The following is a 56,833-nucleotide window of genomic DNA, read 5'->3' on the forward strand; positions in this document are numbered from 1 at the left end:
CTCGATCTGGCGCATCAATGGAGCCAATCCGTATACAACGAACAACGTATATAATGATATTGCCATTAACTTCTCAAGTGCTTGTTACTTAGTTGATGATGTGCTGGGGTTGGATTTTTCACTATATAATTTTGGATTTTATCCAATACATGGCGTGGGATTATTCGAAAAAGATGAACATCGCGCCAAAATGTTAATAGACAGACTTAAGCTTAACTTGTCGTTATCTGAAAATGTCAGTCTTGAGGGTGGAAAGCTAAATTCACTTCCAGGAGCCTTTCATTTAAGATCCCCGGCTTCACTGGTGACCACCTATTATGCAGGTTTTAAACCGACACGGATATACGACCCGAAGCTGGAGTCTGCCTATAGCGAGTCGTATTGGGGAGGGCGGTTAGCGAAAGAATTTCGTGATTATGCATTCTCACTCACAGTTATACCAAAATTAGCAAGTATTGATAAATACTATGAGTCATCAAGCAACTGGACGGCCAATCAAAGGGCTAACAGCAATGAATACTATTTATTAAGTTACACCGATTATCACCTTGTTAATCATCGACTGGCTGCGAATGTGATGCTTGGTGATTCTACTTCATTGGCACTAGCAGATGGCTACAACTTAACACCTCAGTTTGTAGTCAATGTAGAAGTTGCGCTTCACAAAACGCAGCAATGGCGGCATTTTTCTCATGAAAAAAAGGATGAGGTGCTTTCTGGGCTATATCCTTCATCGCTCTATGCGCAGAATGACAAAAGTGGCTATGAAGTAGCCATTGGTGGGCAGTATACCACCGACCTTTTTAGTGTGTTGGGCATCGAGTACTACTATCAAAGTGAAGGTTATTCAAAATCGGCATGGCGGGAACAGGTTGACTTTATTAAGTTATTAAGTAAAAAAACCGGTTTTGCCAGCTTAGACAAAGTGTTTGATGATTATAAGTATCTGATGGGCTCAGAAATAAGTAATACAGGGAATAAAGGAATGCTGCAGGGACGGCATTATATTACTTCATGGCTAAGTTTACAAAATGCAGATCATTCAACGCTTCAGCCCTATCTGGTGATGAACTTAGTTGATGGTAGTGCCTTAGTAGGTACTCATTATATCAATCCGTTAAAAGGATTAAGTGACCAAGCTGAGATTTATACGGGTTTGTATAGCGCATTCGGTAGTCATGATTCTGAGTTCGCACTTTTTGGCGAGACCCTCGGAGTTTACGTCGGATTTAAATACTATTTATAAGGATATATCGCTTATGACAAAACAATCAGTGCAACCTACGGTGCTTATTTTCGCCGGTCAGGGAAACCCTGTTGTCGGAATGGGAGCAGATTTATGGGATTTGAATACAACTACCAGGGAAATCTGGGACTGTGCCAGCGATGTGACAGGGTTAGATCTGCGCCGGTTGTGTCAGAAAGGGCCGATGAATCGTCTGGTGAAAACGACGACGCAGCAGGCAGCGGTGACGGCTATCAATGTCACACTATATAGTCTGTATGCCGAGCAATTCTCTGATGCGAATGTTATTGGTTCGTGCGGGCATAGCGTTGGTGAGTATAGCGCATTATACGCGGCCGGCGCCTTAACGCTGGAAAATGTGTTCAAGCTAATATTGGCGCGCTCAACCATTATGGATGATTTAAGCAATATCCATAAAGGCGCAATGCTAGCGGTAAGAGGCGCTGATTTTCAAATGGTAAGCCAGTTGATTAACGACTCCGGAAATCAAGTTGTTGTGAGTTGTGATAATAGCCCCTACCAGCAGGTAGTTGGCGGTACGCTACCAGATTTAAGTGAATTCACCGGGAGACTAATGGGGGCTGGCCTGGAAGCTATCAAACTTGGCGTTAGCGGAGCCTGGCATACACCTCTTATGTCTGAGGGGGTTCAACCCATGCGGGATGCGCTGAAGACGGTGGAAATTCTCCGGCCAAATCATCCTGTACTGATGAATGTCACCGGGTGTGAAGAATATAATCCGGAGAAAATTAAAGAGAACTTATCTTTGCATTTGACCCATAGGGTACAGTGGGCAGCATCTATGAGCGCTTTTTTACAACATATCCCCTCTGCCAGGTTTGTTGAAATCAGCAATAAGGCGTATCTCGGACAATTGCTAAATGATTTCGACGGTTTCTCTGCAGAGTATTATAGACACTGTAGAAAACTATTGGTGGCGCCACGAGGTTAATATGATCCCGGATTATTTAACTTTCATTCGTCGTCAGGATCGGTCGCTTCTCCCGTATCTTTATTTTATTTGTATATTACTTATTGCGCTATATGTTAAAAATAGAGGGTATTTGTTGACCCAGGAGGATGCATTTCCCGTAAGTGCCATTTTTTCGTTAACAATGTTCAGCTTTGTTTATGAGCTAAAGGGGTACTGGGCTTATAAATACGAGATAGGAAATATCAATTTCTCCTGGTTTCAGGGGAAAATCGCCTCGCGTTTTGAGGTTCTGCTGTGGCATCCACTTGTCGCAACTGGATGCTGTTTCATCGTGTGCTATCTGGCAGTAAAGGCGTGTCTGTTTTTTTTGCCGACTATTACCGCAATGGTCTGTATTGCCTTTTTTGTGCCGATCATTGTTTATCTAATGTGCTGGTTTGCCAGAAATTGTTACGTCAAGCAGTTACAGCAGGAAACTGCATTTACGCTTAAATACCGTAATCTTCATTATTATACTTGCCTGAACGTCACTATGACGTTTTTGACCAGTTTTGTGGTTGTCAGTCCATTGGTTGCTGATGATGATTTTTCTTTATCTAATGGTTTTTTTTCAGCAAAGTTGATCGTTGCCATGTTGATTCTGTGTTCAGCGATACTGATGGTTAATCTGATTTTCGCTCATCCTTCAAGGCGTTACACTTTTTTAGGCAGACTTTTCCAAAAAGAGTTTGATGTAAATCTTGTGAATACGATGGTTCTTCCAGGGATATATAGAAAACCCTTGTGGTTAAGATTATTTATTTTCTTCACTCTTCAGTTATTCTGGATTGTGGCGATGAGTCTGTTGTTGAAATTATTAGGTTGGGGAATATACTTTTATGCATATCTTATTGTCTGCATGATACCTGCGATGGGATATTTTTATTTGCATGTTTACTGGCGTTGGCACGATGATTACATGACAGCGTGCGATATGTATCTCAGGTGTGGTGAAGATAAGAATTAAGAATTGAAATAAGGCCAGTCAGAAAACTGACTGGCCTTATACTATTTAGCTCTGCAGGGCATCAACAACACCACCCCAGTCAGTGGCAGCATTATAAACAAAATTAGACCAAACCCCAGATTCGGCATACAGCAGGGAGTTGATATGGTCGGTCAGAATGCTTCCCAGGCTGGATGGCGAACCACCAAGAATATTGGAAACCAGGTCAATCGTGGTTTCCAGAGCGGAGGAGGCCAGAATCATACCAGCATTAATACCCGCAGCAACCAGACCCAGTGCAGATTGAATGGTGAAATCAACCAAAGCACAAGGCAGGTCGATAATGCCTGCACCAGAGATATATTCCATTTCGTTTGCGGTTAATTCTTTCATTTTAAATTCCATCCTAGATTAATGAATTGTTAATGATGTACCTTTGCACACCGGGCAATATACTAATCAGAGGGTTTTTTATATAATAGTGAATATTTAAATGATCTATTAATTTTAATGTGAATTAAACTTCACAAACGACGCTTAGATAAGCGATGGGTATTATTTCGCAACTTCATATTTGATAACAGAAGATACCCGAGAGTATCTTCTGTGTGTACAGTCGTTCGACTTATTGTTTAGAGGTCAGAAATTCAGGTCTATTATGAAGTTGCAATGATGGCCTGTTCAACCTCGAAGCGGTTGGTCACTTTGCTGTCAATTTTTATGTAGGCTGAACGTTCTTCAGCGACAATCATAACCTGCTCGATGCCTGGTTTCGACTGCAGACGGCGCTGTAGTTCATCATTAATGATGACATCATCCGGGATCTCAACACGAAGACTGCTGACATAAGGCGGTTCACTCATGGTGCTGGCCACCAGTAGCCACAGCATCGCCAGTAGCGCACCCAGTAAAAACACGGTCTGCGAGTCAAAGAATCCATCTACCCAGCCGCCCAGGGCGCCACCGATGGCCACACCGATAAACTGGCTGGTAGAATAAATCCCCATTGCTGTGCCTTTGTAGCCTGCTGGAGACTCCTTACTGATTAACGAAGGCAATAACGCTTCCAGCAGATTGAAGGCGAGGAAGAATAGTTGAACACCAGCGACCAACTCCCAGAAATAGCCACCTGCTCCCCAGAGTACAATTTCCGCTATCAGTAGCAGAGCGACGCAGAACAGGAACACACGTTTCATCTTGCGCTTCACTTCCGCATAGATGATGAACGGCACCACTGCGATAAAGGAAATGACCATGGTCACCAGGTAAATTTTCCAGTGTTCGGCTGCCGGGAAACCTGCGGCCTCCAGCTGTCCAGGTAGCGCAACAAAAGTCGACATCAACATGATGTGCAGGCACATAATGCCGAAGTTCAGCTTGAGGAGTTTAGGTTCAGCAAGCACTTTGCTGAAACAGCCCTTTACCATGCCAGATTCACGGTTCAGTACATGATTGTGGCTATTTGGTACTACCCACAAAGTCAGCAAAATACCGAGGCTGGCCAGAATAGCGATCATCCAGAATAGCGCATGCAACCCTAACTGGTGAGTGACAATAGGACCAAGCACCATAGCGATGGCAAAGGTCACGCCAAAACTGACGCCAATGAAGGCCATAGCCTTGGTGCGGTTCTGCTCACGGGTTAAATCGGAAAGGAGGGCCATGACCGCAGCGGCAATAGCACCAGAGCCCTGCAATGCGCGGCCAAGAATAATGCCCCAAATGGAGTCGGTCAGGGCAGCGATGATGCTGCCAATGACGAAGATTAGCAGTCCTCCGACAATTAGCGGTTTGCGGCCAATTCGGTCAGACAGTAGACCAAACGGGATCTGGAAGATAGCCTGAGCAAGCCCGTAAATGCCAATGGCCAAACCAATCAGCGCTTCACTGGCCCCCTGCAGCGCCATGCCATATGTGGTCAAAACGGGCAGGACCATAAACATGCCGAGCATGCGCAGTGAAAATACGGTCCCTAAACCCCAGGTTGCGCGCAGTTCTCCTGGCGTCATTTTGTTATCGTTCATTACCACCTCAATATAAAAACTGCGACTAGTGTAGTGGTGGGATAAGGACGCGTAAATAAATGTTTGTTTAGCAGATATTACGACTGTGTTGCGTAATAGAAGAAGGGATGAGAACCAGACGATAAAATGATGAAGAGCTGAATAAATAATGTAAAACAACAGAAAGGGCAGAGTGAAAAATCTGCCCTTAATATAGCTCCGATTAGGAAGCGGCCTGCTCCAGGAAGCTATTCCAGTCGGTAGCGGCGTTGTTCACGAATGTGTTCCAGCTGTTACCAGCGGTAGAAACGAAGTTTGCCCAGTTCTCTTGACCGGTGCTAACGACGCTTTCCCAGTTTGCCTGACCAAGGAGGAACTTGCCAAACTCAATCGCGCTATCGCCAACGAAAGAGGCGAAAGCCAGACCGGAAGTCAGCGCAAATGAGGTAAACCCAGCCGCAGAATTAGCGACAAAGCTAGCGAAGCCAGTTGCAGCGCTCACCAGGTTAAAACCACCTGAGACAGATTCCATTTCGTTGAATGTTAGTTCTTTCATTGTTATTCCTTGCTGTTAAATCCATGTTTTCCGTAGGCGTTTGCCTACTGCACAAGGCTAGCACCCCTCCGCTAATGGCGCGAGATGGCTGACTGTTAGCGATGCTCAATTTTTTCTCAATTTTTAACTATTTAATGAATGAAGAAAATGAAGTGCAAGAGTGAGGGGAGGGCGGTATGAATGAAGTAATCCTATGTTGGCGTATAAAAAAAAGCCCCCGGCTAGCGGAGGCTCTTTTCATTTCACATTTAGCGTAATCTTATCTGACGTAAGCCAGCAGATTATGTGAATCCGGCACCATGAAGTCGACAGACATCATGACTGACAGCGCGGTAATGGCAACGATGGAAAAGACGAACAGCTTACGTGCCCAGACTTTATCATCCGCCACTTTGTATCCGCGCAGCGCCATACCAAGCCACCAGACACTTACCGCGGCCGCTACGACCAGATATTTATATCCGGCGTACCCCCCCAGAGAAAGCATCAGCGTTGCCACGGCAAAGGCCACGATGTACAGCGTGATATGGTTTTTCGCGACTGAGATGCCTTTCACTACCGGCAGAACCGGAATATTCGCCGCCTGATAATCTTTGAAACGGAAGATCGCGATGGCGTAAGAGTGAGGCATCTGCCACAGGCTAAAAATCGCCAGCAGAATCGCCGCGCCGCTGTCAAAATCACCGGTAACTGCGCAGTAGCCAATCACCGGCGGCGCAGCGCCGGAGAGTGAGCCAATCAGCGTGCCGTAGACAGAGTGGCGTTTCATATACAGGCTATAGATGCCGACATAAACCACAAACCCCATCACGCCAAGCCAGCAGGCCAGCGGGTTAGCGCCGAACCACAGCAGCATGAAGCCAGCAATACCCAGCAAGGTGGCGTATACCAGCGATGATTCTGGCGAGATCAGCCCTTTGACCAGCACCCGGTTTTTCGTCCGTTCCATCTTACGATCGATATCACGGTCGATGTAGTTGTTGAAAACACAACCCGAGGCGACCACCAGGGATACTCCGAGGAGCGTCCAGACGAACAGCGGATAGTCGATGTGGCCTTTGGAGGCCAGCAGGAAACCGCCGATCACGGAGATCAGGTTGCCAAAAATGATGCCTGGTTTCGTTACTTGCAGGTATTGCTTAAACATACTCGCCGCTCTTAGTGCATCATCATGTTGTAGTTGAGGTTCCACATAATCCAGATGGAGCCGACAACAACGATAGCAATGATGATTACGGTGAAGATAAACGCGGTCAGGTTCCAACCTTCGTCAGATTTACTGTTCATGTGCAGGAAGTACACCAGGTGCACCAGAATCTGCACTACAGCCGTGACCAGGATGGTTCCCAGAATCGCTGCATGCGAGGCAGAGCCACTCATAACCATTGCAAACGGGATTGCCGTCAGAATGATCGACAGGATGAACCCTGTCATGTAGCTCTTCACGCTGCCGTGAGAAGCGCCGCTATGATCGGTAGAATGACTCATTACATCGCCCCCATCAGATAAACAACAGAGAACACGCAGATCCACACCACGTCCAGGAAGTGCCAGAACAGGCTCAGGCACATAATACGGGTACGGTTAGTGCTGGTCAGGCCGCGACGGGATACCTGAACCATCAATACCGCCATCCACAGCAGACCAGAGGTGACGTGCAGACCGTGGGTACCAACCAGCGCGAAGAACGCTGACAGGAAGCCGCTACGGTCCGGACCCATACCTTCAACAATCAGGTGATGGAATTCATAGATTTCCATCCCAACGAACCCTGCACCGAAGAGGAAGGTCAGGGCGAGCCAGGAAACGACCTGGCTCTTGTTGTTCTTGTACATGGCGATAGCCGCCATGCCATAGGTGATGGAGCTGAATAACAGCAGTGCGGTTTCAACCAGAACGAACGGCAGTTCAAAGATATCTTTACCCGCTGGGCCGCCAGCCGTGCCGTTCACCAGAACGGCATAGGTTGCGAACAGCGTAGCGAAGATAATGCAGTCGCTCATCAGGTAGATCCAGAAACCGAAGACTTTCATCGGTCCTGTATCATGGTGCCCGTGTTCATGCGCGTGGGCATTGTGCGCAAGAGTATCAGTTGCCATTTTTCAGCCCTGCTTTGTTAATCTCATCGAAATGCTGATTTTCCAGTTTTTCGACTTCTGCAACCGGTACGTAGTAATCCACGTCCTCGTCAAAGCTCTTGATAATCCAGGTCACTACGATGCCGGCGAAACCAACAATCGCCATCCACCAGATATGCCAGATCATCGCGAAGCCAAACACCGTTGCGAATGCAGCAATGATGATGCCCGCGCCGCTGTTTTTCGGCATATGAATTTCTTCATAATGCGCAGGTTGCTTGTACGCTTCGCCTTTTTCTTTCATTTCCCAGAACGCATCACGCTCGTGAACGTTAGGAACGACAGCGAAGTTATAGAACGGCGGTGGAGAAGAGGTTGCCCACTCCAGCGTACGACCGCCCCATGGGTCACCAGTCAGGTCACGGTTCTGATCGCGATCGCGGATAGAAACGTAGAACTGGATCAGCTGGCACAGGATACCGCAAGCAATCAGCGCCGCGCCGCATGCTGCAACAACCAGCATGGAGTGGAACTGCGGATCGATGTCCTGGCTCAGACGACGGGTCATACCCATGAAGCCCAGCACGTACAGCGGCATAAATGCGACGAAGAAGCCGATGATCCAGAACCAGAATGCGCGTTTACCCCAGGTTTCGTTCAGGGTGAAACCAAAGGCTTTCGGCCACCAGTAGGTCAGGCCTGCGAAGCAACCGAATACCACGCCGCCGATGATGACGTTATGGAAGTGCGCAATCAGGAACAGACTGTTGTGCAGTACGAAGTCCGCACCCGGTACTGCCAGCAGAACACCGGTCATCCCACCAACGGAGAAGGTAACGATGAAGCCGATAGTCCACATCATCGCCGAGTTGAAGACGATGCGGCCCTGGTACATGGTGAACAGCCAGTTGAAGATCTTAACCCCGGTCGGGATTGCGATAATCATAGTGGTAATACCGAAGAAGGCGTTTACGTTCGCGCCGGCACCCATGGTGAAGAAGTGGTGCAGCCAAACGATGAACGACAGAACGGTAATACAGACGGTTGCCCACACCAGCGAGGTGTAACCAAACAGACGTTTACGCGAGAAGGTCGCTGCGACTTCGGAGAAGACCCCGAATACCGGCAGAACCAGAATGTACACTTCCGGGTGACCCCAGGCCCAAATCAGGTTGATGTACATCATCATGTTGCCACCCATATCGTTGGTAAAGAAATGGGTGCCCAGGTAGCGGTCCAGGGTCAGCAGCGCGACGGTGACGGTCAGAATTGGGAAGGAGGCGATAATCAGGATGTTGGCGCACAGAGATGCCCAGGAGAATACCGGCATCTTGAACATGGTCATGCCAGGGGCACGCATCTTGATAATGGTCACAAAGAAGTTGATACCGGTCAGGGTAGTACCGATACCGGAGAGCTGCAGCGCCCAAATCCAGTAATCGACCCCTACGCCAGGACTGTACTCAATTCCCGAAAGCGGCGGATACGCCAGCCAACCGGTCTGTGCGAACTCACCGACGCCCAGAGACAGGTTAACCAGAATCACGCCCACAACCGTGAACCAGAAGCTCAGGTTGTTGAGGAACGGGAACGCAACGTCACGCGCGCCGAGCTGAAGCGGAACCACCAGGTTCATCAGGCCGATAACGAATGGCATTGCCACGAAGAAGATCATGATAACGCCGTGGGCGGTAAAGATCTGATCGTAGTGATGAGGTGGCAGGAATCCTGCTTCCCCGGCTGAGGCCAGCACCTGCTGGCTACGCATCATAACGGCGTCAGCAAAGCCACGCAGCAGCATGACGATTGCCACGATAACGTACATGATACCGAGACGTTTGTGGTCGACGGACGTCAGCCACTCGTTCCATAGGTAGGACCACTTACCGAAGTAAGTGATCGCTGCCAGTATCGCCAGTCCCCCGACGATGATTGCAGCAACCGTTACCACGATAATAGGTTCGTGGTAGGGCACTGCATCCAGTGTAAGTTTTCCGAACATCGTTTTCTTCCTCGGCCCCTTAGTGAGCGGTTTCCGCGTGGCTCATGTCCATGCCTTCCATCCCTTCGTGCGCAGCGTGCTCGCCTTCAGGTTTAGACATGTTCATGCTCTCGTGAGACATGAATTTGTTAACAACATCTTTGAACAAATCCGGTTTCACGTTAGAGAAGTATTCCACTTTGTTGTTTTCGCTAGGCACAGCCACTTTGTCGAATGCAGCCATGGAGTCCATGGAATTCGGGGACTGTTTCGCTTTTGCTACCCACTGATCGAAGGTTGCACGATCCGGGGTGGCGATAGCCTTGAACTTCATACCAGAGAAGCCCGGGCCACTATAGCTTGCGGAGATACCGTCATAAGTGCCTGCTTCATCAGCGATGAGGTGCAGCTGAGTTTGCATCCCGGCCATCGCATAAATCTGGCTACCTAAGCGCGGAATAAAGAACGAGTTCATCACGGAGTTGGAAGTGACTTTAAAGTGTACCGGTACGTTCGCCGGGAAGGCGATTTCGTTGACGGTAGCGATACCCTGTTCCGGGTAAATAAAGAACCATTTCCAGTCCATCGATACAACTTCGATGGTGATTGCTTTCTCGTCGTGGACAAGCGGTTTGCTTGGCTCCAGAGCGTGAGTGGTTTTCCAGGTCAGAACGGCCAGGAACAAGATGATCAGAATAGGAACCGTCCAGACCACAGCTTCAACTTTGTTGGAGTGTGACCAGTTCGGGCTATACTTCGCATCTTTATTGCTCGCGCGATACTTCCAGGCAAATCCTACTGCCATTAAGACGGCGGGAATAACGACAATCATCATCAGGCCGAATGCCGTCAGAATCAAAGAGCGTTGCTCCAGTCCAATCTGTCCTTTTGGGTCAAGGAGCGCAGAATCACAACCACTGAGTAATACAGTACCTGCGATTAATGACATCCATCCCAAACTTTTATTGTATTTCCTGAGTCTCATTGAACGACCTCAATTCCACGGGATCTGGTGGCGTTTAAAGTGTATGGGCATTTTACGGTAAGGTTGCATTACTGTAAACACGATTGGATCTGTGTCAGTTCTGTGTTAGCGGGTTCTGCTTGGATTGTCACATATGTTACGGAATGTGACGTAATTGCTTGCAAAGCCTGATTTACGCTGGATCTATAACGAAAGGGATAAGAAAGGGAATGCTTATGAGGATACGGGTATAAACATGGTTAAAATAACACAAATAATTAACAATTAATTATCAAATAAAAGACATAAAGAAAACGTTAAAATAAAGTAACGCTGCTGAATCGGTTAAATTAATTAAAGAATCGCGTAAAAATTGTCAATAATTTCCAGAAATCTAAAACGCACAAAACAACAAATCAGCTCCCAGGGAAAATAAAATCGCTAATAAGCCGTTATAATTACCTCGGGTAATTAAAACGGCTATTAACGGTTTGGCGAAAATTAAATCAGCTGCGTTTTGCGTAGCGCCATATAGTCCAGAATCGCGCCGAGCAAAATACCACCGATAGCGGTCAGCGCGGCGACTTCCAGCAGGCCAGGCAGGAAGGAGAAAGAGGTGTAATCCAGCGCGTTCATCGCCAACAGCAGCAGCCATATCGCCAGCATTAAGCAACCTACCGCCAGGATAAGCAGCGCCAGGGCGTAAGTCTGAGGGTATTGCGTGCGCGGCAAGAAGCTTTCCGTGCGTTGGGTATATTCCAGCGTACGGCGACACAGAAGCAGGAGCAAAATCCCCGGCACGGCGGCAACGACGGAGAAAAGATAAAACGTCGGCCAGCCGTTCGCTTCGACAAACCAGCCGGCAATCGGCCCAACGTAAACGCGACCCACCGCCGACAGCGCCGACAGTAGCGCAAACTGAGTGGCGGAAAACGACTTGTTACACAGCGTCATTAACAGCGCAACAAACGCCGCGGTGCCCATCCCGCCGCACAGGTTCTCAAAAAATACCGCCGCCGCCATCGAATAAAGGTGTTTATCGGTGACCGAGAGGATCCAGTATCCGGCGTTGGAGGCCCCCTGCAGCAAGCCAAAGATCAGCAGGGCGCGGAACAGCGTCAGGCGCTGCATCAGCACGCCGCCGTAGAGTGCGCCGACAATGGTGGCGAACAGGCCCAACGTTTTATTCACCATTCCGACTTCGCCAGCATCAAAACCGACGCCGCGAATAAGGAAAGTGGTGGTCAGGCTCATGGCGAAGGCATCGCCGAGCTTATAAAGGACAATTAACAGCAGAATAAGCCAGGCGTTGTTGCGACCGAAGAAATCGCGCAACGGCGCGGCGACGGCCTGCTCAAGCGATTTAGGCACCGGAATGACGTCGCTGGGCTCCGGCGCCAGCAGCGTGGCGATAATACAAGGAATAAGCAGCGCGGCCATCAGCCAGTACATACCTTGCCAGCCCAGCCAACGGTCGGCCAACCAGAGCGCTAACCCTCCGGAAACCAGCATTCCCAAACGATAACCGAGCACGCTTATCGCCGCACCGGCGCCGCGCTCTTCCGCCGGGAGGACGTCGGTTTTCCAGGCGTCAAAGACGATATCCTGCGATGCGGAGCAAAAAGCAATAACCACAGCCAACGCCGCCATCCAGCGCAACTGCGTTGCGGGTTCAAGAAAGCCCATCGCGGCGATGGCGATAAGCAGCGCAAGCTGAGTCGTCAGCAGCCAGCCGCGGCGGCGGCCTAAAAATGGCGGCGTGTAGCGGTCCATTAATGGCGACCACAAAAACTTAAATACGTAGGCCTGACCGACGAGAGAAAAGAAGCCGATAGTTTTTAAATCGATATTTTCAACGGTCATCCACGCTTGCAGCGTGCCGGAGGTCAGCGCGAGAGGTAAACCAGAAGCAAAGCCAAGGATCAGCAAAATAGCTGATTTGGGCTGCTGAAAAATACGCAAGTAGTGATTGGACATGGCATATAGAGCAGACCCGGTATGATACCGGGTCTGCTATTTTATTAACGAGCGTTTTGTTTGATGAAGTCGTGAATGCTGGTGTCCTGCGCCATGTCGGCGATGGTATCGGTCAGCACGCTATTAACCGCGTTCGCAATGTTCTCGTTGGAAGCCTGGAAAGCGCCCTCAACGGAGTAGCTGGCGCGATAGTTTTTGGTCATCTTGGTGCCGTTAGCGGCGGTCGCGATGATGGCGATATCCGCTTTAGTGGCGATGTTGTAACGCACGTTGCCCTGCGAGACGTCAGCATACAGCTTGTTAACAATGATCTGCAGGTCGACGGCGCCGTTCGGGCCAATCATGTAGCCGCGCGACGTCATTTGCTTCTCAAGCACTTCCTGCAACAGGAAGCGCAGATCGCGAGAGGCGGTCAGCGTAACCAGCTGGTTGTTACGGGTGACCTTCGCCAGCGCCTGATCGGTACGCTGGTCTGCGCCGTTGATGCTGACGGTAACGCCCATCAGGCTCGGATCCTGCTGCGGCAGGGTGATTTTCGGCGATACTTCAATGGTCGTCGGCGGGGTGGCGCATCCTGCGAGTGCAAACATCGCGACCAACGGGAATAGAATTTTCTTCAGCATGTTCAGGGTCTCAACGCACGGTGTTGTTATACCCGTCATAATTCAGGTTTCAGACGCCGCGGGGAATCGCGGGCGCTTTTTTCTGCAACTCGAAGTAGTTAGGGTGTTTAAGGAAAATTCCCGCCATCATAACATCGCCAACGGCGAGGGGAAGTGGCTACGAGTGGAAAATCATCGTGTTGTGCGTTTTATGACCTCGTCCCATTTCCGGTGGCGATTTGGCCGGGAGATTTAGCATTCATCATCAGTAAACCTGATACTTTTGCGTGAAAATATCAGAGGAATGCTAATTTTTTGTTGTTTTCTGCCAATGGAAGCGGTAAAAGCGGCTAACATTTAAAGGGAAAGGCGGCATCTCAGCGTTGTCGGAGGAGAAAATTCATGATGATACGTGAGCAGATCGAAGCAAAACTTAGAGCAGCGTTCGACCCGATGTATCTGGAAGTCGTGGATGAAAGCTATCGGCACAACGTCCCTGCGGGCTCTGAAAGTCATTTTAAAGTGGTGTTGGTGAGCGACCGCTTCACCGGCGAACGTTTCCTTAATCGTCATCGTATGATTTACGGTACGTTGACCGAGGAGCTGTCAAGCACCGTGCACGCGCTGGCGCTGCATACTTACACGATTAAAGAGTGGGAAGGGCTACAGGATACCGTCTTTGCCTCTCCGCCATGCCGCGGAGCGGGTAGCATCGCGTAAAAATCACATTTGCAACCGCTGGCGCTTTTCCAGTATGTTGCGTGAAGATTTAGCAAAAACGGCCTGCGGGCCGTTTTCTTTTGCCTGGAAAATGCGCAAAGTTCGCGCTTTTGCAGACAAATTTGAGCGGGAAATGTGAAAAACGCCGCAGCAGTGGGTGACAACCGTTCTCGACTCACAAAAGTGATGCCGCTATAATGCCGCGTCTTATATATGAATGTCTTCGGGATGATTCTGACGACAGGGAATGTGTTTCTGATTTGAAGAGGGCATCCCGGTTCTGCGAAGCCACCTACTCGCGCTTCCAGAGTTGACCGAGCACTGTGATTTTTTTGAGGTAACAAGATGCAAGTTTCAGTTGAAACCACTCAGGGCCTTGGGCGCCGTGTAACGATTACTATCGCCGCTGACAGCATCGAGAATGCTGTCAAAAGCGAGCTGGTCAACGTAGCGAAAAAAGTTCGCATTGACGGCTTCCGTAAAGGCAAAGTGCCGATGAATGTTGTTGCTCAGCGTTATGGCGCTTCCGTTCGCCAGGACGTGCTGGGCGACCTGATGAGCCGTCATTTCGTTGACGCGATCATCAAAGAGAAAATTAATCCGGCCGGCGCGCCGAACTATGTTCCGGGCGAATACAAGCTGGGCGAAGACTTCACCTACGCGGTAGAGTTCGAAGTGTATCCGGAAGTTGAGCTGAAAGGTCTGGACGCAATCGAAGTTGAAAAACCGGTTGTTGAAGTCACCGACGCTGACGTTGACGGCATGCTGGACACCCTGCGTAAGCAGCAGGCGAACTGGAAAGAAAAAGAAGGCGCTGTTGACGCTGAAGATCGCGTTACCATCGACTTCACCGGTTCTGTAGACGGCGAAGAGTTCGAAGGCGGTAAAGCGTCTGACTTCGTACTGGCGATGGGTCAGGGTCGTATGATCCCGGGCTTCGAAGACGGTATCAAAGGCCACAAAGCTGGCGAAGAGTTCACCATCGACGTGACCTTCCCGGAAGAGTACCACGCTGAAAACCTGAAAGGTAAAGCCGCTAAGTTCGTTATCAACCTGAAAAAAGTTGAAGAACGCGAGCTGCCGGAACTGACTGCTGAATTCATCAAGCGTTTCGGCGTTGAAGATGGTTCCGTTGAAGGTCTGCGTGCGGAAGTGCGTAAAAACATGGAACGCGAGCTGAAAGGCGCCGTGCGTAACCGCGTTAAATCTCAGGCTATCGAAGGCCTGGTGAAAGCGAACGACATCGACGTTCCGGCTGCTCTGATCGACAGTGAAATCGACGTACTGCGTCGTCAGGCTGCTCAGCGTTTCGGCGGTAACGAGAAACAGGCTCTGGAACTGCCTCGCGAACTGTTCGAAGAGCAGGCTAAACGTCGCGTAGTTGTTGGCCTGCTGCTGGGCGAAGTGATTCGCACCAACGAGCTGAAAGCTGACGAAGAGCGCGTGAAAGGCCTGATCGAAGAGATGGCTTCCGCGTACGAAGATCCGTCAGAAGTGGTTGAGTTCTACAGCAAAAACAAAGAGCTGATGGACAACATGCGCAACGTGGCGCTGGAAGAGCAGGCTGTTGAAGCCGTGCTGGCGAAAGCTAAAGTGTCTGAAAAAGCCACTTCCTTCAACGAACTGATGAACCAGCAGGCGTAATTTAGCCCGGCTGTTTAAAGTTCGCGCAAAAGCCCGTTGCCGAAAGGCGGCGGGTTTTTTTTATTGCAATGATAGGCTTAGGATGAGTGCTAAAACACATTTTCAGTGATAGCGTTACTCCAAAAGGTTGTTATGCTTGAATTATGGCTGCGCCATCCCCATAACCGGGTGACGTATCTGCATCCGCAGCGTCAGGAATAATGACCAGGTCAACGTATCAGTGCCCTGCGGATAGAAACTCTGGCTGATAATCCGTCCATAAGGTTACAATCAGTGCAGCAGGTTTTTTCAAAATTAATCCAGGAGACGGAAATGTCATACAGTGGCGAACGAGATAACTTTGCACCCCATATGGCCCTGGTGCCGATGGTCATTGAACAGACCTCACGCGGTGAACGTTCTTTTGATATCTATTCCCGTCTGCTCAAGGAACGCGTTATTTTCCTGACCGGCCAGGTGGAAGACCACATGGCTAATCTGATCGTGGCGCAGATGCTGTTTCTGGAAGCGGAAAATCCAGAAAAAGATATTTACCTGTACATTAACTCTCCGGGCGGCGTGATCACCGCCGGGATGTCAATTTACGACACCATGCAGTTCATCAAGCCGGATGTCAGCACTATCTGTATGGGGCAGGCGGCTTCAATGGGCGCCTTCCTGCTGACCGCCGGGGCGAAAGGCAAGCGTTTCTGTCTGCCGAACTCCCGCGTGATGATTCACCAGCCGCTGGGCGGCTATCAGGGTCAGGCGACGGATATTGAAATCCACGCCCGTGAAATTCTGAAAGTGAAAGGGCGTATGAATGAACTGATGGCGCATCATACGGGTCAATCCCTTGAGCAGATCGAGCGCGATACCGAGCGTGACCGCTTCCTGTCGGCGTCGGAAGCGGTGGAATACGGCCTGGTCGATTCCATCTTGACCCATCGTAATTGATGCCCGTGGCGTAAGGGTGCCGCTATACTTGTTTTAACAACTGGGCGGCACAACGCGTGATCGCGACTTGCGCCTGAGAATGGCATTTGCGTCGTCATCTGCGGCACAAAGAACTTAAGAAGAGGTTTGGACTCATGACAGATAAACGCAAAGATGGTTCGGGCAAACTGTTGTACTGCTCTTTTTGCGGCAAAAGCCAGCATGAAGTGCGTAAGCTGATCGCCGGGCCATCCGTGTATATCTGCGACGAATGCGTTGATTTATGTAACGACATCATTCGCGAAGAGATTAAAGAAGTCGCTCCGCACCGCGAGCGCAGCGCGCTGCCGACGCCGCACGAAATTCGCCACCATCTGGACGATTATGTTATCGGTCAGGAACAGGCGAAAAAAGTGCTGGCAGTGGCGGTATACAATCACTACAAACGTCTGCGCAACGGCGACACCAGCAATGGCGTAGAACTGGGTAAAAGCAACATTCTGCTGATCGGGCCGACCGGTTCCGGTAAAACGCTGTTGGCTGAAACGCTGGCGCGTCTGTTGGATGTTCCGTTTACCATGGCCGATGCCACCACCCTGACCGAAGCGGGTTACGTGGGCGAAGACGTGGAAAACATCATCCAGAAGCTGCTGCAGAAATGCGATTACGATGTGCAGAAAGCGCAGCGCGGCATCGTGTACATCGATGAGATCGACAAAATTTCCCGTAAATCGGATAACCCGTCGATTACCCGCGACGTGTCCGGCGAAGGCGTTCAGCAGGCGCTGTTGAAGCTTATCGAAGGTACCGTAGCCGCTGTTCCGCCACAGGGCGGGCGCAAACATCCGCAACAGGAGTTCTTGCAGGTTGATACCTCCAAGATTCTGTTTATCTGCGGCGGCGCGTTCGCAGGCCTGGACAAAGTGATTTCCCACCGTGTTGAAACCGGCTCCGGCATTGGTTTTGGCGCGACGGTTAAAGCGAAATCCGACAAAGCCAGCGAAGGCGAACTGCTGGCGCAGGTCGAGCCGGAAGATCTGATCAAGTTTGGTCTGATCCCGGAATTTATCGGCCGTCTGCCGGTTGTCGCGACGCTGAATGAACTGAGTGAAGAAGCGCTGATTCAGATCCTGAAAGAGCCGAAAAACGCCCTGACTAAGCAGTATCAGGCGCTGTTTGGCCTCGAAGGCGCTGAGCTGGAATTCCGTGATGAAGCGCTGGATGCGATCGCCAAGAAAGCGATGGCGCGTAAAACCGGCGCCCGTGGTCTGCGCTCGATCGTTGAAGCCGCGCTACTCGACACCATGTACGATCTGCCGTCCATGGAAGATGTCGAAAAAGTGGTGATTGACGAGTCGGTGATCGAAGGTCAGAGCAAGCCGCTGCTGATCTACGGCAAGCCGGAAGCGCAGCAGGCATCTGGCGAATAATTCGCCAATCGACACAAGCAGTTAAGCAAAAAGGGGGGATTTTATCCCCCCTTTTATTTTTCCTGTGTTCCCGCCGTTGAATGTATGGAATACATCCCCATATACTGGATTACATATTAACGGCGACGCGTTAATGAAGGTGTCGTCGGCTACCTGGCGGACTTTAAACTAAGAGAGAGCTCTATGAATCCTGAGCGTTCTGAACGCATTGAAATCCCCGTATTGCCGTTGCGCGATGTGGTGGTTTATCCGCACATGGTCATACCCCTGTTTGTAGGGCGGGAAAAATCTATCCGTTGTCTGGAAGCGGCCATGGACCATGATAAAAAAATCATGCTGGTCGCGCAGAAAGAAGCGTCGACGGATGAGCCGGGTGTAAACGATCTTTTCACCGTCGGGACCGTGGCGTCAATTTTGCAAATGCTGAAGCTGCCGGACGGCACTGTGAAAGTGCTGGTGGAAGGCTTACAGCGTGCGCGTATTACTGCGCTGTCTGATAACGGCGAGCACTTCTCCGCCAAAGCAGAGTACCTTGCTTCTCCGGTCATTGAAGAGCGGGAGCAGGAAGTGCTGGTGCGTACGGCTATCAGCCAGTTTGAAGGCTACATCAAGCTGAACAAAAAAATCCCACCGGAAGTGCTGACGTCGCTGAATAGCATCGACGATCCCGCGCGTCTGGCGGATACCATCGCTGCGCATATGCCGCTTAAGCTGGCGGACAAACAGTCCGTGCTGGAGATGTCCGACGTGAACGAACGTCTGGAATATCTGATGGCGATGATGGAATCTGAAATCGATCTGCTGCAGGTTGAGAAACGCATTCGCAACCGCGTGAAAAAGCAGATGGAAAAATCTCAGCGTGAGTACTATCTGAATGAGCAAATGAAAGCCATCCAGAAAGAGCTCGGCGAGATGGATGACGCCCCGGACGAAAACGAAGCGCTGAAGCGTAAGATCGACGCGGCTAAGATGCCGAAAGAGGCGAAAGAAAAAACCGAAGCGGAACTGCAAAAGCTGAAGATGATGTCCCCGATGTCGGCGGAAGCCACCGTCGTGCGCGGCTACATCGACTGGATGGTGCAGGTGCCGTGGAATGCCCGCAGCAAGGTCAAAAAAGATCTGCGTCAGGCGCAAGAGATCCTCGATACCGATCACTATGGTCTGGAGCGAGTCAAGGACCGCATCCTTGAGTATCTTGCGGTACAGAGTCGCGTTAACAAGCTGAAAGGGCCGATCCTGTGCCTGGTTGGGCCGCCGGGGGTGGGTAAAACCTCGCTGGGTCAGTCTATTGCCAAAGCTACCGGGCGTAAGTACGTGCGCATGGCATTGGGCGGCGTGCGTGATGAAGCGGAAATCCGTGGTCACCGCCGTACCTATATTGGCTCGATGCCGGGGAAACTGATCCAGAAAATGGCGAAAGTGGGGGTGAAAAACCCGCTGTTCCTGCTGGATGAGATCGACAAAATGTCCTCCGACATGCGCGGTGACCCGGCTTCAGCATTGCTGGAGGTACTGGATCCGGAACAGAACGTGGCCTTTAACGACCACTATCTGGAAGTGGACTACGATCTCAGCGACGTGATGTTCGTGGCGACCTCCAACTCCATGAATATCCCGGCTCCGCTGCTGGACCGTATGGAAGTGATTCGTCTCTCCGGTTATACCGAAGATGAAAAACTGAACATTGCTAAGCGCCACCTGCTGCCGAAGCAGATCGAACGCAACGCGCTGAAAAAGGGCGAGCTGACGGTCGACGATAGCGCCATTATCGGCATTATTCGTTACTACACCCGTGAAGCGGGCGTACGTAGCCTGGAGCGTGAAATCTCCAAACTGTGCCGTAAAGCCGTTAAACAGCTGCTTCTGGATAAGTCACTAAAACACATCGAGATTAACGGTGAAAACCTGCACGATTATCTTGGTGTGCAGCGCTTTGACTATGGCCGCGCGGATAGCGAAAACCGCGTAGGTCAGGTGACGGGTCTGGCGTGGACGGAAGTGGGCGGCGATCTGCTGACCATCGAAACCGCCTGCGTTCCGGGCAAAGGCAAGTTAACCTATACCGGTTCACTTGGCGAAGTCATGCAGGAGTCAATTCAGGCAGCGCTGACCGTGGTACGCGCGCGTGCTGAGAAGCTCGGTATCAATCCGGACTTCTACGAAAAACGCGATATTCACGTGCACGTACCGGAAGGGGCAACGCCAAAAGATGGCCCGAGCGCCGGTACGGCGATGTGCACCGCGTTGGTTTCCTGCCTGACCGGTAACCCGGTACGCGCCGATGTGGCGATGACAGGGGAAATCACCCTGCGCGGCCAGGTGCTGCCAATCGGCGGTCTGAAGGAAAAACTGCTGGCGGCGCATCGTGGGGGGATTAAGACTGTTCTGATTCCTTACGAAAACAAGCGTGACCTTGAAGAAATTCCGGAAAACGTTATCGCCGATTTGGATATTCATCCGGTACAGCGAATCGAGGAAGTTCTGACACTTGCCCTGCAAAATGAACCGTTTGGCATGCAGGTTGTAAGCGCAAAATAGTGATATCGCGCAAATAGCGTTAAGAAAAGTGGGGCTGGTAAGTAAATTCGTACTTGCCAGCCTTTTTTTGTGTAGCTAACTTAGATCGCTGGCAGGGGTCATCGACAACTCTGTTGTAAGGGCATGACAGTCCTGATATAACTGCTGCGCGGTCGCGCCATGAAGGATTCTGGTGCGATATAAATTATAAAGAGAGGAAGAGAACAGTGAATAAATCTCAACTGATTGACAAAATTGCTGCGGGTGCGGACATTTCTAAAGCTGCAGCTGGACGTGCGTTAGATGCTTTGATCGCTTCTGTTACTGAATCTCTGCAAGCTGGGGATGATGTTGCGCTGGTAGGGTTCGGTACTTTTGCTGTTAAAGAGCGTGCTGCCCGTACTGGTCGCAACCCACAAACAGGTAAAGAAATTACCATTGCTGCCGCTAAAGTACCGGGCTTCCGTGCAGGTAAAGCGCTGAAAGACGCGGTAAACTAATCGGCACTCCCGTCAGGGAATGTGACGAAGTACAAGGGCGCATCGCGAGATGTGCCTTTTTTATTTGTCCAGAACGCGACTTTATGTGTGTTTATGCGCACTTGTGGGCTGACAATTGCCCCGTTTTCTTGTCAAAATACGTCCTCACGCGCGGCAGCCATCACGTGCTATGCTGCGCGAGCTAAAGTCATCTACAGCGGAGCGTTGTTACACCATGATGGACAACCTACGCACGGCCGCCAACAGCGTCGTGCTCAAGATTATTTTCGGTATCATTATCGTCTCGTTCATTTTGACCGGGGTGAGTGGTTACCTGATTGGCGGCGGCAACAACTATGCCGCAAAAGTGAATGGTCAGGAGATTGGCCGCGCGCAGTTTGAAAATGCCGTTGCCAGCGAGCGTAACCGCATGCAGCAGCAGCTAGGCGATCAGTTCTCCGAGCTGGCGGCCAACGAAAACTACATGAAGACCATGCGTCAGCAGGTGCTGAACCGTCTGATCGATGAATCGCTGCTGGATCAGTATGCCCGTGAACTGGGCCTGAGCATCAGCGACGACCAGGTGAAACAGGCCATCTTCCAGACCCAGGCCTTCCAGTCGAACGGCAAGTTTGATAACGAGCGCTTCAGCGGCATCGTGAATCAAATGGGCATGACCACCGATCAATACGCGCAAGCGCTGCGTAACCAACTGACGACGCAACAGCTGATCAATGCGGTAGCCGGTACCGATTTCATGCTGCCGGGCGAGTCCGACCAACTGGCGGCGCTGGTATCCCAACAGCGCGTGGTTCGTGAAGCGACTATCGACGTTAACGCGCTGGCGGCGAAACAGACCGTTAGTGATGAAGAGATTAACGCCTTCTGGCAGCAGAACCAGGCCCGTTTTATGGCGCCAGAGCAGTTCCGCGTGAGCTACATCAAGATGGATGCCGCCAGCATGCAGGAAAACGCCTCTGACGAAGAAATCCAGTCATGGTATGACCAGCATAAAGATCAGTTCACTCAGCCGCAGCGTAATCGCTACAGCGTGATTCAGACTAAAACTGAAGCTGATGCGAAAGCGGTGCTCGCCGAACTGCAAAAAGGCGCCGATTTCGCCACGCTGGCAAAAGAGAAATCTACCGACATCATCTCTGCGCGTAACGGCGGCGATATGGGCTGGATGGAAGAGGCCTCTACCGTGCCTGAGCTCAAAGATGCCGGCCTGAAAGACAAAGGTCAGCTTTCCGGAGTGATCAAATCTTCCGTAGGCTTCCTGGTGGCGCGCCTTGATGATGTTCAGCCGGCGCAGGTAAAACCGCTGGCCGATGTGCGTAACGACATCGCGGCTAAAGTGAAACAGGAAAAAGCGCTGGACGCGTACTACGCGCTACAGCAGAAGGTTAGCGATGCAGCCAGCAATGATAACGAATCCCTGGCGGGCGCGGCGCAGGTTGCCGGCCTGAAAGTGGTTGAGACCGGCTGGTTCGGCCGTGACAACCTGCCGGAGGAGCTGAACTTCAAGCCGGTTGCCGATGCTATCTTTAATGGCGGTCTGGTGGGTGAAAACGGCGCGCCGGGTAGTAACTCCGATATCATTACCGTTGACGGCGATCGCGCCTTTGTTCTACGCATTAGCGAGCACAAAGCGGAAAGCGTTAAGCCACTGGCGGAAGTGAAAGCGCAGGTGACTGATATCGTGAAGCGCAATAAAGCGGAACAGCAGGCGAAACTGGATGCTGACAAACTGTTAGCCGCCCTGAAAGCGGGCAAAGGTGATGAAGCGATGAAAGCCGCAGGGCTGAGCTTCGGCGCAGCGCAGACGCTGTCCCGTACCGGCCAGGATCCACTGAGTCAGGCTGCATTCTCTTTGCCGCTGCCGCAGAAAGATAAAGCCAGCTACGGCGTAGGCAGCGATGCTAAAGGCAACGTAGTATTGCTGGCGCTGGATGAAGTAAAAGCGGGCGCTATGCCAGAAGAGCAGAAGAAAGCGATGGTGCAGGGTATTACCCAGAATAATGCGCAAATCGCATTCGAAGCGTTGATGAGCAATCTGCGTAAAGAAGCCAAAATCAAGCTCGGCGACATCATCGACCAGCAGCAATAATTTCGCGCCGCCTCGCAAAACGAGGTAACGCGATGCAATACTTAAAGGCCGCTTTCGCGGCCTTTTCCATTTCCGCAATCTGCCTTTTGTACTCCTTTTTTGTAGCCGCTATCGTGACCTTGCTGTCTACAAACAAGGAGATAACAGCATGAACAGAGGAATGAAAATGGTTATTGTCGCCGTGTTGCTGGCTTGTGCGGCGGGTTCTCAGGGGGCGCTGGCGGCATCGGCGAGCGGCAAGGCGGCATCGGCAAAAGAAACTATTCAGGCGCCGCAGACGAAAATGCCGGAGGAGGCCAAAACGGCGGATACCCACGGCGCGCGGGTTAGCATCAATAATGCCAGCGCGGAGGAGTTAGCACAGGCTATGAACGGCGTTGGGCTCAAGAAAGCGCAGGCAATCGTCAGCTACCGCGAAGAATATGGGCCGTTTAAGACTCTCGACGATCTTAAACAGGTCCCTGGGATGGGCAGTTCACTGGTAGAGAGAAATCTGTCACATCTGACGCTGTAATTTTCGCCTGTTGGTTTGCACAGTGGCAAATCTTTGCCATGCTAAAGAGGTTACATCATCTGGTGTGACCTCTTACCTGATTAACAACAATAATAGTAAGGCATGTGCGCTATGCAGACTCAAATTAAAGTTCGCGGTTATCACCTGGATGTTTATCAGCACGTTAACAATGCTCGTTATCTGGAGTTTCTCGAAGAGGCGCGCTGGGATGGGCTGGAGAGCAGCCCGGCGTTTCACTGGATGACCAGCCATAACATCGCTTTTGTGGTGGTCAATATCAATATCAATTATCGTCGCCCGGCGGTACTTGGCGACGTGCTCACCGTGACCAGTAAGCTTGAGCAGTTGAACGGCAAAAGCGGCACCCTTAGTCAGGTTGTGACCCTTAACCCTAACGGTGAAGTGGTGGCCGATGCGCTGATTACCTTTGTCTGCATTGATTTGAAAACGCAGAAGGCGCAGCCGCTGGAAGGGGAGTTGCGCGAAAAGCTCGACCAGATGAATTTGCGCTAATAACAGTCGGACCGCGGAGAGTTGCGAACCCGTAGCCCGGTAAGCGAAGCGCCACCGGACTGAACTTAAGCTTCGTGCCAGTCGTTTCCCGGAGGCGGCGCCTGATGCGCCTTTTCCGGGCTACCGGCCGTGGGACGCTGCGAATCCGTAGCCCCGGTAAGCGAAGCGCCACCGGGGACGTTGAACTCAAGCTTCGTGCCAGTCGTTTCCCGGGGGCGGCGCCTGACGCGCCTTTTCCGGGCTACCGGCCGTGGGACGCTGCGAACCCGTAGCCCCGGTAAGCGAAGCGCCACCGGGGACGTTGAACTTAAGCTTCGTGCCAGTCGTTTCCCGGAGGCGGCGCCTGACGCGCCTTTTCCGGGCTACCGGCTGGTGGGACGCATTGAACCCGTAGCCCCGGTAAGCGAAGCGCCACCGGGGACGTTGAACTCAAGCTTCGTGCCAGTCGTTTCCCGGGGGCGGCGCCTGACGCGCCTTTTCCGGGCTACCGGCCGTGGGACGCTGCGAATCCGTAGCCCCGGTAAGCGAAGCGCCACCGGGGACGTTGAACTTAAGCTTCGTGCCCCTGGCCCAGCCCGGTTTTTTGCTTCATTTGCGCCATCACGCCGGCCTTATCGCCCAGATACTGATTCAGGCCGTTGGCGCGCAGGTTGCAGGCCGCACACTGGCCGCAGCCGTCGCCCTTGATGCCGTTATAGCAGGTGAGCGTTTCGCGGCGAACCAGATCCAACTGGCCCCAATAATCGGCCAGCGCCCAGGTCTCGGCTTTGTTGAGCCACATCAGCGGCGTTTCAAAGCGAATGTCTTTCGCCATACCAAGGCTAACCGCGTGGTGCAGCGCTTTAACAAATTCGTCGCGGCAGTCCGGGTAACCGGAGAAGTCGGTCTCGCAAACGCCGGTAATAATCGCTTCGGCCTTAACCTGATAGGCGTAGATCGCCGTCAGGGTTAAAAACAGAATATTGCGACCTGGAACGAAGGTATTCGGAATACCATCGGCATCCGGCTCGTAATCCGGTACCGGAATGCTATCGCGGGTCAGGCTGCTCACCGCCAGTTCGTTAAGCAGCGTAACGTCCAGCACTTTGTGCGCTACCGCGCCCAGTTTTAGCGCCAGCTCGCGAGCCACGTCAATCTCGGCGCGGTGGCGTTGGCCATAATCAAAAGTGACGCAATGCACTTCATCATACTGTTCCAGTGCCTGCACCAGGCAGGTTGTTGAGTCTTGTCCTCCGCTGAAGACAACTACGGCGCGTTTCATGGCAATTCCTGACTAAATAAGTGAAAGCGTTATGGTACCGTCAGACGCTCGCGGCGACCAGCTCTCTCACGCCGATGATGCTGGTAGCCAGGCGCTGGCAAAGTCGAACCACCCTCTGGCATTAAGGCGCAGGCCATTAACCCCCGGCGGCGCGCTGATGCGGTAATTGTATTTGAATAACGGCGTCATGATGGCGTCATCCATCAGCGTATTGAAGACGTTGCGCAGGGCATCGTTGCGGCTACGCGCTTCGGGCTGCGCCTGCACGGCATCTAACGTTGCCTGCAGGTGCGCATATTGCGCCCCGGTCAGCAAATGGGGCCATAGCGTATCGCAGCGCAGCCACTGCTCAAGGGTATATTCCGGCGCTTCGCCAATCAGGCGGTCGCCCATCATCATATCGGCCTGCGCCAGATACCGGCAGCCGTCCCAATTTTTAGCGTCGTGAAAAATGAGCGTCAGTTCGCAGCCGAGAGTGGCGAGGCGTAGTTTCAGTTGCTCAGCCATTGTGTGTAATTCGACCGGCAAATGATAGAGCAGGGTGAGTTGGGGCGGCAACGGCACCTCATGGTTTTCCGGGCCCTGGGGAATGGACCAGCCCGGTAGCACTTCATGGCTCGGCGTAATCAGATCTTCATCCAGCGGTAGCGTTTCCAGCAACGACGAGCGGTGGATAATCGAAATTATCCGCTGGGCCTGCGCTTTACTGAGACGTGGACTCTGACGCAGGGTCAAATAGCAGAAGCCGAGGCTGATGCTGTTGCTCACCTGGCGCAAATTATTGAGCTCTTCGGGATCGCCGATGGTGATCTGTACCGGATGGCGACAGCTGGTGCCGAGATCGCTTTCGAATAGCTGCGGCGTGATCCAATATTCTACCGCCTGGATCAGCGGATGCTGTAAATGGTAGCGGGGATGGTTCTCCAGCCGAACCAGATCCGGGCCAAAAAGCTTTATTCGGAACGGACCGCTACCGAGCGCCGGATCGTCAGGATGCGCCAGCACGCTGCAATAGCTGGCTAAACGGAACGGTAGCCAGTAGTCCGGGCGATGCAGCGTAATCGTCAAACATTGGGCGTGGGTGACATCGATACGGCTGATGCTGGCAAAGAGGGTGCGTAGTGCCGGGAGTTCCAGGAGCAACAGTAGTCTTTGCTGCAGCTGTGAGGTTTTCACGGTATCGCCGTTATGCCAACACAGGGTAGAGCGGATATAAAAGTGCCAGCGCAGCCCATCGGGTGATACCTGCCAGTGGTGTGCCAGATCGCCCACCGGCGTATTGTCGCTATCGTCGAAACGCGTCAGGCCGGAATAGATCTGCCCGGCCAAATGTTGTTCCGCACGACCGGGAAGAAAACCGGGGCGCAGCGGTTCCAGTGGACGGTAGTAAGGTATACGCAGCGTCGGGGTATTGTTTTGCCACTGGCCGCCGAGGAAGGGGTGCAACAACGCTTTCAGCTCAACCGGCGCCAGCTGCGCCAGCTCCAGCGCGTTTTGTTGCTGACCCTTATTCAGCGCCTGTTCCATCATCTCGTTACGCAAACTTTCCGGGGTTTTGTAAAAACAGAGCATTCCGCGCTTGCCGCGCCCGGAGCTGGCCTGCCAGCTTAACCAGCCGGCCTCCTGAGCCTGGCGCAACAGCGTACGGATATGTCGCTCGCTACAAAAGCAGCGTTCAGCCAGCTCGCCAACGGTCACCTGCTGCGGAGCGCCGGACGACGGCTGCCAAAGGCGCTGATACTGATTTAAACGATTTAATAATCTCATTTGCCGAAAACCCGGAACAATAAAAAATATCTATTCACTATTACTTCCGTATATCTCAAGCGATACTGCAACACAAGCGAAACCCATCACACATCGGGGAAAATACCATGGCAAAATTAGCGGCATTTGATATGGACGGCACCCTGCTGATGCCGGACCATCGTCTCGGAGAACAGACTCTGACGGCGCTGAGACGGCTGCGTGAACGCGATATCGCCCTGACCTTTGCCACCGGTCGCCATGCTCTGGAAATGCACCATGTGATCGGCGAGTTTTCCCTTGATGCTTTTCTGATTACCGGTAACGGCACGCGCATCCATTCACTGGAAGGTGAAGAGCTGTATCGCCAGGATCTGAATCCGGAAGTGGCGGAAGAGGTGCTGCACAGCGTGTGGGATACTCAGGCGAGTATGCACGTTTTCAATGATGACGGCTGGTTTACCGGCCAGGCAAGGCCGGAACTGCTCCGGGCTCACGCCTTCAGCGGCTTTCATTATCAACTGAGCGATCCGAAACGGATGCCGGCGCACCACGTCACCAAGATCTGTTTCTGCGGCGATCATGACGATCTGCGCCGCCTGCGGATCCAGCTAAATGACGCGCTAGGCGATCGCGCGTTTCTTTGTTTCTCGGCGATGGATTGCCTGGAGGTGCTGCCGGTCGGCTGTAATAAAGGGGCAGCGCTGGCGGTGCTGAGCCAGCACTTAGGTTTCACTTTGCAGGACTGCATGGCCTTTGGTGATGCAATGAACGATCGCGAGATGCTCGGTAGCGTAGGGCGAGGGTTCATTATGGGCAACGCGATGCCGCAGCTCAAAGCTGAACTGCCGCATCTACCGATCATCGGAGACTGCCGTCATCAGGCTGTTTCCCATTTTTTAACACATTGGCTGGATAATCCTGATCTTCCTTATTCCCCCGAATAGAGAGACCCTACCAGCAAGCCGGATAGCGTTCTATCCGGCTTTTTTTATTGTGCGCCGCTTAGTTGCATAATCTGCGTCTGCCACGGGCTAATATCGCCGATATTCGCCGCGACCCACTGCGGGTTGTAATAGCTTTCGAGATAACGTTCGCCGCTGTCGCACAACAGGGTGACGATGGAACCCTGGCGTCCTTTATCGCGCATGCGCGTGGCCAGTTGCAGCACGCCCCACATATTGGTACCGGTGGAGGCGCCGACTTTTCTTCCAAGCTGCTTTTCCAGCCACAGGGCGGTAGCGACGCTGGCGGCATCCGGAACGCGCAGCATCTCATCGACGACGTCAGGAATAAACGATGGCTCGACGCGCGGACGGCCAATCCCTTCGATCTTGCTGCCGACCGGGCTGCGCAGGCTGGCGTCGCGGCTTTGCCAGTAATCGAGGAACACCGAATTCTGCGGGTCGACGACCATCAGTTGCGTCTCGTAACCCTGGCAGCGAATATAGCGGCCGATGGTTGCAGAAGTACCGCCGGTACCGGCGCTCATGACGATCCACGACGGCTGCGGATACGGCTCATGGGTCATCTGGCGGAAAATGCTGTCGGCGATATTGTTATTGCCGCGCCAGTCGGTGGCGCGCTCGGCGAAGGTGAACTGATCCATATAGTGGCCATTCAACTCGCGCGCCAGCATTTCGGAAGCAGCATAGATTTCGCAGGCGTTGTCGACGAAATGACAGCGTCCGCCATAAAATTCAATCTGTTCGATTTTACGTTTCGCCGTACAGGAGGGCATCACGGCAATAAACGGCAGGCCCAGCAGGCGAGCAAAATAGGCTTCTGAGACCGCCGTCGAACCCGAAGACGATTCGATAATCGTGGTGCCTTCTTTGATCCATCCGTTGCACAGACCATAGAGAAACAGCGAGCGCGCCAGTCGGTGCTTGAGGCTACCGGTTGGATGCGTACTCTCATCTTTCAGATAAATAGGGATCCCCGGAAAACCAGGCAACGCCAGGCGGATCAGGTGTGTATCGGCGGAACGCTGATAGTCGGCGTTAATTTCACTAATGGCATGTTTTACCCAGGCGCTGTTCATCTCGGATTCCTGTTTGTCATTTTGTGCCCAGCTTAGCGGATTGTGCGGGAAAAATTGTTGCTATTTGGCCTTTCAATTACAATTACGGGAGTAAATTATTCTCTCTGGTGGCCTTATGCTAGATAAAATTGACCGTAAGCTGCTCTCATTGCTGCAAACTGACTGCACCCTCTCTTTGCAGGCGCTGGCGGATGCCGTTAATCTGACCACCACGCCCTGCTGGAAACGGCTCAAGCGCCTTGAGGACGAAGGTATCCTGCGCGAGCGCGTGGCCATTCTGGATGCGGAAAAGCTGGGGCTCGGTCTAACCGCCTTCGTTTTGATAAAAACCCAGCATCACAGCAGCGACTGGTACTGCCGCTTTGTTAGCGAAGTGTCGCAAATGGCGGAAGTGCTGGGTTTCTGGCGTATGGCCGGCGAGTACGATTACCTGCTACGGGTGCAGGTCGCGGATATGAAGCGCTATGACGACTTTTATAAACGTCTGGTGAACAGCGTGCCGGGGCTGTCGGATGTCACTTCGAGTTTTGCCATGGAACAGATAAAATACACCACGGCCTTACCTATTGATTAACGGCTTTTTGCCGCCACGAATTATACATTCAGGATTTTACCGTTTGCGATTATTTGCTCAACTTAGCTGGTACTTTCGCCGGGAGTGGCGCCGCTATCTCGGCGCCGTCGCTCTGCTTGCCGTTATTGCCGTACTCCAGCTAATCCCGCCGAAAGTAGTGGGGATTGTGGTCGATGGCGTGACTAAAGAACATTACACCGCAGAGCAGGTGTGGATGTGGATCGGCGCGCTGGTGGTTATCGCGGTGATGATTTATCTGCTGCGCTATGTCTGGCGCGTGCTGCTCTTCGGCGCCTCTTATCAACTGGCCGTTGAACTGCGTGAAGACTTCTACCGTCAGCTCAGCCGCCAGCATCCGGCCTTCTATCTGCGTCACCGTACCGGCGATCTTATTGCCCGCGCGACCAACGATGTTGACCGCGTCGTCTTCGCCGCCGGCGAGGGTGTCCTGACGCTGGTGGATTCATTGGTGATGGGCTGTGCGGTACTGATTGTGATGTCGACGCAAATCAGCTGGCAGTTAACGCTGCTGGCGCTGGTGCCGATGCCGTTTATGGCGCTGGCGATCAAGCGTAATGGCGATGCCCTGCATGAGCGTTTCCGCGTGGCGCAGGCGGCTTTTTCCAGCCTCAACGATCGCACACAGGAAAGCCTGACCAGCATACGGATGATTAAAGCGTTCGGCCTTGAGGATCGCCAGTCGGCGCAGTTTGCCGCCGATGCGGCGGATACCGGGGCGAAGAACATGCGGGTCGCGCGTATCGATGCCCGCTTCGACCCGACAATCTATATTGCCATTGGCGCGGCCAACCTGCTGGCAATCGGCGGCGGCAGCTGGCTGGTGTTGCAGGGCGAGCTGACCCTTGGTCAGTTAACCAGTTTTGTCATGTATCTCGGCCTGATGATTTGGCCAATGCTGGCGCTGGCGTGGATGTTTAACATCGTTGAGCGCGGTAGCGCCGCCTATGGACGTATTCGTTCGATGCTGGAAGAAGCGCCGGTGGTCAACGATGGTAGCGAAACGGTGCCGGAGGGGCGCGGGGCACTTAACGTGGCGGTGCGCGAATTTATCTATCCGCAGGCGGCGAAACCGTCGCTGGAGAAGGTTAACTTCACCCTGCAGCCGGGGCAAATGCTCGGTATCTGCGGCCCGACGGGAGCCGGGAAAAGCACCATACTTTCCCTTATTCAGCGCCATTTTGATGTTACCGAGGGGGATATCCGTTTCCATGATATTCCGCTGTCTCGCCTGCAGCTTGATAGCTGGCGCGGGCGGCTGGCGGTGGTCAATCAAACACCATTCCTGTTCTCCGATACCGTGGCCAATAACATTGCCTTGGGTAAACCGGATGCGACCCGGGAACAAATCGAACATGTCGCGCGGCTGGCCAGCGTTCATGATGATATTCTGCGCCTGCCGCAGGGCTATGAAACGGAAGTCGGCGAGCGCGGCGTCATGCTCTCAGGCGGTCAGAAACAACGTATTTCTATTGCCCGAGCGCTGCTGCTGGAGGCGGAAATCCTGATCCTTGATGACGCGCTGTCGGCGGTTGATGGGCGGACGGAGCATGATATTTTGCATAACCTGCGACAGTGGGGGGAAGGGCGGACGGTGATTATCAGCGCCCACCGCCTCTCAGCATTAACCGAAGCCAGTGAAATTTTGGTTCTGCAACACGGCCATATTGCCCAGCGCGGACGCCATGAGCAGCTTGCCGCCCAGTCGGGATGGTATCGCGACATGTACCGCTATCAGCAACTGGAAGCAGCGCTCGACGATGCGCCGCAGGATGAGGAGGCGACAGATGCGTAATTTCGCCGATCTCTGGCCGATCCTGAAACGTCTGCTGGCCTACGGTTCGCCGTGGCGTAAGCCGCTTATCATTGCCGTTATCATGATGTGGATAGCAGCGGCGGCGGAAGTCAGCGGCCCGCTGCTGATAAGCTATTTCATTGATAACATGGTGGCGAAACAGTCGCTACCGGTGAAGCTGGTCTGCGGCCTGGCGGCGGCCTATATCTTCCTGCAGATCCTTGCCGCTACGCTGCACTATAACCAGGCGCTGCTGTTTAACCGGGCGGCGGTCGGCGTGGTGCAGCAGTTGCGCAGCGATGTGATGGACGCCGCGCTGCGTCAGCCGTTAAGCGAGTTTGATACGCAACCTGTCGGCCAGTTGATATCACGCGTTACCAACGATACCGAAGTGATTCGTGACCTGTACGTGACAGTCGTGGCGACGGTGCTGCGCAGCGCGGCGCTGATAGGCGCGATGCTGGTGGCGATGTTCAGTCTCGACTGGCGAATGGCGCTGGTGGCGGTGGCTATCTTCCCGGCGGTGCTGATCGTGATGGCTATCTATCAGCGTTACAGCACGCCGATCGTGCGTCGCATGCGCGCCTGGCTTGCCGATATCAATGATGGCTTCAACGAAGTGATCAACGGCATGGGCGTTATTCAGCAATTCCGCCAGCAGGCGCGATTCGGCGAGCGAATGCGTGAAGCCAGTTACGGACACTATCTGGCGCGCATGCAGACGCTGCGTCTGGATGGTTTCCTGCTGCGACCGCTGTTAAGCCTGTTTTCATCGCTGATCCTCTGCGGCCTGCTGATGCTGTTTGGTTTTAGCGCTTCCGGAAGTATCGAAGTCGGGGTGTTATATGCCTTTATTAGCTATCTCGGGCGGCTTAACGAACCGCTGATCGAACTTACCACCCAGCAGTCGATGCTGCAGCAAGCGGTGGTGGCGGGCGAACGCGTGTTTGAGCTGATGGACCGTCCACGCCAGAGCTGGGGTAACGATAGCGCGCCGTTACGCAGCGGTGCGGTGGCGATTGATAACGTCTCTTTTGCCTATCGCGACGATCGGCTGGTGCTGCAGGATATCAATCTGGATATTCCTTCGCGCGGTTTTGTGGCGCTGGTTGGCCATACCGGTAGCGGCAAGAGCACGCTGGCCAGCCTGATGATGGGCTACTACCCGTTGACCAAAGGCGAAATTCGTCTTGATGGCCGCCCGCTGTCGTCGTTAAGCCACAGCGCTTTACGTCGGGGCGTCGCGATGGTGCAACAGGATCCGGTGGTATTAGCCGATACCTTCTATGCCAACGTGACGCTGGGCCGCGATATCAGCGAGCAGCAGGTCTGGGAAGCGCTGGAGGCGGTGCAGCTCGCTGACCTTGCCCGTGAAATGAGCGACGGGATTTATACCCAACTGGGCGAGCAGGGCAACAACCTGTCGGTGGGGCAGAAACAGCTGTTGGCGCTGGCCCGTGTGCTGGTCGAGACGCCGCAGGTGCTGATCCTCGATGAAGCGACAGCTAACATCGATTCCGGTACCGAGCAGGCTATCCAGCAGGCGCTGGCGAAAGTGCGCGAGCACACCACGCTGGTAGTTATCGCCCACCGTCTGTCGACCATCGTCGAAGCGGATACGATCCTGGTGCTGCACCGTGGCCAGGCCGTCGAGCGCGGGAACCATCAGCAATTGCTGGCGGCGAAGGGCCGTTACTGGCAGATGTACCAGCTACAGCTGGCTGGCGAAGAGCTAGCCGCCAGCGTTGAGGAGGAGTCGCTGAGCGCCTGATGCACCATCAGCAGGCATTGGTGCAGGGGTGACGTGAAGTGGTGCAACTTGCTCACTAAGGGCGCACCGTATTGGTGCATTTTTGCGCATTAGCGGTCATTTGCCGTCTCGCCAGTAACATCCTCGCGTTTTTTTCTCCATAAACGGGCCGATTCACGGCCCGTTTTCATTTTTGGCATATCCCTTGCTTTATCTCCTGTGTTAGCTGCGGCCACTATCAAATACTGACTGGAGGGGATTTATGAAGCTGGTTACCGTGGTAATCAAACCATTCAAACTGGAAGACGTTCGCGAAGCGTTGTCCTCCATCGGCATTCAGGGCCTGACGGTCACGGAAGTGAAAGGCTTCGGCCGCCAGAAAGGCCATGCCGAGCTCTATCGCGGCGCCGAATACAGCGTCAATTTCCTGCCAAAAGTAAAAATTGATATTGCGATTGCCGACGATCAGCTGGATGAGGTTGTCGAGGTGATAGGCAAGGCCGCCTGGACCGGAAAAATTGGCGACGGCAAAATTTTTGTCGCCGAACTGCAGCGCGTGATTCGTATTCGTACCGGCGAATCCGACGAAGCGGCACTGTAATTGCCTGACCACACAGCGATGGGGATGAAGAGATGATGAGAACGACGATGAAAACGGCTCTGGGAGCGCTGGCGCTGCTTCCGGGACTGGCGCTGGCGGCCGAACCGGCGGTGGCGGATAAAGCCGACAACGCCTTTATGATGATTTGCACCGCGCTGGTGCTGTTTATGACAATCCCCGGCATTGCGTTGTTCTACGGCGGCCTGATTCGCGGTAAAAACGTGCTCTCAATGCTGACTCAGGTCATTGTGACTTTTGGCCTGGTTTGCGTGCTGTGGGTTATCTATGGCTATACGCTTGCCTTCGGTAGCGGCGGTAGCTTCTTCGGCAGCTTCGACTGGGTGATGCTGAAGAATATTGAACTGAAAGCGTTGATGGGCTCGTTCTATCAATATATCCACGTCGCTTTCCAGGGCTCTTTCGCCTGTATCACCGTGGGCCTGATCGTCGGTGCGCTGGCGGAACGTATTCGTTTCTCCGCGGTACTGATTTTTGTGGTGGTTTGGCTCACGCTCTCCTACGTGCCGATTGCGCATATGGTGTGGGGCGGCGGCCTGCTGGCGACCCATGGTGCGCTGGACTTCGCCGGCGGTACCGTCGTACACATCAACGCTGCGGTAGCGGGGCTGGTGGGCGCGTATATGATGGGCAAACGCGTGGGCTTTGGCAAAGAAGCGTTTAAACCGCATAACCTGCCGATGGTCTTCACCGGTACGGCGATTCTGTATGTCGGCTGGTTCGGCTTTAACGCCGGTTCCGCAAGCGCGGCCAACGAAATTGCCGCCCTGGCCTTCGTAAATACCGTCGTGGCGACCGCTGGCGCGATTCTGGCCTGGACCTTCGGCGAATGGGCCACCCGCGGCAAACCCTCGCTGCTGGGCGCCTGCTCCGGCGCGATTGCCGGTCTGGTCGGCATTACTCCGGCGTGCGGTTATGTTGGCGTTGGCGGCTCGCTGATTATCGGTATCATCGCCGGCCTGGCCGGGCTGTGGGGCGTCACGGTGCTGAAGCGCTGGCTGCGCGTCGATGACCCATGCGATGTGTTTGGCGTTCATGGCGTGTGCGGCATCATCGGTTGTATCCTGACTGGCATCTTCGCTTCCACTACCCTTGGCGGCGTCGGCTATGCGGAAGGCGTCACGATGGGGCATCAGCTGCTGGTACAGCTGGAAAGTATCGGCATTACCGTGGTCTGGTCCGCCGTCGTCGCCTGGATCGGCTTCAAAGTGGCGGCGATGACCGTCGGCCTGCGGGTTCCGGAAGAGCAGGAGCGCGAAGGGCTGGACGTCAACAGCCACGGCGAAAACGCCTACAACGCCTGATATATTGTGCAATCTCCATAAGCGTCAAAGCCTCCCGCATGGGAGGCTTTTTCTTTGCGTGGAATTTATTTCTTACTGAAGCCAGGGATAAAGCGGTCAACATCCACTTCCATAAACTGGCTGCGCTGGAAGTGGGCTTTCATATTCCACGGGACGGTGCAGTCGAAAATGGTTTTGCAGGCAATACCGCTATCGCGAATCGATGGGCTGAAGGCCGGGTCGGATGATGGATCCAGCGGATGGCAACGTACGCCGGGAATAAACACGGTGCTGACATCGCCCTGATAGCGGGTGGTCATCGCCCACATGACGTCGTTGATGTCGAAAACGTCGACGTCTTCATCGACCAGCATTACGTGCTTTAGCTCCGAGAAGGCGGAAAACGCCAGTAGCGCGGCCTGACGCTGACGGCCCTCATCGCTGTGGGTGCGTTTCTTCACCTGCAGCACGGCGAGATATTTACCGGTGCCTGGCGAAGGACAGTGGACGTTTTGCACAAAGCCTGGAAGCGCGCGCTCTACCATTTGCAGAATGCTGGCTTCGGTCGGGATCCCGGCAAGATTGGTATGTTCATCGCTCGGCCCGATACAGGTTTGCAGAATCGGGTGACGGCGGTGGGTAATTGCTTTGACTTTGATCACCGGCACTTCCGCCTGAGCGCTACCGGTGTAGCCGGGGAACTCCGGCATCGCTTTCCCGCTGTTGGTATTCTGATCTTCGCGTACCCGCACGCCCGGCAGCAGTTCACCTTCAATAACGATTTCGGCGTTGGCGATGGCGCGGGCGTTGACGCTCACGCATTCGCTGAGCTCGACGGCCTGATTACGTAGAGCGCCGGCGATGGAGAGTTCATCAAACCCGAGAGGGGTGGTCGGCGGCTCAAAGCAGGCGCCAATTTCAATCGCCGGATCCACGCCGATGCTAATCGAGATAGGCAACGCTTTCCCGGCCGCCTCGGCTTTTTGCCGGAAAGTATCGAGATGACGTCCCGGTACGAAATACATCGAGATTTCGTCTTTGCTCTGTACGCACAGGCGGTGGATGGTGACATCATGATCGCCGGTTTCCGGATCCGCGGCATAGCACATGCCGAGGGTAAAGTAGGGACCTGCGTCTTCCGGGGTGTTAGTCGGCGCAGGCAAAATTTTGAGAATATCGAAATCAGGATCGCTTGCCAGATGTACCACCTCCTGGCAGGCCGCCTGGTCGCGCGGGATGGTGATTGGCGCGATAGGATTCGCCACGGAGTCTTTGAGCATAAACGCCAGGTTTTCCGGCGTGGTGCCAAACAGGCGGGCGACGCGCTGGCGTGAACACAGCAGGCCAATAAGCACTCTGACATCATCGTAGCCTTTGACCTTATTAAAGATCATCGCCGGGCCAACGCGGGTCGGGCGCTGAACGGTGCCGTGGGCGCCGACATAGCGGTACACGCCGGAGAGCTCGGCGATGGGGTCAACGGGTTCGTCGGTGTAGATAAGTTCATCATCGTACTGGCTTAATACCGCCAAAGCAGAACGCAGATCGGTTACTTTCATTAGTTGTTCAGACATCGTACTTCCTTCAGGTTTCTGGCAATGGCTATTCATTCTCACCAGATACCGATAAGAGTCCAATCACATTTCCCCTCATTTTAATAAGAGATTATTATCAGTGTTTTCGGGAGGGCGTGATGGATTATCGACAGCTACAGGCATTTACGGTTCTGGCGGAAGAATTGCACTTTGGTCGGGCGGCGCAGCGTCTGCATATCACGCAACCGGCGCTGACGCAGCAGATTAAAAGTTTTGAGAACGCGCTGGAATTGCGGCTATTTACCCGCGATCGACGCAACGTCGCGCTGACCGCCGAAGGGCAATTTTTGCTGGCCGAGGCGCGGATGATCCTCGGCCACTGCGATAAATTTCGCGAGAATGCGCGCAGTTTGCGGCAGGGGCGCAAAGGGCAGTTGAAAATTGGCTACGTTGGCTCGGCTATTTTCGACCCGGCGTTGAGCGTGTTAATAGGAAATTATCGTCAACGTAAACCTGAAGCCGATCTGCTGATTGAAGAGCATAACGTTAACGACCTGATAACCGGGCTATTAAGCGAAACGGTCGACCTGGCGTTTATCCGCTCACCAGGCGCGCAATATGATGAACTGGAGTCGCTGGATATTGCGACCCGGCCGCTGGTGGCGGTGGTACCTCGCCATCATCCGCTCGCCAGCCGGCGCGCTATTCCACTCGCGGCGCTGGCGGAAGAGACGTTTTTTATTCAGCAAGATCCGTGCGGCGTCGGGCTGGGTTGGTCAGCCATCAGCGCCTGTCGGCAGGCGGGTTTTACGCCCCGTAAGATTCAGTACTCGCGTGATGTCTCCACGGCGATAGGCCAGGTATCGATGGGAATGGGCGTGACGTTGGTGCCCGAGACGCAAAGCGCCATGCTGGTGTCGGAGGTCAGCTATTGCCTGCTGGAAGAGACCTTTGCCGTGACGACGCTTACGCTGTGCTGGCGGCGGGAGAGTCGCAACGGGCTATTGGGTGATTTTATTGCCGGTGCGCGCGAACTGCTTGGCCGTTAAAGGCAAGCGGGCCCATTGCGGGCCCGTCGCGAATTAGTTATTGCGGTTACGCATGACGCCTTCCTGCACCGTCGAGGCGACCAGAATACCGTCCTGGGTATAGAATTCGCCGCGAACAAAACCACGGGCGCTGGAGGCGGAAGTGCTTTCGACGCTGTATAGCAGCCATTCGTTGATGTTAAACGGGCGGTGGAACCACATTGAGTGGTCGATGGTGGCAACCTGCATACCCGGCTCAAGGAAGCCGACGCCGTGCGGCTGTAGCGCTACCGGCAGGAAATTAAAATCAGACGCGTAGCCCAGCAGCGACTGGTGGACGCGAATATCATCCGGCACTACGCCGTTGGCGCGGATCCACACCTGGCGGGTGGGTTCGGCAACGTGGCCTTTCAGCGGGTTATGGAACTCCACCGGGCGAATTTCCAGCGGTTTATCGCTGAGGAACTTCTCTTTCGCCTGCGGCGGCAGCAGATGCGCCAGTTTACGGGCGATATCGGTTTCAGAGGGCAGGCCTTCCGGTGACGGGGCTGCCGGCATTGCTTTTTGATGTTCGTAGCCCGGTTCCGGGGCCTGGAACGAGGCGGTCATGTAAAAGATGGGTTTACCGTGCTGGATAGCCGCCACCCGGCGAGCGCTGAAGCTATTGCCGTCGCGCAGCACTTCAACATCGTAAACGATGGGTTTTTGGCTATCGCCGGGACGCAGGAAGTAACTATGAAAGGAGTGAATCAGGCGTTCCTCAGGCACGGTTTCTTTGGCGGCATACAGCGCCTGACCGACCACCTGGCCGCCGAAGACCTGACGTAAGCCGAGGTCTTCGCTCTGCCCGCGAAACAGCCCTTCTTCAATTTTTTCCAGATTTAATAATGCCAGCAGATTGGTTAGAGCCTGACTCATAGTTACCCTCAATTAATGATAGCGGCGCTGACGCAGCGCGTATTGTGGGCAAGTATAACCTGGAATCTCAAGTGGTCCGATGGGTGTAATAATCTGAATAAATGCCCCTTTCCGGGAATTATTCTGAGATCTGTGCCACACTTATTCACGATACTAATGTCTTAGCCATCGTGATGGCAGGACGTACTCCTGTGACTAAAGGGATGAAAAGGAGAACATAATGAAATTTGCCTATATGTTAAGTGCTATCGCCGTTGCTGCGGCCTTATCCGCCTGTGCGAATAACCCGAACAGCAACGCCGCTCATCAGACGACGGCACCCGATCCTTACGGCATTGCCTCACTGAGCTCCTCGCAGCAACAGCCTAATGTTTCCGGGACTATCAATATTCGCCAACGCGTAGCGTTACCGCCGGATGCGGTACTGACCGTGACGTTGTCCGATGCGTCGCTTGCCGATGCGCCAGCGCGTGTATTGTCGCAAAAAGCGGTCCGTACTGAAGGTAAGCAGGCGCCGTTCAACTTTGTGCTGCCTTATAACCAGGCGGATATCAAACCGAACGCGCGGATCCTGCTGAGTTCGGCGATTACCGTAAATGGCCAGTTGATGTTTATCACCGATACCGTGCAGACCGTGGTAACCCAGGGCGGTAATCGCGCCGATCTGGTGCTGGTGCCGGTGCAGCATGCGCCAGTGCCGGTGGCTAATGATATGGCGCCGATGGCGCAATAAACGTCTCCATGCCCCTGTTCAGGGGCATTTTTTTGCCCTTAATAAACCCAGCGATAGTGTTGCAGGTCGATATGACCGCTGCCGGAGACCTGGACGCCTTCCGCTAGCAGCGCCTGACGCTGGCGCTGTAGGTCAGGGCCGGTCAGCGAAATATCGCCGTGGCGATTCACCACCCGGTGCCATGGCAGGGTTGAGCCTTCCGGTAGGCGCTTTAACACGCCGCCCACCTGACGCGCCGCGCGCGGCGAGCCCGCCAACAGAGCGACATCGCCGTAGGTGGTGACATACCCTTCCGGAATTGAGGCGACTATCTGCCAGACCCGCTGGGGAAAGCTGTCGTGGACGTCCTCCATCATCACTCCTTCACGCGAGAAAAGCTCAGAATAAGCGCTTGCCCCCATACTGTACAGCCGTCAAAGGACGGTGAATTCCAGCGCCAGCCCGAGGATCTGCATACCATGAATATTGTCATGCGGGCTGTTGGCAATCAGGCTTTCAAGAAACTTCAGCCGCTGCGATTGCGCATTGATAATCAGTTTGCCGCGCAGCGTCGGGTATTTGAGCGATGAAATGGGATAAACCACCCGGCCTTTAACCTCAACGGGCAGCTTACGCAGCTCGACGTGTTGCAATACGCCCACCGTGGAAAAGAGCAGGGCAACGGGGGTCACCGATAACAACGGCGCGGGACTGACGCTGACGAAATCCAGCAGCAGCTCGGGGCGTAGAAAATTCATGCCGTGAAAGGGTACGGTTACGCCATCAATGGCGGGCATGGGCAAGGTAGTGGTGGAGCGTGGTGATTGAGTCATGCGATTACCGTAGCGACAACACGTTGAAAAGACACAGGACGAATAAGTATGGCGGGTAGCGGTAAACTGTGCCGCGATGGGGCTCGCAATCTCTCTCATTGCCGGGACGTTCGGCCGGACAAAGGCACTATTTGCCGGGAAAACCTACGTTTTGCATAATAAACCAGCAGCTGGACGCGAGTGGCTTGCAATTCAGGAGTGCTATAGGGATAATGCGCCAGCGCGTTGGTTATCAACGCTCTCAATGGGGGCTCTGTTGGTTCTCCCGCAACGCTACTCTGTTTACCAGGTCAGGTCCGGAAGGAAGCAGCCAGAGCAGACGACGTGTGTGCCGGGATGTAGCTGGCAGGGCCCCCACCCATTTCTGGCGGTCCTGATTTAAAATCCCTTCATTTTTTGTGCTTTTATTCTCTGCTACTATTATAGGCAGCTTCACTTTATTTATTGTTTTACGTTACTAAAACGACTCTTTTTTATACCTTAATTTTGTATTGTCATAAATATGAAATAATAATGACATACTAATGTCATTTTCATGTCATATATAATGGGCAAATTATTTCATGGAATTACCAGATATTATTAAGGATAAATAATATCTCTGGATCAAGATGTTAACTTCGTGTATTAATTATGATGATTTTATTGCACGGGAAGCGTGATCATGACCACAGTAGTTCTGAATGTGAAAATTGACGCAGAGTTAAAAGATAAACTGCGTCATTATGCGGAAGTGAATAACGAGAATTTAGGCACGGCTACGGAGAAGCTGCTGCAATTGGCGCTTGCGGCCATTGATTCAGCAGACGAGGCGGGGGTTTCGCATGAGGATATTGATAACCAGCATACCGAAGAGGAAGCGTCGCCGTTAACCCCTAAAGAAATCAAAGCATTACGGAAACTTCTGAAGAAGAAAAGATGAAACAACAATTCTCTACAGCCAGCAGTTACAGTGAAGCCTGTGACCTGCTGCGTTCCGGGTACGTTAAGCACGTGCGCCTGAACTGGAATATCGGTAGTGATGAGTTTTTTCGCATTGCTTCCGACTGGTGTGAAACCGGCGCAAAAATTAAAAAAGATGACGATGGCTTTATTATTTCGCTAAAAGGTTTTCCTATTCCGCGCCAGCATTAATGAAATGACTACGCGGTTGTCATCGTAATGACATACGGCGTGGGCAAGATGGTACTGCAATTTTATAAAACATCTCATATTCATCATGGATGGTGGTTTTTGACGGGCTGATCCCAGCCCGTCGATATTTTATTATATTATTTTACGTGTTCTCGCCATTTCTTTCTGTTGCGTAAGGGTCTGCCACAGCGGTTGTAAAATGCTGAAGGCGTTGCGCAATTCCGTATCCGGCAGGGTGAAAGGCAAACGTAAATAACGGTCGAAGGCACCTTCCAGACCGAATCGTGTACCGGTACCGATATGAATGCCGGCATTCTCAGCGCGCACCGAAAACTGTGTTGCCAACATCTTCGGCAGCTCCACCCAAAACGATAGCCCGCCCTCGGGGACGCAAAAGCGCCAGCGGGGAAAATATTCCGCCATCAACGCAGCGCACATATCACGACGCGCGGCCAGCATTGCCCGCCGCGGCGGCAACAGTGTTTGTTCGTTCTCCAGTAGCCAACAACAAGCCAGCTGTTCCAGCAGCGGCGAACCGAGATCGAGTGTATCCCGCGCCTGGATGAGCGAGGCAATCGTCCGCGCCGGGGCGCGGATCCAGCCAATTCGCAGTCCTCCCCAGAACGTTTTACCCGCTGAACCAATAGTGATTATCGGTGCTTCAGGGTTGAAAGCCGCCAGCGGCGGAGGCGGTGGGGCGTTGTACCATAAATCGACCATCGTTTCGTCGGCGACCAGCGTCGTTCGCGTGCTGGCGGCCAGATCGGCGACGCGCTGCCGGGTCTCGCTATCCATGCAGCGACCGGTGGGATTATGAAAATCCGGCATCATAAAGGCCAGCCGCGGCGAAGTTTGGGCAATGGTCGCCGCCAGGCCGTCGCAGTCCCAGCCCTTTTCCGGTAAAGAGACGCCTATCGGTCGGCAGGAGGCGCCGCGAATAGCGTTAATCGCCATCGGGTAAGAGGGCGCGTCAACTACCACCCGATCGCCTGGCCCGGTTAACAGACGCAGTACCAGGGCAAATCCGCTCAGCGCGCCATTCACAATCATCACTTCATCCGCCTGCGTCGGCAGGCCGCGTTCGCTATAGCGGCGGGCAATGATTGCGCGCAAATCGACTAACCCCTGCTGATCGTAGCCGGTATAGGACAAATACTGCGGCATCAGCGTCAGCGCGTGGCTGTAGGCTTGATGAATCTCCGGTCCGGCGCTGAGGGCGGCGGTGGCGAGATTGACCGATGGTGCCGAAAGCGTCTGCTCTCCGGGGCGCAGAGGGCCGGCAGGTAGCGCAATGCGTGAACCACTTCCCTGGCGACTTTGCAGATAGCCTTCTTCTCGCAATAACCCCAGCGCGCTGGCGATAGTGGTGCGGCTAACATTTAGCGCCGTCGCCAGTTCCCGCTCGCCGGGCAGACGGGTCTCCAGCGCCAGCCGTCCATCAAGGATCAACAGACGCAGCGCTTCTGCCAGCTGCCGCCACAGCGGCGCGCGCGAGGAAGGGGATTGCCAGTTGCCGAGCAGGCGTACCAGCGATTGTGTTCCAAAACGACGTACTGACATAGCGATCCACTTTTAAAAAACTGGCCATTAATTACCAATCCATTTTCACTGATGATGGGGGTATTCGCAATACATACTGAGGTGTTTATGGTCCGTCGTTTGCTACAACTTTATATTGGTCTGGTGCTCTATGGCGTGTCGACGGCGTTATTCGTCCATGCCAACCTCGGGGCCGATCCGTGGGATGTGTTTCATCTGGGGGTGGCGAAACAACTTAATATCAGTTTCGGTACGGTGATTATTGCGACCGGCGCCGCGGTGCTGCTGCTGTGGATCCCGCTGCGTCAGATGCCGGGTCTCGGCACCATTAGCAATGTCATCGTGCTTGGCCTTGCGGCCGATGCCACGCTCGCGGTACTTCCGCCGCTGGAATCGCTGCCCGCGCGTAGTCTGCTACTCGCCGGCGCGGTGGTGATGAATGCGATAGCAACCGGGATGTATATCGGCGCCGGTTTTGGTCCCGGGCCGCGTGATGGCTTGATGACCGGATTGCATGCGCGAACCGGCTGGTCTTTGCGTGGTATCCGTACCGCTATCGAAGTCTCGGTACTGCTGATTGGCTGGCTGCTGGGCGGCAAAGTCGGGGTTGGCACCGTGGTTTACGCCTTTGCTATTGGCCCGCTGATCCAGTTATTTTTACCCTGGTTCCGTCAACCGCGAGCAGTCAGTACGGCGGCGAAAAGCCGGGGGCTGGCGTCCTGAAATCGCCGTTCGCGATAGCAGCGACTAAACTTATCACTCAGACGCCGACGGATATGCCGCCGGCGCTGTTCACTTCGGAGACTCACTCATGAAGTATGTTGATGGTTTTGTCGTTGCCGTCCCTGCGGAAAATAAGGAGGCATACCGCGAACTGGCAGCAAAATCGGCGCCGCTGTTTAAAGAGTTTGGCGCCACGCGCGTCGTGGAGTGTTGGTCGGATGATGTCCCGGAAGGGAAGCTGACGGATTTCCGCATGTCGGTTAAAGCGCAGGCGGATGAGGAAGTGGTTTTCAGTTGGATCGAGTACCCGTCTAAGGAGATCAGGGATGCGGCCAATGCGAAAATGATGAGCGACCCGCGGATCAAAGCGCTTAGCGATAGCTTGCCATTTGACGGCAAGCGCATGATCTTCGGCGGGTTTGCGCCGATTCTTGACGAGTAAATCCGGCGGCGCGACTGGTTGCCAGCGCGCCGCACATGGTATTAATGCGTTTTAATATTATGTTCCGCCCACTGAATAAATTCCTCTTTCGGTAGCGCCTTACAGTACAGCCAGCCTTGCGCGTAATTGACGCCATGCGCGCGCAGCCAGTCGCGCTGAGCGGGCGTTTCCACCCCTTCGGCGACAATCGCCAGATTCAGCGACTTCGCCATCTCAATGATATGCGGCGTCAGCGGCTTATATTCCAGGGTATCGACAAATGACTTGTCGATCTTCAGCGTATCGACATCCAGCGTTTGCAGGTAACTGAGGCTGGAATAGCCGGTGCCGAAATCATCGATCGAGATCCGGTGTCCCGCCTGGCGATAGCCAATAATCACCGGCAGAGTGGTTTGTGGATCGACAAAGCCGCGTTCGGTAAGCTCAAGGGAGATCTGTTCCGCATTGATTCCCCAGCGCGCCAGTTGTTCCTTGAGTAGTGTTGGCAACGTAGGCGAGCGCAGGTCATCCACCGACAGATTAATAGAGATGTGCATCTGCGGATGATGGCGCAGCCAGGGGCCGAGGTCGGCAAAGATTTTACGCACGATATCCTCGGTCAACCGGGTGATCAGCCCGGTTTGCTCGGCCAGCGGGATAAAAATATCCGGCGATAAAAAAGTGCCATCCGGCTGCTGCCAGCGGGCCAGCGCTTCGGCGCCGGCGATTTTGCCATCCTCCAGCGAGACGATCGGCTGATAGTAAACCTGAATGGCATCTGACTGTAGCGCATCCAGCATGCCATAACGCGGCGAGCGTAATCTGCGCAGCAGGCGTAGAAGTAAAAAAGAGGTCAACAGGCTGGTAAAGAGCCCTATCGGCAGCCATAGCAGCAGCTGCTGGCGAAGGCGCGCATCCAGTGGCTGCGTGGACGACCAACTGGCGACGCCAAGACCCAGTTCAGGGATGATATGCACGCGATAGACGGTGTCATTCAGCGTTAGCGTCTCGCTATGGAGGTTTTTAATTCGCGTCCAAACTGCGGGATCGATCGGCTGGCTACTGATCACCACCTGATCGTGCTCGGTGCCGAATAATATCGTGTGGATCTTTTCCTGACCGGTGGCGATGACATCAATAAACGACACCGGGTCGATCATCACAATATGATTTTTGTTGCCAAAGGCGGTCATGCGATGTTGCAGGCCGAGGTCGTTGATTGAGGTAAGCCAGGTGCTGTAACCGTCGGCGGTGACGTGGTCGGGCTGCGGAAACGTCACCGAGACCTGGTGATCCTCAAGCGATGAGCACATCGGCACCGAATTACGCAACCAGAGTACTTCCTGCACATAGCGATGGGTGTAGGCAATACGGCGCATATTCAGCAAATGTTCTGGTGAACAGGCACTGGCGCTGTGCGCATCGGCTTCTTGTAATGCTTCTTTGGCCTGAGCGGCGACTTGTTCTACGCGCATGACAATGCGTTTTGAGTAGTGGTCGAGCTCGCTATAAAACTGCGCCTGCGCCTGGCGCATTGCCAGCCAGATACTTAAGGCGATGGGTAGCACGATGGCGAGAATAAGCACCCCTGTAACCAGACTCATTAAATGGCGAGTCGTCATGGGTATGTCCTTATTTTACGGGGAATTGCTCTGAGTATACGCGAAAGCGAAGAAAAGACCCGGGTCGCGAATATTGCGATTCGGGAGAAGGGGGCAAATGATCGCCCTCTGAGCCACCGCGTGGTTCCCGCTGAAACCGTGAATTTCCTGTGGTTGATCTTTGGCGGTCAACGGTGTACTTTAATTGTTATGTTATAACGTACAAATTGAGGTTTGCCATGAAAGCTAATATTCATCCGCACTACCGTACCGTCGTTTTTCACGATACGAGCGTGAACGAGTACTTCAAAGTGGGATCCACTATTAAAACCGAGCGTGAGATTGAACTGGATGGCGTAACCTATCCGTATGTCACCTTAGATGTTTCGTCTAAATCCCATCCGTATTACACCGGTAAGCAGAAAACACATGCTACCGAAGGCAGCGCCGCTCGTTTCCGCCAGCGCTTCGGTGGTTTTATTGATGCGAAAAGGAGCTAAACATGCAGGTACTGAACTCATTGCGTAGCGCTAAACAGCGCCACCCGGATTGCCAGATAGTGAAACGCAAAGGGCGGCTGTATGTTATCTGCAAAAGTAACCCGCGCTTTAAGGCGGTGCAGGGACGTAAAAAACGGCGTTAATTCGTTGGTTTGCGAAAGCTTTCCAGCGTGCGGTATTGCTGGCCGTTGGCATCGAAATTACCGGCGGCCAGCCACTGGCGCATTGCGCTATCTATCTGTGGCCACTCGCTATCGATAATGGAAAACCAGTCGGTATCGCGATTGTGGCCTTTTATCACCAGCGCTTGTCGAAAGCGCCCTTCGAACTGAAAACCTAAGCGCAGCGCCGCGCGCCGCGACGGTTCATTCAGGCTATTGCATTTCCATTCATAGCGGCGGTAGCCGAGCGACTCAAAGACATAACGCATCAGCAGCCACTGTGCCTCGGTGGCCATCGCTTTGCGGCTTAGTAGCGGCGAAAAGTGAACATGGCCGACTTCAACGACGCCGTTTTTGCCGTCAATACGCATCAGCGCTAACGAGCCGACCGGCTGCCCACTGCATTCATCAATTACCGCGAAGTGAAGCGGATCGTTCAGCTCGCTGATGCTGGCAATCCAGGCGCTGAATTCGGTAACGCTGTTTTCCGGTTCACGCAAAAGCCAGGTCCAGGCGCGGGTATCAGGCGCCTGTCGATAGGCGTTGAACAGCGCTTGCGCGTGTTTGACGTCAAGCGGTTCCAGGCGGCATAACTGTCCTTGCAAGGTCTGGCGCTGCGGCCAGGGGCGTGGCTGCCAGTCAGGTAAAGCGTCGCCAACGAGTTGGTTGAATTGGTTGTATTGCGTCATCGGTCAAGTCCTGTTTGCGGGAAGAGTCCTGAGATTAAACGTCTGCTGGTTCCATAAAAAGGGCCATAAAGGTATCTTTTTAGGGTGCCACGAGGAGCCATGATGAATATTCCGGACGATGCTTTTTTTGCCCTACTGACGCGCGGGATACAGCAACGGGGAGACGCGACGCTACAGCGCGCACTCTATCAGGCGCTGCGCGAGGCCATTTTACAGGGCGAGTTACTCAGCCATAGCCGGTTGCCGGGCGCGCGCGTTATTGCGCAGCGTGCTGGCGTATCGCGCAATACCGTAAATAGCGCGCTGGAACAGCTGGCGATAGAGGGATATCTGATCCGCAGTCGTCAGGGGACGTATGTGGCAGCGCTCAATACGCTGGCGGAAAGCGAGCCGGCGCCACCAGCGTTTGTTTTGCCTGAGCGCTTGCGCACGCTACCGCTGCCGGGTCGACGGGACTCCCCGGCACTGTTGTTGACTACCGGAATGCCCGCGGTGAACTACTTCCCGCTGGCTATCTGGCGTCGTTTGCTCGATCGGGTACTGCGCGAGGATGGCAGCACGATCCTTGGATACGGGGAGGCGGCCGGTGAAACGGCGCTGCGCGAGGCGATAGCCCGTCATCTGACTTTATCCCGGGGCATACGCTGCACGGCGCGGCAAATTGTGATCACTGAAGGCGCGCTGGAGGGCGTTAACCTTTGCTCGCATCTGCTGAGCGTCGCGGGGGATACTGCCTGGGTTGAAGAGCCCGGTTATTTCGGCGCGAAAAGCGTGTTTATTAAAGCCGGGTTACAGCTGAAGGGGATACCTGTTGACGGTGATGGCATGTGTCCTGATACCGTTAACGAGGTAGCGCCGCGGCTTATCTTTACCTCGCCTTCGCACCAATATCCGAGCGGGGCGGTGATGAGCGCCGGACGTCGTCTGGCATTGCTGGAATATGCCCGCCAGCATGACGCGTGGATTGTGGAAGATGACTATGATAGCGAGTTTCGCTACAGCGGCGAGCCGATTCAGGCGATGCTCGGCATGGTGGCGCAGGCGCCGGTGGTTTACCTTGGTACCTTCAGCAAAACGCTATTTCCTTCATTAAGAATAGGCTTCGCGGTGATGCCGTCGGCGCTGGCCGAGGCGGCTCAGGGCGCGATCGGCGCGCTGCTGCGCGGCGGCCATCGTCTGGAACAGCGTGCGCTGGCGCTGTTCATCGAAGAGGGCCATTATGCGCGCCATCTGGCTTCAATGCGCCGATTATATCGTCGGCGTCAGCAGCAGTTACGCGAGGCTGTGGCAAGCGAATTCACGCTGGCGAATGAGATTTGGGGGGGAGAGGGCGGGCTGCATTTAACGGTTGCCGTCGATGACATTGACGATGTGCAAATTGTCGAGCAGGCGCGTCAGTATCAAATGGCGCCAGCGGCGCTTAGCCGCTTTTATCTTAACCCGCATAAGGCGCGTAGCGGTTTGGTTCTGGGGTATGGCAATACGTCCGCGGCGCATTTCGTACCGGCGCTGCGGACGTTGAACAGGCTAATCAGGCAGCAACGCGGGTCAGGGTGAAAACATCGTAGAAGGAGAGTTCACCTTTGGTCGCGATCATTTTCTGCAGTTGAGCTTTCTGCTCATGGGCGACCTGTGGCGATTGCAGAATGCCGTCAATCAGCTGTTCAGGGACGAAACGGGTGTTATACCATTCACCGTTATAACAGACGCGAAAATCGAGCACATCGATATCTTCATAACGGTAGCGCGGGTAGACGTCAAAGAAGAAAAAGCCGTTCAGCAGAACAAACAGAACGATCAGCAGCCACACGGAATCCACCAACGTCTCAGAGCGCAGCATGACGATGAGAGTGGCCAAAAAGGCGGCGTACATAGCGACAAATAGCCATGGATGGTTGCGAATAAAACTGATACTAAAACGCGGGCGATTATCGCGCTTTTCTTTTTCGTTCAGTTCCTCGATGGTATTGGTTAGCAGGCGCTGTATTTCTGTCATTTTAGTCCCCGAATTCTTCGTAGAGCCCGGCATTTCAGGCTCTACGGCTCAGTCTGACAGTTATTTTATGTTGCCGGAGACCGGCGTTAAAGTAACAGATCAGTTACAGAAAAGCATAACAGTTACTATTTTTCGGTTAATAGCAGCTTGATGATTTGGGCAGGATTACCGCCAACTACCGCATTGGCCGGCACGTCTTTCACCACCACTGCGCCGGAGGCAATAACCGCATTGTCGCCAATGGTCACTCCAGGGTTGATGACCGCCCGGCCGCCAATCCATACGTTGTGGCCGATCGTTACCGGTTTACCATACTCGATACCGCTGTTGCGTTCCGTTGGGTCCAGCGGATGGGTCGCGGTATAGATATGAACGCCCGGCGCCAGCATACAGTTATCGCCAATTCGGATCGGGCAAACATCGAGCATCACGCAGTCAAAGTTCGCGTAAAAATTGGCGCCGAGGCTGATGTTATAGCCGTAATCGCAGCGGAAAGTGGGTTCGATATACGCGTCAGTGGGCTTACCAATTAGTTCAGCCAGCAGAGCGGCGCGCGATTCGCGCTCATCCGGTGCTGAGTGGTTGTAGCGGTGCAGCACCTGCCGGGCATGCAGGCGGTCTGCTTTTAGCGTGGCGTCTCCAGCAAGGTAAGGTTCGCCGGCGATCATTTTCCTTTTTTCTTCGCTCATGGTCTTCTCCTGTTTAAAGAAAAAACAGTATAAAGCGAAACCGGTTTCATATGCAGCAATACGGGACTCAGGCGTTTAATATCCCGAGTAATCCCTGTTGAGGTGCTGTTGTATTAATGACAGAAAATGAACTAGCGGATAAATTTCCATACTGAAGTTGGGATTTTGTCGTATAGCTTATTCATGGTCAATTCAGCAAGACGATGGTCGGCTGCTGAGTAAAATACCGCCAATTCATTGTCGGAAAGTTCATATTTATTCTTTTCAATTACGCGCTCCAGCGTATCAATTGTCTGACAGCGGCGTAAACGCATCAAATAGTCTGTTTTAGTTAATGGTTTACCAGACATCATTTCACCTTTTGAATGTAATAATTCTAACAAGAAAGACTTGCCGGGTTCTCCCGGCTGGCGTTCACAAAGCATCGGAATAACCGATTGCCGGATTTGCGCCATTTTTGGAGATCGCTTGTGTTTATGCCATAGCTACTGAACAGCATAAAAGTGTCATCCAGGTATTCGTCAAGCTGAGAAATCAGCTTATTATCCTCAGCGTACTTAATTTTATAATTAAGCGCGTAAGTTGCTATGTGCTCGATCAATTCATTTAATTGAAGATTCACCGCCGAGGTGGGATCGTTAACCCAGCCGCGGTTGCTTTCTTCCAGGTTTGCAAGGCAGTCATGATACAACGTTTCGCAGAGAAATCTTAGCTGCGCGATATCATGTCTTTTTGGCGAGTACTCGTCCATAACACATCCCCTTGTAAGTGGTTTAAACGACGACTAACAAACACCGTTGTGGGATGAAGACCAGGCTCAAACATTGTAATCCTGTGATTTAACTATAATCCAGTCTCAAAAACATTTCACCGTGCTATTACGAAAAATTACAATAAATACGGTTAATTTATCTTAAAAAAACAGGACCTATTATACTGATTCCTTTTATGTTTGGCGAAACTGGAAGGTCAGCCTTATATATCATAAGTTTATCTGATTGACGCCTGCCTGCAGCGAGAAGGTTGTCGGGAGATTGTTGGTAATTAAGAATATTCTGAATGAGACCTGATGGCAAAACCGGTAATCGAAATCTTAATAAAAATAGAACAACGTTCATCAATGTATATTATATGTCAGAACGTAAAATAAACAATAACAATGTGTGCGTTTAAATACCCCTAAAGAAAAAGGGCCGCAAATGCGGCCCTTAGCTTAAGCAAGATTAATGATGCTCAACCGGATGGTTATGCTCAATATCTTCAGTTTTCTTAGTGAAGCGGCGACGAACCACCACGAAGAATACCGGCACGAAGAAGATGGCCAGAACCGTCGCGGTCACCATCCCGCCCATTACGCCGGTACCTACGGCGTTCTGTGCGCCGGAACCTGCGCCAGAGCTGATAACCAGCGGCATTACCCCGAGGATAAACGCCAGAGAGGTCATCAGGATTGGACGCAGACGCATACGTACTGCTTCCAGCGTCGCTTCAATCAGGCCTTTGCCTTCTTTTTCCATCAGGTCTTTGGCGAATTCAACGATAAGTATCGCGTTCTTCGCCGACAGGCCGATGGTCGTCAGCAGGCCGACCTGGAAGTAAACGTCGTTAGTCAGCCCGCGGAAGGTTGCCGCTAACAGCGCGCCAACAACACCCAACGGTACCACCAGCATGACGGAGAACGGAATCGACCAGCTCTCGTACAACGCCGCCAGACACAGGAAGACGACGATAAGCGAGATAGCATACAGCGCCGGGGCCTGGTTGCCTGACAGGCGTTCCTGATAGGACATACCGGTCCAGTCGTAACCGACGCCTGAAGGCAGTTTGCTTGCCAGCTGTTCCATCATCGCCATCGCTTCACCCGTACTGCGGCCCGGCGCTGCCTGACCGAGGATTTCCATCGACGGCAGACCGTTGTAACGTTCCAGACGCGGTGAACCATATTCCCAATGGGAAGTGGAGAAGGCGGAGAACGGCACCATTTGGCCATCGCTGCCGCGTACATACCAGTTGCCGATATCCTCTGGCAGCATACGGTATTTCGCTTCAGACATGACGTACACTTTCTTCACGCGACCGCGGTCGATGAAGTCGTTGACGTAGCTGCCGCCCCATGCCGCGCCGAGGGTGGTGTTGATGTCGCTAATTGAAACGCCCAGCGCCTGCGCTTTTTCCTGATCGATATCGATCTTGAACTGCGGCGTATCTTCCAGGCCGTTAGGACGCACGCCAACCAGCAGATCGGGATGCTGAGCAACCATACCAAACAGCTGGTTACGCGCCTGAGTTAATTTCTCATGCCCTAAACCACCCTGATCGATGAGCTGGAAGTCAAAGCCGGTAGCGGTACCCAGTTCGACGATCGCTGGCAGGTTAAACGCGAAGACCATCGCATCTTTAATCTGCGAGAAACGGGCCATCGCGCGGCCGGTAATCGCTTCAACTTTGTTTTCTGAACCCGGGCGTTCGCTCCAGTCTTTTAACGACACGAAGGCGATACCGGTGTTCTGACCGCGACCAGCAAAACCAAAACCGTTAACCGCGAACACCGATTCAACGTTGTTCTTCTCTTTGGTCAGGTAGTAGTCAGTCATCTCGTCGAGGACTTTCTGCGTACGTTCCTGACTCGCGCCCGCCGGAAGCTGCGCCATACTCAGGAACACGCCCTGGTCTTCGTCCGGCAGGAAGGAGCTTGGCAGACGAACGAACAGGTAAGCCATACCGACGACGATAATCAGATACAGCACCAGGTAACGACCGGTACTACGCAGAATGTTGCCTACGCTGTCGGTGTAGTGGTGCGTGCTCTTATCGAACATGCGGTTAAACCAGCCAAAGAAGCCTTTGTGCTCGCCATGGCCGCCTTTCTGAATCGGTTTCAGCATGGTAGCGCACAGCGCTGGCGTCAGAATCAGCGCAACCAGTACCGACAGCGCCATCGCGGAAACGATAGTGATCGAGAACTGGCGATAAATCGCGCCGGTTGAACCGCCGAAGAAGGCCATCGGGATAAATACCGCCGACAGTACCATCGCAATACCGACCAACGCGCCCTGAATCTGACCCATCGACTTACGGGTCGCTTCTTTCGGCGGCAATCCTTCCTCCGCCATTACGCGCTCGACGTTTTCTACTACCACGATGGCGTCATCCACCAGCAAGCCGATGGCCAGCACCATCCCGAACATCGTCAGGGTGTTTATCGAGAAGCCAAACACCGCCAGGATGGCGAATGTCCCAAGCAATACCACCGGTACTGCAATGGTCGGGATCAGCGTGGCGCGGAAGTTCTGCAGGAACAGATACATGACCAGGAACACCAGGATGATCGCTTCCACCAGCGTTTTTACCACTTCATGAATAGAGATTTTCACGAACGGGGTAGTATCGTACGGGTAGACGATTTTCAGGCCTGACGGGAAGTACGGTTCCATCTTCGCCAGCTCTGCGCGGATGGCGTTGGCGGTATCCAGGGCGTTAGCGCCGGTGGCCAGTTTAATCCCCAGACCAGAAGCCGGTTGGCCGTTGAACTTCGCGATGATGTCGTAGTTTTCGCCGCCGAGTTCAACTTTCGCCACGTCGCGCAGACGAACCTGTGAACCATCCTGATTGACTTTCAGCAGAATCTTGCTGAATTCATCAGCGGAAGTCAGACGCGTTTGGGCGATGATCGAGGCGTTCAACTGCTGGCCTTTCACCGGCGGCGTACCGCCTAACTGACCTGCCGCGACCTGGGCGTTCTGCGCTTTAATTGCGTTGATGACATCTACCGGAGTTAACTGGAAGTTGTTTAGCTTCGTCGGGTCCATCCAGATACGCATCGCGTACTGGGAACCGAACAGCTGAACGTCGCCGACGCCGGAGGTACGGCTGATGGCATCCTTCATATTGGCGCCCACGTAGTCGGAAATATCCTCCTGCGTCATGGTGCCGTTAGTGTTGATAACCCCGACAACCATCAGGAAGCTACTGGAGGATTTCTCCACGCTCACGCCCTGTTGTTGTACTTCCTGCGGCAGCAGCGGCATTGCCAGCTGCAGCTTATTCTGCACCTGTACCTGGGCGATATCTGCGTCGGTACCGGACTGGAAGGTCAGGGTGATCTGCACCGTACCGGTGGAGTCACTGTTCGAGGACATGTACATCAGGTTATCGATACCGTTCATGTTCTGTTCGATAACCTGTGTCACGGTGTCCTGCACCGTTTTCGCATCAGCCCCCGGATAGGTGGCCGAGATCGTCACTGCTGGCGGCGCAATCGTTGGATATTGCGCCACGGGGAGTTTCATAATCGAAAGCCCCCCTGCCAACATGATGATTATGGCGATCACCCATGCAAATATGGGGCGATCGATAAAGAAATTAGGCATGTCTTAACGGCTCCTGTTTAAGTTAAGACTTGGTTTGTTCAGACTGAGCGTTCGCGTTGCCGGCGGTTTGCTGTTGGTTGTCTGAAGCTACTTCCTGCGCTTTTACCTGTACGCCTGGTTTGACTTTTTGCAGGCCAGCGACGATCACGCGATCGCCTGATTTCAGACCTTCGGTCACTAACCACTTGTCGCCGATAGCCTGAGTCGCGGTGACCTGGCGCACTTCAACTTTGTCGCCTTCGCCGACCACCATCACGCTGGCATCGCCGCGCGGGGTACGGGTAACACCCTGTTGCGGAACCAGCAGCGCATCCGGGTTAATACCTTCTTCCAGACGTGCGCGAACAAACATTCCTGGTAGCAGAGTGTGGTCCGGGTTCGGGAAGATAGCGCGCAGCGTGATAGAACCGGTTGTCTGGTCAACGGTGACGTCGGAGAATTCCAGCGTACCCTCTTGCGGATATTTCAGACCGTCATTGGTGACCAGTTCGACTTTCGCCTTACCGTTTTCTTGCTTCAGTTTACCGTTCGCCAGTTCCTGTTTCAGACGCAGGAAATCGTTGCTCGATTGGGTAACGTCAACATAGATAGGGTCTAGCTGCTGAACGGTAGCCAGCGCGGTAGATTGCCCGTTTTGCACCAGCGCGCCTTCGGTGACCGCGGATTTACCGATGCGTCCACTGATTGGCGACGTCACTTTGGTATAAGCCAGGTTGATACGCGCGGTTTCAACTGCGGCTTTCGCCGCGACGACGGCGGCGTTGCTTTGCTGAGCGTCGGCAACGGCTGAGTCATATTCTTGTTGGCTGATGTATTTGGTGCCAACCAGTTTCTGATAACGTTTGACCGTCAACTGAGCGATGTTTGCGGCGGCCTGGGCTTTCGCTAAGTCGCCTTTAGCGCTTTCATAGCTTGCCTGATAGGTTGCCGGATCGATCTGATAAAGAGACACCCCCGCCTGAATATCGCTGCCTTCAGTGAAGTTACGTTTCAGAATAATGCCACTTACCTGAGGACGGACTTCTGCGACACGATAAGCATTGGTACGACCAGGAAGTTCAGTGGTGATTTGTAGAGGTGCGGATTTGAGCGTGACAATACCGACTTCCGGCATTTGCTGGGCTCCTTGTTGAGCCGGTTTATCGTCACATCCTGTTAGCGCTAAGCTGCCTGAGAGCATCAGAACGACCGCCAGAGGCGTTAACCCTCTGTTTTTGTTCATATGTAAACCTCGAGTGTCCAATTTCAAATTTTTTAGTGGCTCAAACGTCCACAAACCCACTACAGTCTTTCTATTATGGTCATGCTATGGTACATACATTCACAAATGTATGTAAACGCAACCTCTGTAAAGTCATCAACCTATGGCACGAAAAACCAAACAACAGGCACTTGAAACCCGGCAACTGATTCTTGACGTCGCCCTGCGATTGTTTTCGCAGCAGGGGGTATCATCTACCTCGTTGGCCGCGATTGCAAAAGCTGCTGGAGTGACCAGGGGCGCTATATACTGGCATTTCAAAAACAAATCCGATCTGTTTAATGAAATATGGAGTCTCTCTGACGCCAGCATTAGCGATCTCGAAGTTGAGTATCGGGCAAAATTCCCTAACGATCCACTGTCAGTTGTTCGCGAAATACTCGTCTATATCCTCGAAGCGACAGTAGTAGAGGAGCGTAGACGCCTGATGATGGAAATCATCTTCCATAAATGCGAATTTGTCGGAGAAATGGCCGTTGTCCAACAAGCACAGCGCAGTTTATGGCTTGAAAGCTACGATCGTATTGAGCAAACATTAAAAGATTGTATCACTGCTCAACAATTACCTGCGAATTTACTCACTCGCCGTGCGGCAATTCTGATGCGCAGTTATCTTTCCGGATTAATGGAAAACTGGCTCTTTGCGCCAGAGAGTTTTAACCTTCATGCGGAAGCCCGTGCTTATGTCGATGCCCTCATTGAGATGTATCAGACCTGCCCGTCGCTACGAAGTTCGTCTGAGGTCATGGCCTGAATCCGCAGGCGTAAATAAAGGTAAATTTTACTTATCTCTGCCGCTATTCGCGCGCAGGGAGAAGTGCTATTCTGCGCGCTGCGACGACCCCCGGTATTCTCCGGCATTTGCAACCATTCATGTTAATACTATGCAGCATACAAATCGTTGGCCTCATGCTATTTCCACCATTGTCTTTGCACTGGTCCTTATAGTTGGCACTCTGAGCTTCAGCCAGGTTCAGGCTGCAGATTTACCTGACCGTTCTGACATTCAAAGCCAGCTCACTACGCTAAATAAGCAAAAAGAACTCACGCCGCAGGAAAAATTAGTTCAGCAGGACCTGACGCAGACTTTAGAAACGCTCGATAAGATTGAGCGCATAAAGTCTGAAACTGTGCAACTGCGTCAGCAGGTTGAACAGGCGCCGGCGAAAATGCGTCAGGCGGTAGACAGCCTGAATGCGCTGAGCGACGTTCCTGATGATGAGGTCACCCGTAAAACCCTGAGCACGTTATCGTTGCGACAGCTTGAATCCAGGGTGTCTCAGGCGCTCGACGATCTGCAAAGCGCGCAGAACGATCTTGCGACCTACAACAGCCAATTGGTCTCGCTGCAGACGCAGCCGGAGCGCGTGCAGAACGCGATGTACTCCGCCTCCCAGCAGCTACAGCAAATTCGTAACCGTCTCAACGGCACCGCGCCGGGCGAAGAGACGCTGCGCCCGACGCA

General features: G+C 53.3%; 55 protein-coding genes and 1 other RNA gene (2 of these 56 running past the window's edge). 30 read left to right on the plus strand and 26 right to left on the minus strand.

Annotated features, from left to right (window positions below):
* The 3 genes in view from AC2CGP_RS10340 to AC2CGP_RS10350 are tightly spaced (at most 13 nt apart) and all read left to right on the plus strand, a layout consistent with a single transcriptional unit that may run on beyond the window.
* Positions 1–1,246 carry the 3' portion of a hypothetical protein gene (locus AC2CGP_RS10340; RefSeq protein ID WP_050483357.1) on the plus strand. Its footprint begins 143 nt before the window's first position, so 1,246 of the gene's 1,389 nt are visible here — the last part of the coding sequence; the start codon falls outside the window, past its left edge; its stop codon occupies positions 1,244–1,246.
* A gap of 13 nt (positions 1,247–1,259) precedes the next feature.
* Complete coding sequence (locus AC2CGP_RS10345) at positions 1,260–2,198, plus strand: ACP S-malonyltransferase (RefSeq protein WP_032713983.1); 939 nt, start codon at positions 1,260–1,262, stop codon at positions 2,196–2,198.
* A 1-nt stretch (position 2,199) separates the two neighbouring features.
* Positions 2,200–3,186, plus strand: a complete 987-nt coding sequence (locus AC2CGP_RS10350; protein WP_110916680.1) for a hypothetical protein — start codon at positions 2,200–2,202, stop codon at positions 3,184–3,186.
* A gap of 45 nt (positions 3,187–3,231) precedes the next feature.
* Here the strand turns inward: AC2CGP_RS10350 and AC2CGP_RS10355 are convergent, their stop codons facing one another.
* The 10 genes from AC2CGP_RS10355 to AC2CGP_RS10400 form a co-directional block, all read right to left on the minus strand.
* The gene (locus tag AC2CGP_RS10355; protein ID WP_015367964.1) at positions 3,232–3,558 is read right to left on the minus strand and encodes a hypothetical protein; all 327 of its coding nucleotides are present in this window, start codon (positions 3,556–3,558) and stop codon (positions 3,232–3,234) included.
* Positions 3,559–3,821: 263 nt separating this feature from the next.
* Positions 3,822–5,348, minus strand: coding sequence for an MFS transporter (locus tag AC2CGP_RS10360; RefSeq protein WP_207188219.1), 1,527 nt, complete (start codon positions 5,346–5,348; stop codon positions 3,822–3,824).
* Positions 5,349–5,391: 43 nt separating this feature from the next.
* Positions 5,392–5,724 (minus strand): hypothetical protein, encoded by a 333-nt coding sequence (locus AC2CGP_RS10365; RefSeq protein WP_015367962.1) that lies wholly within the window; start codon positions 5,722–5,724, stop codon positions 5,392–5,394.
* A 259-nt stretch (positions 5,725–5,983) separates the two neighbouring features.
* Positions 5,984–6,871: a heme o synthase gene (gene cyoE / locus AC2CGP_RS10370; RefSeq protein WP_015367961.1), complete on the minus strand. Its 888-nt coding sequence runs from the start codon at positions 6,869–6,871 to the stop codon at positions 5,984–5,986.
* A gap of 11 nt (positions 6,872–6,882) precedes the next feature.
* Positions 6,883–7,212, minus strand: coding sequence for a cytochrome o ubiquinol oxidase subunit IV (locus AC2CGP_RS10375; protein WP_015704585.1), 330 nt, complete (start codon positions 7,210–7,212; stop codon positions 6,883–6,885).
* Positions 7,212–7,823: a cytochrome o ubiquinol oxidase subunit III gene (locus AC2CGP_RS10380; protein ID WP_015704586.1), complete on the minus strand. Its 612-nt coding sequence runs from the start codon at positions 7,821–7,823 to the stop codon at positions 7,212–7,214. The genes AC2CGP_RS10375 and AC2CGP_RS10380 overlap by 1 nt, the downstream gene beginning before the upstream one ends.
* Entirely contained in the window at positions 7,813–9,804 is a 1,992-nt protein-coding gene (gene cyoB, locus AC2CGP_RS10385; RefSeq protein ID WP_015704587.1) for a cytochrome o ubiquinol oxidase subunit I, read from the minus strand. Before cyoB ends, AC2CGP_RS10380 begins: the two co-directional genes overlap by 11 nt.
* 19 nt (positions 9,805–9,823) lie before the next feature.
* Positions 9,824–10,768: a cytochrome o ubiquinol oxidase subunit II gene (cyoA, locus tag AC2CGP_RS10390; RefSeq protein WP_015704588.1), complete on the minus strand. Its 945-nt coding sequence runs from the start codon at positions 10,766–10,768 to the stop codon at positions 9,824–9,826.
* Positions 10,769–11,248: 480 nt separating this feature from the next.
* Entirely contained in the window at positions 11,249–12,724 is a 1,476-nt protein-coding gene (gene ampG / locus AC2CGP_RS10395; RefSeq protein WP_015367956.1) for a muropeptide MFS transporter AmpG, read from the minus strand.
* Positions 12,725–12,768: 44 nt separating this feature from the next.
* Positions 12,769–13,347 (minus strand): lipoprotein, encoded by a 579-nt coding sequence (locus AC2CGP_RS10400; protein WP_213759356.1) that lies wholly within the window; start codon positions 13,345–13,347, stop codon positions 12,769–12,771.
* A 381-nt stretch (positions 13,348–13,728) separates the two neighbouring features.
* On the opposite strand from AC2CGP_RS10400, the gene bolA reads away from it, so the two are divergent.
* The 9 genes from bolA to AC2CGP_RS10445 all read left to right on the plus strand — a co-directional run bounded on the left by bolA (position 13,729) and on the right by AC2CGP_RS10445 (position 24,168).
* Positions 13,729–14,046: a transcriptional regulator BolA gene (gene bolA / locus AC2CGP_RS10405; protein WP_015367954.1), complete on the plus strand. Its 318-nt coding sequence runs from the start codon at positions 13,729–13,731 to the stop codon at positions 14,044–14,046.
* 345 nt (positions 14,047–14,391) lie between these two features.
* The gene (gene tig, locus AC2CGP_RS10410; protein ID WP_015367952.1) at positions 14,392–15,690 is read left to right on the plus strand and encodes a trigger factor; all 1,299 of its coding nucleotides are present in this window, start codon (positions 14,392–14,394) and stop codon (positions 15,688–15,690) included.
* Between the two features lie 312 nt (positions 15,691–16,002).
* Positions 16,003–16,626: an ATP-dependent Clp endopeptidase proteolytic subunit ClpP gene (gene clpP / locus AC2CGP_RS10415; protein WP_003021624.1), complete on the plus strand. Its 624-nt coding sequence runs from the start codon at positions 16,003–16,005 to the stop codon at positions 16,624–16,626.
* Between the two features lie 134 nt (positions 16,627–16,760).
* Entirely contained in the window at positions 16,761–18,035 is a 1,275-nt protein-coding gene (gene clpX, locus AC2CGP_RS10420; RefSeq protein WP_015704591.1) for an ATP-dependent protease ATP-binding subunit ClpX, read from the plus strand.
* Between the two features lie 183 nt (positions 18,036–18,218).
* Positions 18,219–20,573 carry an endopeptidase La gene (lon, locus tag AC2CGP_RS10425; protein ID WP_015367948.1) on the plus strand — a complete coding sequence of 785 codons (2,355 nt, stop codon included), beginning with the start codon at positions 18,219–18,221 and terminating at the stop codon, positions 20,571–20,573.
* Positions 20,574–20,779: 206 nt separating this feature from the next.
* The gene (hupB, locus tag AC2CGP_RS10430; protein ID WP_002444653.1) at positions 20,780–21,052 is read left to right on the plus strand and encodes a nucleoid-associated protein HU-beta; all 273 of its coding nucleotides are present in this window, start codon (positions 20,780–20,782) and stop codon (positions 21,050–21,052) included.
* Between the two features lie 214 nt (positions 21,053–21,266).
* A complete protein-coding gene (gene ppiD / locus AC2CGP_RS10435; RefSeq protein ID WP_015704592.1) occupies positions 21,267–23,141 on the plus strand; it encodes a peptidylprolyl isomerase in 1,875 nt (624 codons plus the stop codon).
* A 148-nt stretch (positions 23,142–23,289) separates the two neighbouring features.
* Positions 23,290–23,655, plus strand: coding sequence for a helix-hairpin-helix domain-containing protein (locus AC2CGP_RS10440; protein ID WP_047053320.1), 366 nt, complete (start codon positions 23,290–23,292; stop codon positions 23,653–23,655).
* A gap of 111 nt (positions 23,656–23,766) precedes the next feature.
* Positions 23,767–24,168, plus strand: a complete 402-nt coding sequence (locus AC2CGP_RS10445; RefSeq protein ID WP_020079469.1) for a YbgC/FadM family acyl-CoA thioesterase — start codon at positions 23,767–23,769, stop codon at positions 24,166–24,168.
* A 550-nt stretch (positions 24,169–24,718) separates the two neighbouring features.
* Here the strand turns inward: AC2CGP_RS10445 and queC are convergent.
* Positions 24,719–25,429, minus strand: a complete 711-nt coding sequence (gene queC / locus AC2CGP_RS10450; protein ID WP_015704596.1) for a 7-cyano-7-deazaguanine synthase QueC — start codon at positions 25,427–25,429, stop codon at positions 24,719–24,721.
* A gap of 66 nt (positions 25,430–25,495) precedes the next feature.
* The gene (locus tag AC2CGP_RS10455) at positions 25,496–27,196 is read right to left on the minus strand and encodes an SgrR family transcriptional regulator (RefSeq protein ID WP_048230666.1); all 1,701 of its coding nucleotides are present in this window, start codon (positions 27,194–27,196) and stop codon (positions 25,496–25,498) included.
* A gap of 107 nt (positions 27,197–27,303) precedes the next feature.
* On the opposite strand from AC2CGP_RS10455, the gene cof reads away from it, so the two are divergent.
* Positions 27,304–28,122 carry an HMP-PP phosphatase gene (gene cof, locus AC2CGP_RS10460; protein ID WP_046883691.1) on the plus strand — a complete coding sequence of 273 codons (819 nt, stop codon included), beginning with the start codon at positions 27,304–27,306 and terminating at the stop codon, positions 28,120–28,122.
* Between the two features lie 44 nt (positions 28,123–28,166).
* Here cof and AC2CGP_RS10465 read toward each other — a convergent pair whose 3' ends face one another.
* Positions 28,167–29,219, minus strand: a complete 1,053-nt coding sequence (locus AC2CGP_RS10465; RefSeq protein WP_020079465.1) for a PLP-dependent cysteine synthase family protein — start codon at positions 29,217–29,219, stop codon at positions 28,167–28,169.
* 115 nt (positions 29,220–29,334) lie between these two features.
* On the opposite strand from AC2CGP_RS10465, the gene AC2CGP_RS10470 reads away from it, so the two are divergent.
* The 5 genes from AC2CGP_RS10470 to amtB all read left to right on the plus strand — a co-directional run bounded on the left by AC2CGP_RS10470 (position 29,335) and on the right by amtB (position 35,279).
* A complete protein-coding gene (locus tag AC2CGP_RS10470; protein ID WP_015367940.1) occupies positions 29,335–29,793 on the plus strand; it encodes an Lrp/AsnC family transcriptional regulator in 459 nt (152 codons plus the stop codon).
* Between the two features lie 43 nt (positions 29,794–29,836).
* Positions 29,837–31,606, plus strand: coding sequence for a SmdA family multidrug ABC transporter permease/ATP-binding protein (locus tag AC2CGP_RS10475; RefSeq protein ID WP_047064182.1), 1,770 nt, complete (start codon positions 29,837–29,839; stop codon positions 31,604–31,606).
* Positions 31,599–33,377 carry a SmdB family multidrug efflux ABC transporter permease/ATP-binding protein gene (locus AC2CGP_RS10480; protein WP_205460413.1) on the plus strand — a complete coding sequence of 593 codons (1,779 nt, stop codon included), beginning with the start codon at positions 31,599–31,601 and terminating at the stop codon, positions 33,375–33,377. Before AC2CGP_RS10475 ends, AC2CGP_RS10480 begins: the two co-directional genes overlap by 8 nt.
* 241 nt (positions 33,378–33,618) lie before the next feature.
* Positions 33,619–33,957, plus strand: a complete 339-nt coding sequence (glnK, locus tag AC2CGP_RS10485) for a P-II family nitrogen regulator (RefSeq protein ID WP_015367937.1) — start codon at positions 33,619–33,621, stop codon at positions 33,955–33,957.
* Positions 33,958–33,989: 32 nt separating this feature from the next.
* Positions 33,990–35,279, plus strand: coding sequence for an ammonium transporter AmtB (gene amtB, locus AC2CGP_RS10490; RefSeq protein ID WP_020079462.1), 1,290 nt, complete (start codon positions 33,990–33,992; stop codon positions 35,277–35,279).
* 65 nt (positions 35,280–35,344) lie between these two features.
* On the opposite strand, the gene AC2CGP_RS10495 is transcribed toward amtB, so the two are convergent.
* Complete coding sequence (locus AC2CGP_RS10495; protein ID WP_475702383.1) at positions 35,345–36,832, minus strand: UbiD family decarboxylase domain-containing protein; 1,488 nt, start codon at positions 36,830–36,832, stop codon at positions 35,345–35,347.
* 119 nt (positions 36,833–36,951) lie between these two features.
* On the opposite strand from AC2CGP_RS10495, the gene AC2CGP_RS10500 reads away from it, so the two are divergent.
* Positions 36,952–37,842 (plus strand): LysR substrate-binding domain-containing protein, encoded by an 891-nt coding sequence (locus tag AC2CGP_RS10500; protein ID WP_015704602.1) that lies wholly within the window; start codon positions 36,952–36,954, stop codon positions 37,840–37,842.
* A 33-nt stretch (positions 37,843–37,875) separates the two neighbouring features.
* Here AC2CGP_RS10500 and tesB read toward each other — a convergent pair whose 3' ends face one another.
* Positions 37,876–38,739: an acyl-CoA thioesterase II gene (gene tesB, locus AC2CGP_RS10505; RefSeq protein ID WP_015367933.1), complete on the minus strand. Its 864-nt coding sequence runs from the start codon at positions 38,737–38,739 to the stop codon at positions 37,876–37,878.
* 220 nt (positions 38,740–38,959) lie between these two features.
* On the opposite strand from tesB, the gene AC2CGP_RS10510 reads away from it, so the two are divergent.
* Entirely contained in the window at positions 38,960–39,472 is a 513-nt protein-coding gene (locus AC2CGP_RS10510; RefSeq protein WP_015367932.1) for a YbaY family lipoprotein, read from the plus strand.
* A gap of 38 nt (positions 39,473–39,510) precedes the next feature.
* On the opposite strand, the gene AC2CGP_RS10515 is transcribed toward AC2CGP_RS10510, so the two are convergent.
* Complete coding sequence (locus tag AC2CGP_RS10515; protein WP_015704603.1) at positions 39,511–39,825, minus strand: MGMT family protein; 315 nt, start codon at positions 39,823–39,825, stop codon at positions 39,511–39,513.
* Positions 39,826–39,885: 60 nt separating this feature from the next.
* Positions 39,886–40,284 (minus strand): hypothetical protein, encoded by a 399-nt coding sequence (locus AC2CGP_RS10520; RefSeq protein WP_032707556.1) that lies wholly within the window; start codon positions 40,282–40,284, stop codon positions 39,886–39,888.
* Positions 40,285–40,538: 254 nt separating this feature from the next.
* Here AC2CGP_RS10520 and ffs point away from each other — a divergent pair.
* From ffs to AC2CGP_RS10535, 3 genes are all read left to right on the plus strand, one after another.
* An RNA gene (gene ffs, locus AC2CGP_RS10525) (signal recognition particle sRNA small type) lies at positions 40,539–40,635 on the plus strand.
* A 313-nt stretch (positions 40,636–40,948) separates the two neighbouring features.
* Entirely contained in the window at positions 40,949–41,206 is a 258-nt protein-coding gene (locus tag AC2CGP_RS10530; RefSeq protein ID WP_015367929.1) for a hypothetical protein, read from the plus strand.
* Entirely contained in the window at positions 41,203–41,418 is a 216-nt protein-coding gene (locus AC2CGP_RS10535; RefSeq protein WP_015367928.1) for a hypothetical protein, read from the plus strand. The genes AC2CGP_RS10530 and AC2CGP_RS10535 overlap by 4 nt, the downstream gene beginning before the upstream one ends.
* Positions 41,419–41,550: 132 nt before the next feature.
* Here AC2CGP_RS10535 and yczR read toward each other — a convergent pair whose 3' ends face one another.
* Positions 41,551–42,978 (minus strand): MocR-like transcription factor YczR, encoded by a 1,428-nt coding sequence (yczR, locus tag AC2CGP_RS10540; RefSeq protein WP_045361847.1) that lies wholly within the window; start codon positions 42,976–42,978, stop codon positions 41,551–41,553.
* An 87-nt stretch (positions 42,979–43,065) separates the two neighbouring features.
* Here yczR and yczE point away from each other — a divergent pair, with 87 nt between their 5' ends.
* Together yczE and AC2CGP_RS10550 are read left to right on the plus strand one after the other, a co-directional pair.
* Positions 43,066–43,680 (plus strand): membrane protein YczE, encoded by a 615-nt coding sequence (gene yczE, locus AC2CGP_RS10545; protein ID WP_015367926.1) that lies wholly within the window; start codon positions 43,066–43,068, stop codon positions 43,678–43,680.
* A gap of 88 nt (positions 43,681–43,768) precedes the next feature.
* Complete coding sequence (locus tag AC2CGP_RS10550) at positions 43,769–44,122, plus strand: DUF1428 domain-containing protein (protein WP_015367925.1); 354 nt, start codon at positions 43,769–43,771, stop codon at positions 44,120–44,122.
* Between the two features lie 41 nt (positions 44,123–44,163).
* Here AC2CGP_RS10550 and AC2CGP_RS10555 read toward each other — a convergent pair whose 3' ends face one another.
* The gene (locus AC2CGP_RS10555; RefSeq protein WP_015367924.1) at positions 44,164–45,723 is read right to left on the minus strand and encodes an EAL domain-containing protein; all 1,560 of its coding nucleotides are present in this window, start codon (positions 45,721–45,723) and stop codon (positions 44,164–44,166) included.
* A gap of 218 nt (positions 45,724–45,941) precedes the next feature.
* On the opposite strand from AC2CGP_RS10555, the gene AC2CGP_RS10560 reads away from it, so the two are divergent.
* Both AC2CGP_RS10560 and ykgO read left to right on the plus strand, forming a co-directional pair.
* Positions 45,942–46,202, plus strand: coding sequence for a type B 50S ribosomal protein L31 (locus tag AC2CGP_RS10560; protein WP_015367923.1), 261 nt, complete (start codon positions 45,942–45,944; stop codon positions 46,200–46,202).
* A gap of 2 nt (positions 46,203–46,204) precedes the next feature.
* Positions 46,205–46,345, plus strand: a complete 141-nt coding sequence (ykgO, locus tag AC2CGP_RS10565) for a type B 50S ribosomal protein L36 (RefSeq protein WP_003859006.1) — start codon at positions 46,205–46,207, stop codon at positions 46,343–46,345.
* Here the strand turns inward: ykgO and AC2CGP_RS10570 are convergent.
* Entirely contained in the window at positions 46,342–47,052 is a 711-nt protein-coding gene (locus AC2CGP_RS10570; RefSeq protein WP_045361849.1) for a GNAT family N-acetyltransferase, read from the minus strand. The two genes, ykgO and AC2CGP_RS10570, sit on opposite strands and share 4 nt — an antisense overlap.
* Positions 47,053–47,154: 102 nt before the next feature.
* On the opposite strand from AC2CGP_RS10570, the gene pdxR reads away from it, so the two are divergent.
* Complete coding sequence (gene pdxR / locus AC2CGP_RS10575; RefSeq protein WP_484502344.1) at positions 47,155–48,609, plus strand: MocR-like pyridoxine biosynthesis transcription factor PdxR; 1,455 nt, start codon at positions 47,155–47,157, stop codon at positions 48,607–48,609.
* Here the strand turns inward: pdxR and AC2CGP_RS10580 are convergent.
* The 6 genes from AC2CGP_RS10580 to acrA form a co-directional block, all read right to left on the minus strand.
* Positions 48,584–49,048, minus strand: a complete 465-nt coding sequence (locus AC2CGP_RS10580; RefSeq protein ID WP_015367920.1) for a YlaC family protein — start codon at positions 49,046–49,048, stop codon at positions 48,584–48,586. The two genes, pdxR and AC2CGP_RS10580, sit on opposite strands and share 26 nt — an antisense overlap.
* Positions 49,049–49,173: 125 nt before the next feature.
* Complete coding sequence (gene maa / locus AC2CGP_RS10585; RefSeq protein ID WP_045361854.1) at positions 49,174–49,737, minus strand: maltose O-acetyltransferase; 564 nt, start codon at positions 49,735–49,737, stop codon at positions 49,174–49,176.
* 131 nt (positions 49,738–49,868) lie between these two features.
* Positions 49,869–50,087, minus strand: coding sequence for an HHA domain-containing protein (locus tag AC2CGP_RS10590; protein ID WP_015367918.1), 219 nt, complete (start codon positions 50,085–50,087; stop codon positions 49,869–49,871).
* A gap of 26 nt (positions 50,088–50,113) precedes the next feature.
* Positions 50,114–50,488, minus strand: a complete 375-nt coding sequence (tomB, locus tag AC2CGP_RS10595) for an Hha toxicity modulator TomB (protein ID WP_015367917.1) — start codon at positions 50,486–50,488, stop codon at positions 50,114–50,116.
* A gap of 472 nt (positions 50,489–50,960) precedes the next feature.
* Positions 50,961–54,107 (minus strand): multidrug efflux RND transporter permease subunit AcrB, encoded by a 3,147-nt coding sequence (acrB, locus tag AC2CGP_RS10600; RefSeq protein WP_015367916.1) that lies wholly within the window; start codon positions 54,105–54,107, stop codon positions 50,961–50,963.
* 22 nt (positions 54,108–54,129) lie between these two features.
* The gene (acrA, locus tag AC2CGP_RS10605; RefSeq protein ID WP_020079451.1) at positions 54,130–55,329 is read right to left on the minus strand and encodes a multidrug efflux RND transporter periplasmic adaptor subunit AcrA; all 1,200 of its coding nucleotides are present in this window, start codon (positions 55,327–55,329) and stop codon (positions 54,130–54,132) included.
* Between the two features lie 142 nt (positions 55,330–55,471).
* Between acrA and acrR the strand changes: the two genes are divergently transcribed.
* Together acrR and mscK are read left to right on the plus strand one after the other, a co-directional pair.
* Complete coding sequence (acrR, locus tag AC2CGP_RS10610) at positions 55,472–56,122, plus strand: multidrug efflux transporter transcriptional repressor AcrR (RefSeq protein WP_015704611.1); 651 nt, start codon at positions 55,472–55,474, stop codon at positions 56,120–56,122.
* Between the two features lie 130 nt (positions 56,123–56,252).
* Positions 56,253–56,833, plus strand: partial view of a mechanosensitive channel MscK gene (gene mscK / locus AC2CGP_RS10615; protein WP_015704612.1) — the beginning only. The gene runs 2,764 nt beyond the window's last position; the window shows 581 of its 3,345 coding nt (coding positions 1–581); its start codon is at positions 56,253–56,255; the stop codon falls past the right edge of the window.

This window comes from Klebsiella sp. SYXHC3 (assembly GCF_057196925.1).

What these genes read in the sequence shown, in the direction of transcription:
- cof (WP_046883691.1), top strand. Translation starts at nt 27,304, where the DNA reads ATGGCAAAATTAGCGGCATTTGATATGGACGGCACCCTGCTGATGCCG.
- AC2CGP_RS10580 (WP_015367920.1), bottom strand. Translation starts at nt 49,048, where the DNA reads ATGACAGAAATACAGCGCCTGCTAACCAATACCATCGAGGAACTGAAC.
- AC2CGP_RS10365 (WP_015367962.1), bottom strand. Translation starts at nt 5,724, where the DNA reads ATGAAAGAACTAACATTCAACGAAATGGAATCTGTCTCAGGTGGTTTT.
- acrB (WP_015367916.1), bottom strand. Translation starts at nt 54,107, where the DNA reads ATGCCTAATTTCTTTATCGATCGCCCCATATTTGCATGGGTGATCGCC.
- acrR (WP_015704611.1), top strand. Translation starts at nt 55,472, where the DNA reads ATGGCACGAAAAACCAAACAACAGGCACTTGAAACCCGGCAACTGATT.
- ampG (WP_015367956.1), bottom strand. Translation starts at nt 12,724, where the DNA reads ATGTCCAATCACTACTTGCGTATTTTTCAGCAGCCCAAATCAGCTATT.
- AC2CGP_RS10445 (WP_020079469.1), top strand. Translation starts at nt 23,767, where the DNA reads ATGCAGACTCAAATTAAAGTTCGCGGTTATCACCTGGATGTTTATCAG.
- clpX (WP_015704591.1), top strand. Translation starts at nt 16,761, where the DNA reads ATGACAGATAAACGCAAAGATGGTTCGGGCAAACTGTTGTACTGCTCT.
- yczE (WP_015367926.1), top strand. Translation starts at nt 43,066, where the DNA reads ATGGTCCGTCGTTTGCTACAACTTTATATTGGTCTGGTGCTCTATGGC.
- AC2CGP_RS10345 (WP_032713983.1), top strand. Translation starts at nt 1,260, where the DNA reads ATGACAAAACAATCAGTGCAACCTACGGTGCTTATTTTCGCCGGTCAG.
- AC2CGP_RS10375 (WP_015704585.1), bottom strand. Translation starts at nt 7,212, where the DNA reads ATGAGTCATTCTACCGATCATAGCGGCGCTTCTCACGGCAGCGTGAAG.
- ppiD (WP_015704592.1), top strand. Translation starts at nt 21,267, where the DNA reads ATGATGGACAACCTACGCACGGCCGCCAACAGCGTCGTGCTCAAGATT.
- AC2CGP_RS10400 (WP_213759356.1), bottom strand. Translation starts at nt 13,347, where the DNA reads ATGCTGAAGAAAATTCTATTCCCGTTGGTCGCGATGTTTGCACTCGCA.
- AC2CGP_RS10515 (WP_015704603.1), bottom strand. Translation starts at nt 39,825, where the DNA reads ATGGAGGACGTCCACGACAGCTTTCCCCAGCGGGTCTGGCAGATAGTC.
- pdxR (WP_484502344.1), top strand. Translation starts at nt 47,155, where the DNA reads ATGAATATTCCGGACGATGCTTTTTTTGCCCTACTGACGCGCGGGATA.
- clpP (WP_003021624.1), top strand. Translation starts at nt 16,003, where the DNA reads ATGTCATACAGTGGCGAACGAGATAACTTTGCACCCCATATGGCCCTG.
- cyoB (WP_015704587.1), bottom strand. Translation starts at nt 9,804, where the DNA reads ATGTTCGGAAAACTTACACTGGATGCAGTGCCCTACCACGAACCTATT.
- AC2CGP_RS10530 (WP_015367929.1), top strand. Translation starts at nt 40,949, where the DNA reads ATGACCACAGTAGTTCTGAATGTGAAAATTGACGCAGAGTTAAAAGAT.
- AC2CGP_RS10570 (WP_045361849.1), bottom strand. Translation starts at nt 47,052, where the DNA reads ATGACGCAATACAACCAATTCAACCAACTCGTTGGCGACGCTTTACCT.
- AC2CGP_RS10560 (WP_015367923.1), top strand. Translation starts at nt 45,942, where the DNA reads ATGAAAGCTAATATTCATCCGCACTACCGTACCGTCGTTTTTCACGAT.
- AC2CGP_RS10500 (WP_015704602.1), top strand. Translation starts at nt 36,952, where the DNA reads ATGGATTATCGACAGCTACAGGCATTTACGGTTCTGGCGGAAGAATTG.
- AC2CGP_RS10495 (WP_475702383.1), bottom strand. Translation starts at nt 36,832, where the DNA reads ATGTCTGAACAACTAATGAAAGTAACCGATCTGCGTTCTGCTTTGGCG.
- AC2CGP_RS10465 (WP_020079465.1), bottom strand. Translation starts at nt 29,219, where the DNA reads ATGAACAGCGCCTGGGTAAAACATGCCATTAGTGAAATTAACGCCGAC.
- AC2CGP_RS10550 (WP_015367925.1), top strand. Translation starts at nt 43,769, where the DNA reads ATGAAGTATGTTGATGGTTTTGTCGTTGCCGTCCCTGCGGAAAATAAG.
- queC (WP_015704596.1), bottom strand. Translation starts at nt 25,429, where the DNA reads ATGAAACGCGCCGTAGTTGTCTTCAGCGGAGGACAAGACTCAACAACC.
- tig (WP_015367952.1), top strand. Translation starts at nt 14,392, where the DNA reads ATGCAAGTTTCAGTTGAAACCACTCAGGGCCTTGGGCGCCGTGTAACG.
- bolA (WP_015367954.1), top strand. Translation starts at nt 13,729, where the DNA reads ATGATGATACGTGAGCAGATCGAAGCAAAACTTAGAGCAGCGTTCGAC.
- tomB (WP_015367917.1), bottom strand. Translation starts at nt 50,488, where the DNA reads ATGGACGAGTACTCGCCAAAAAGACATGATATCGCGCAGCTAAGATTT.
- amtB (WP_020079462.1), top strand. Translation starts at nt 33,990, where the DNA reads ATGATGAGAACGACGATGAAAACGGCTCTGGGAGCGCTGGCGCTGCTT.
- cyoA (WP_015704588.1), bottom strand. Translation starts at nt 10,768, where the DNA reads ATGAGACTCAGGAAATACAATAAAAGTTTGGGATGGATGTCATTAATC.
- AC2CGP_RS10455 (WP_048230666.1), bottom strand. Translation starts at nt 27,196, where the DNA reads ATGAGATTATTAAATCGTTTAAATCAGTATCAGCGCCTTTGGCAGCCG.
- ykgO (WP_003859006.1), top strand. Translation starts at nt 46,205, where the DNA reads ATGCAGGTACTGAACTCATTGCGTAGCGCTAAACAGCGCCACCCGGAT.
- AC2CGP_RS10470 (WP_015367940.1), top strand. Translation starts at nt 29,335, where the DNA reads ATGCTAGATAAAATTGACCGTAAGCTGCTCTCATTGCTGCAAACTGAC.
- tesB (WP_015367933.1), bottom strand. Translation starts at nt 38,739, where the DNA reads ATGAGTCAGGCTCTAACCAATCTGCTGGCATTATTAAATCTGGAAAAA.
- AC2CGP_RS10535 (WP_015367928.1), top strand. Translation starts at nt 41,203, where the DNA reads ATGAAACAACAATTCTCTACAGCCAGCAGTTACAGTGAAGCCTGTGAC.
- AC2CGP_RS10440 (WP_047053320.1), top strand. Translation starts at nt 23,290, where the DNA reads ATGAACAGAGGAATGAAAATGGTTATTGTCGCCGTGTTGCTGGCTTGT.
- cyoE (WP_015367961.1), bottom strand. Translation starts at nt 6,871, where the DNA reads ATGTTTAAGCAATACCTGCAAGTAACGAAACCAGGCATCATTTTTGGC.
- AC2CGP_RS10590 (WP_015367918.1), bottom strand. Translation starts at nt 50,087, where the DNA reads ATGTCTGGTAAACCATTAACTAAAACAGACTATTTGATGCGTTTACGC.
- AC2CGP_RS10355 (WP_015367964.1), bottom strand. Translation starts at nt 3,558, where the DNA reads ATGAAAGAATTAACCGCAAACGAAATGGAATATATCTCTGGTGCAGGC.
- maa (WP_045361854.1), bottom strand. Translation starts at nt 49,737, where the DNA reads ATGAGCGAAGAAAAAAGGAAAATGATCGCCGGCGAACCTTACCTTGCT.
- AC2CGP_RS10510 (WP_015367932.1), top strand. Translation starts at nt 38,960, where the DNA reads ATGAAATTTGCCTATATGTTAAGTGCTATCGCCGTTGCTGCGGCCTTA.
- AC2CGP_RS10480 (WP_205460413.1), top strand. Translation starts at nt 31,599, where the DNA reads ATGCGTAATTTCGCCGATCTCTGGCCGATCCTGAAACGTCTGCTGGCC.
- yczR (WP_045361847.1), bottom strand. Translation starts at nt 42,978, where the DNA reads ATGTCAGTACGTCGTTTTGGAACACAATCGCTGGTACGCCTGCTCGGC.
- AC2CGP_RS10380 (WP_015704586.1), bottom strand. Translation starts at nt 7,823, where the DNA reads ATGGCAACTGATACTCTTGCGCACAATGCCCACGCGCATGAACACGGG.
- AC2CGP_RS10350 (WP_110916680.1), top strand. Translation starts at nt 2,200, where the DNA reads ATGATCCCGGATTATTTAACTTTCATTCGTCGTCAGGATCGGTCGCTT.
- lon (WP_015367948.1), top strand. Translation starts at nt 18,219, where the DNA reads ATGAATCCTGAGCGTTCTGAACGCATTGAAATCCCCGTATTGCCGTTG.
- AC2CGP_RS10555 (WP_015367924.1), bottom strand. Translation starts at nt 45,723, where the DNA reads ATGACGACTCGCCATTTAATGAGTCTGGTTACAGGGGTGCTTATTCTC.
- AC2CGP_RS10520 (WP_032707556.1), bottom strand. Translation starts at nt 40,284, where the DNA reads ATGACTCAATCACCACGCTCCACCACTACCTTGCCCATGCCCGCCATT.
- glnK (WP_015367937.1), top strand. Translation starts at nt 33,619, where the DNA reads ATGAAGCTGGTTACCGTGGTAATCAAACCATTCAAACTGGAAGACGTT.
- acrA (WP_020079451.1), bottom strand. Translation starts at nt 55,329, where the DNA reads ATGAACAAAAACAGAGGGTTAACGCCTCTGGCGGTCGTTCTGATGCTC.